Annotated in this window: 53 protein-coding genes (2 of these 53 running past the window's edge); 26 read left to right on the forward strand and 27 right to left on the reverse strand. The window is 72.2% G+C overall.

From position 1 onward, the window contains the following. The 3 genes from AC3IX6_RS13275 to AC3IX6_RS13285 form a co-directional block, all read left to right on the forward strand. Nucleotides 1-796: the 3' portion of a hypothetical protein gene (locus AC3IX6_RS13275; protein ID WP_489370323.1), read on the forward strand. 311 nt of this gene lie to the left of the window's left edge; the window shows 796 of its 1,107 coding nt (coding positions 312-1,107); the start codon falls outside the window, past its left edge; the stop codon is at nt 794-796. 78 nt (nt 797-874) lie between these two features. Beyond that, nucleotides 875-1,543 (forward strand): peptide-methionine (S)-S-oxide reductase MsrA, encoded by a 669-nt coding sequence (msrA, locus tag AC3IX6_RS13280; RefSeq protein WP_489370325.1) that lies wholly within the window; start codon nt 875-877, stop codon nt 1,541-1,543. Further along, the gene (locus AC3IX6_RS13285) at nt 1,540-2,145 is read left to right on the forward strand and encodes a DUF3885 domain-containing protein (RefSeq protein WP_489370326.1); all 606 of its coding nucleotides are present in this window, start codon (nt 1,540-1,542) and stop codon (nt 2,143-2,145) included. The genes msrA and AC3IX6_RS13285 overlap by 4 nt, the downstream gene beginning before the upstream one ends. Nucleotides 2,146-2,247: 102 nt before the next feature. Here AC3IX6_RS13285 and AC3IX6_RS13290 read toward each other — a convergent pair whose 3' ends face one another. The 3 genes from AC3IX6_RS13290 to AC3IX6_RS13300 form a co-directional block, all read right to left on the reverse strand. Then, complete coding sequence (locus AC3IX6_RS13290) at nt 2,248-4,995, reverse strand: PKD domain-containing protein (RefSeq protein WP_489370327.1); 2,748 nt, start codon at nt 4,993-4,995, stop codon at nt 2,248-2,250. 212 nt (nt 4,996-5,207) lie between these two features. Then, a complete protein-coding gene (locus AC3IX6_RS13295; RefSeq protein WP_489370328.1) occupies nt 5,208-7,409 on the reverse strand; it encodes a sulfatase family protein in 2,202 nt (733 codons plus the stop codon). Nucleotides 7,410-7,561: 152 nt separating this feature from the next. Then, nucleotides 7,562-8,608, reverse strand: coding sequence for an NAD(P)-dependent alcohol dehydrogenase (locus AC3IX6_RS13300; RefSeq protein ID WP_489370329.1), 1,047 nt, complete (start codon nt 8,606-8,608; stop codon nt 7,562-7,564). Nucleotides 8,609-8,785: 177 nt separating this feature from the next. On the opposite strand from AC3IX6_RS13300, the gene AC3IX6_RS13305 reads away from it, so the two are divergent. Beyond that, nucleotides 8,786-9,736 carry a helix-turn-helix transcriptional regulator gene (locus tag AC3IX6_RS13305; RefSeq protein ID WP_489370331.1) on the forward strand — a complete coding sequence of 317 codons (951 nt, stop codon included), beginning with the start codon at nt 8,786-8,788 and terminating at the stop codon, nt 9,734-9,736. Nucleotides 9,737-9,775: 39 nt separating this feature from the next. Here the strand turns inward: AC3IX6_RS13305 and AC3IX6_RS13310 are convergent, their stop codons facing one another. From AC3IX6_RS13310 to AC3IX6_RS13330, 5 genes are all read right to left on the reverse strand, one after another. Then, a complete protein-coding gene (locus AC3IX6_RS13310; protein ID WP_489370332.1) occupies nt 9,776-10,756 on the reverse strand; it encodes a GNAT family N-acetyltransferase in 981 nt (326 codons plus the stop codon). Between the two features lie 79 nt (nt 10,757-10,835). Next, entirely contained in the window at nt 10,836-11,513 is a 678-nt protein-coding gene (locus tag AC3IX6_RS13315; RefSeq protein WP_489370333.1) for an ABC transporter ATP-binding protein, read from the reverse strand. Nucleotides 11,514-11,635: 122 nt separating this feature from the next. Then, nucleotides 11,636-13,117, reverse strand: coding sequence for an ABC transporter permease (locus tag AC3IX6_RS13320; RefSeq protein WP_489370334.1), 1,482 nt, complete (start codon nt 13,115-13,117; stop codon nt 11,636-11,638). A gap of 203 nt (nt 13,118-13,320) precedes the next feature. Beyond that, complete coding sequence (locus tag AC3IX6_RS13325) at nt 13,321-14,604, reverse strand: L,D-transpeptidase (RefSeq protein WP_489370335.1); 1,284 nt, start codon at nt 14,602-14,604, stop codon at nt 13,321-13,323. 116 nt (nt 14,605-14,720) lie between these two features. Then, nucleotides 14,721-15,005, reverse strand: a complete 285-nt coding sequence (locus AC3IX6_RS13330; protein ID WP_489370337.1) for a hypothetical protein — start codon at nt 15,003-15,005, stop codon at nt 14,721-14,723. Between the two features lie 164 nt (nt 15,006-15,169). On the opposite strand from AC3IX6_RS13330, the gene AC3IX6_RS13335 reads away from it, so the two are divergent. After that, complete coding sequence (locus AC3IX6_RS13335) at nt 15,170-15,460, forward strand: LPXTG cell wall anchor domain-containing protein (RefSeq protein ID WP_489370338.1); 291 nt, start codon at nt 15,170-15,172, stop codon at nt 15,458-15,460. A 72-nt stretch (nt 15,461-15,532) separates the two neighbouring features. On the opposite strand, the gene hutH is transcribed toward AC3IX6_RS13335, so the two are convergent. From hutH to AC3IX6_RS13360, 5 genes are all read right to left on the reverse strand, one after another. Beyond that, complete coding sequence (gene hutH / locus AC3IX6_RS13340) at nt 15,533-17,074, reverse strand: histidine ammonia-lyase (RefSeq protein WP_389699370.1); 1,542 nt, start codon at nt 17,072-17,074, stop codon at nt 15,533-15,535. 387 nt (nt 17,075-17,461) lie between these two features. Beyond that, on the reverse strand, nt 17,462-18,580 hold the full coding sequence (locus AC3IX6_RS13345; protein ID WP_489370339.1) for a GGDEF domain-containing protein: 1,119 nt from the start codon (nt 18,578-18,580) through the stop codon (nt 17,462-17,464). A 99-nt stretch (nt 18,581-18,679) separates the two neighbouring features. Continuing rightward, entirely contained in the window at nt 18,680-19,471 is a 792-nt protein-coding gene (locus AC3IX6_RS13350) for an enoyl-CoA hydratase/isomerase family protein (RefSeq protein WP_489370340.1), read from the reverse strand. 24 nt (nt 19,472-19,495) lie between these two features. After that, nucleotides 19,496-20,692, reverse strand: coding sequence for an adenylate/guanylate cyclase domain-containing protein (locus AC3IX6_RS13355; RefSeq protein WP_489370341.1), 1,197 nt, complete (start codon nt 20,690-20,692; stop codon nt 19,496-19,498). Nucleotides 20,693-20,827: 135 nt separating this feature from the next. Further along, nucleotides 20,828-21,706 (reverse strand): biotin--[acetyl-CoA-carboxylase] ligase, encoded by an 879-nt coding sequence (locus AC3IX6_RS13360; protein WP_489370342.1) that lies wholly within the window; start codon nt 21,704-21,706, stop codon nt 20,828-20,830. 131 nt (nt 21,707-21,837) lie between these two features. Here AC3IX6_RS13360 and AC3IX6_RS13365 point away from each other — a divergent pair, with 131 nt between their 5' ends. The 4 genes from AC3IX6_RS13365 (at nt 21,838) to AC3IX6_RS13380 (ending at nt 24,585) form a co-directional block, all read left to right on the forward strand. Then, entirely contained in the window at nt 21,838-23,433 is a 1,596-nt protein-coding gene (locus AC3IX6_RS13365; RefSeq protein WP_450908879.1) for an acyl-CoA carboxylase subunit beta, read from the forward strand. A gap of 28 nt (nt 23,434-23,461) precedes the next feature. Next, on the forward strand, nt 23,462-23,671 hold the full coding sequence (locus tag AC3IX6_RS13370) for an acyl-CoA carboxylase epsilon subunit (RefSeq protein ID WP_250746263.1): 210 nt from the start codon (nt 23,462-23,464) through the stop codon (nt 23,669-23,671). A 127-nt stretch (nt 23,672-23,798) separates the two neighbouring features. Then, on the forward strand, nt 23,799-23,933 hold the full coding sequence (mmpB, locus tag AC3IX6_RS13375) for a morphogenic membrane protein MmpB (protein ID WP_279346700.1): 135 nt from the start codon (nt 23,799-23,801) through the stop codon (nt 23,931-23,933). A gap of 43 nt (nt 23,934-23,976) precedes the next feature. After that, on the forward strand, nt 23,977-24,585 hold the full coding sequence (locus AC3IX6_RS13380; RefSeq protein WP_489370343.1) for a Maf family protein: 609 nt from the start codon (nt 23,977-23,979) through the stop codon (nt 24,583-24,585). Here AC3IX6_RS13380 and AC3IX6_RS13385 read toward each other — a convergent pair. Then, complete coding sequence (locus AC3IX6_RS13385; RefSeq protein WP_489370344.1) at nt 24,566-25,150, reverse strand: hypothetical protein; 585 nt, start codon at nt 25,148-25,150, stop codon at nt 24,566-24,568. The genes AC3IX6_RS13380 and AC3IX6_RS13385 overlap by 20 nt on opposite strands. A 463-nt stretch (nt 25,151-25,613) precedes the next feature. On the opposite strand from AC3IX6_RS13385, the gene AC3IX6_RS13390 reads away from it, so the two are divergent. Continuing rightward, nucleotides 25,614-27,368 (forward strand): acetyl/propionyl/methylcrotonyl-CoA carboxylase subunit alpha, encoded by a 1,755-nt coding sequence (locus tag AC3IX6_RS13390; RefSeq protein WP_489370345.1) that lies wholly within the window; start codon nt 25,614-25,616, stop codon nt 27,366-27,368. 74 nt (nt 27,369-27,442) lie between these two features. Here the strand turns inward: AC3IX6_RS13390 and AC3IX6_RS13395 are convergent, their stop codons facing one another. Both AC3IX6_RS13395 and AC3IX6_RS13400 read right to left on the reverse strand, forming a co-directional pair. Continuing rightward, on the reverse strand, nt 27,443-28,399 hold the full coding sequence (locus AC3IX6_RS13395) for a DeoR/GlpR family DNA-binding transcription regulator (RefSeq protein ID WP_489370346.1): 957 nt from the start codon (nt 28,397-28,399) through the stop codon (nt 27,443-27,445). A 175-nt stretch (nt 28,400-28,574) separates the two neighbouring features. Beyond that, nucleotides 28,575-30,014 (reverse strand): NAD(P)H-quinone dehydrogenase, encoded by a 1,440-nt coding sequence (locus AC3IX6_RS13400; RefSeq protein ID WP_489370347.1) that lies wholly within the window; start codon nt 30,012-30,014, stop codon nt 28,575-28,577. Nucleotides 30,015-30,212: 198 nt separating this feature from the next. On the opposite strand from AC3IX6_RS13400, the gene AC3IX6_RS13405 reads away from it, so the two are divergent. The 3 genes from AC3IX6_RS13405 (at nt 30,213) to AC3IX6_RS13415 (ending at nt 33,258) form a co-directional block, all read left to right on the forward strand. Next, entirely contained in the window at nt 30,213-30,650 is a 438-nt protein-coding gene (locus AC3IX6_RS13405; protein WP_112449900.1) for a gamma-glutamylcyclotransferase family protein, read from the forward strand. Between the two features lie 104 nt (nt 30,651-30,754). Next, a complete protein-coding gene (locus AC3IX6_RS13410) occupies nt 30,755-31,561 on the forward strand; it encodes a purine-nucleoside phosphorylase (RefSeq protein ID WP_383954215.1) in 807 nt (268 codons plus the stop codon). A 47-nt stretch (nt 31,562-31,608) separates the two neighbouring features. Then, nucleotides 31,609-33,258, forward strand: coding sequence for a phospho-sugar mutase (locus tag AC3IX6_RS13415; protein WP_489371435.1), 1,650 nt, complete (start codon nt 31,609-31,611; stop codon nt 33,256-33,258). A 105-nt stretch (nt 33,259-33,363) separates the two neighbouring features. On the opposite strand, the gene AC3IX6_RS13420 is transcribed toward AC3IX6_RS13415, so the two are convergent. From AC3IX6_RS13420 to afsQ1, 3 genes are read right to left on the reverse strand one after another with little or no spacing between them, the layout of a single operon-like run. Further along, a complete protein-coding gene (locus tag AC3IX6_RS13420) occupies nt 33,364-34,014 on the reverse strand; it encodes a hypothetical protein (RefSeq protein WP_489370349.1) in 651 nt (216 codons plus the stop codon). 40 nt (nt 34,015-34,054) lie between these two features. Next, nucleotides 34,055-35,638, reverse strand: coding sequence for a sensor histidine kinase (locus AC3IX6_RS13425; RefSeq protein WP_489371436.1), 1,584 nt, complete (start codon nt 35,636-35,638; stop codon nt 34,055-34,057). Beyond that, nucleotides 35,536-36,213 (reverse strand): two-component system response regulator AfsQ1, encoded by a 678-nt coding sequence (gene afsQ1, locus AC3IX6_RS13430; protein WP_250746240.1) that lies wholly within the window; start codon nt 36,211-36,213, stop codon nt 35,536-35,538. Before afsQ1 ends, AC3IX6_RS13425 begins: the two co-directional genes overlap by 103 nt. Nucleotides 36,214-36,389: 176 nt before the next feature. Here afsQ1 and AC3IX6_RS13435 point away from each other — a divergent pair, with 176 nt between their 5' ends. After that, nucleotides 36,390-37,109 (forward strand): SigE family RNA polymerase sigma factor, encoded by a 720-nt coding sequence (locus AC3IX6_RS13435; RefSeq protein ID WP_489370350.1) that lies wholly within the window; start codon nt 36,390-36,392, stop codon nt 37,107-37,109. Between the two features lie 123 nt (nt 37,110-37,232). Here the strand turns inward: AC3IX6_RS13435 and AC3IX6_RS13440 are convergent, their stop codons facing one another. Beyond that, entirely contained in the window at nt 37,233-37,931 is a 699-nt protein-coding gene (locus AC3IX6_RS13440) for a uridine kinase family protein (RefSeq protein WP_489371437.1), read from the reverse strand. A 64-nt stretch (nt 37,932-37,995) separates the two neighbouring features. On the opposite strand from AC3IX6_RS13440, the gene AC3IX6_RS13445 reads away from it, so the two are divergent. Further along, nucleotides 37,996-38,352 (forward strand): hypothetical protein, encoded by a 357-nt coding sequence (locus tag AC3IX6_RS13445; protein WP_489370351.1) that lies wholly within the window; start codon nt 37,996-37,998, stop codon nt 38,350-38,352. A gap of 85 nt (nt 38,353-38,437) precedes the next feature. Here AC3IX6_RS13445 and AC3IX6_RS13450 read toward each other — a convergent pair whose 3' ends face one another. From AC3IX6_RS13450 to deoC, 3 genes are read right to left on the reverse strand one after another with little or no spacing between them, the layout of a single operon-like run. Next, nucleotides 38,438-39,340 carry an aldehyde dehydrogenase family protein gene (locus AC3IX6_RS13450; protein ID WP_489370352.1) on the reverse strand — a complete coding sequence of 301 codons (903 nt, stop codon included), beginning with the start codon at nt 39,338-39,340 and terminating at the stop codon, nt 38,438-38,440. After that, the gene (locus AC3IX6_RS13455) at nt 39,333-40,769 is read right to left on the reverse strand and encodes an aldehyde dehydrogenase family protein (protein WP_489370353.1); all 1,437 of its coding nucleotides are present in this window, start codon (nt 40,767-40,769) and stop codon (nt 39,333-39,335) included. Before AC3IX6_RS13455 ends, AC3IX6_RS13450 begins: the two co-directional genes overlap by 8 nt. A 5-nt stretch (nt 40,770-40,774) precedes the next feature. Then, nucleotides 40,775-41,737 (reverse strand): deoxyribose-phosphate aldolase, encoded by a 963-nt coding sequence (deoC, locus tag AC3IX6_RS13460; protein ID WP_250746380.1) that lies wholly within the window; start codon nt 41,735-41,737, stop codon nt 40,775-40,777. Between the two features lie 269 nt (nt 41,738-42,006). Between deoC and AC3IX6_RS13465 the strand changes: the two genes are divergently transcribed. From AC3IX6_RS13465 to AC3IX6_RS13490, 6 genes are all read left to right on the forward strand, one after another. Further along, entirely contained in the window at nt 42,007-42,723 is a 717-nt protein-coding gene (locus tag AC3IX6_RS13465) for a hypothetical protein (protein WP_489370354.1), read from the forward strand. Between the two features lie 266 nt (nt 42,724-42,989). Then, nucleotides 42,990-43,769 carry a hypothetical protein gene (locus AC3IX6_RS13470; RefSeq protein ID WP_489370355.1) on the forward strand — a complete coding sequence of 260 codons (780 nt, stop codon included), beginning with the start codon at nt 42,990-42,992 and terminating at the stop codon, nt 43,767-43,769. A gap of 86 nt (nt 43,770-43,855) precedes the next feature. After that, a complete protein-coding gene (locus AC3IX6_RS13475) occupies nt 43,856-44,509 on the forward strand; it encodes a class F sortase (RefSeq protein ID WP_489370356.1) in 654 nt (217 codons plus the stop codon). 25 nt (nt 44,510-44,534) lie between these two features. Further along, nucleotides 44,535-45,152: a PH domain-containing protein gene (locus AC3IX6_RS13480; RefSeq protein WP_489370357.1), complete on the forward strand. Its 618-nt coding sequence runs from the start codon at nt 44,535-44,537 to the stop codon at nt 45,150-45,152. A 104-nt stretch (nt 45,153-45,256) separates the two neighbouring features. Further along, nucleotides 45,257-45,772: a VanZ family protein gene (locus tag AC3IX6_RS13485; RefSeq protein ID WP_489371438.1), complete on the forward strand. Its 516-nt coding sequence runs from the start codon at nt 45,257-45,259 to the stop codon at nt 45,770-45,772. 50 nt (nt 45,773-45,822) lie between these two features. Continuing rightward, entirely contained in the window at nt 45,823-46,035 is a 213-nt protein-coding gene (locus tag AC3IX6_RS13490; RefSeq protein ID WP_266905211.1) for a PspC domain-containing protein, read from the forward strand. A gap of 17 nt (nt 46,036-46,052) precedes the next feature. On the opposite strand, the gene AC3IX6_RS13495 is transcribed toward AC3IX6_RS13490, so the two are convergent. The 3 genes from AC3IX6_RS13495 to AC3IX6_RS13505 form a co-directional block, all read right to left on the reverse strand. Then, the gene (locus tag AC3IX6_RS13495) at nt 46,053-46,871 is read right to left on the reverse strand and encodes a hypothetical protein (protein WP_489370358.1); all 819 of its coding nucleotides are present in this window, start codon (nt 46,869-46,871) and stop codon (nt 46,053-46,055) included. A gap of 166 nt (nt 46,872-47,037) precedes the next feature. Continuing rightward, entirely contained in the window at nt 47,038-47,307 is a 270-nt protein-coding gene (locus AC3IX6_RS13500; protein ID WP_243333777.1) for a hypothetical protein, read from the reverse strand. Between the two features lie 139 nt (nt 47,308-47,446). Further along, entirely contained in the window at nt 47,447-48,595 is a 1,149-nt protein-coding gene (locus tag AC3IX6_RS13505; RefSeq protein ID WP_489370359.1) for an adenosine deaminase, read from the reverse strand. A gap of 114 nt (nt 48,596-48,709) precedes the next feature. Between AC3IX6_RS13505 and AC3IX6_RS13510 the strand changes: the two genes are divergently transcribed. After that, on the forward strand, nt 48,710-49,429 hold the full coding sequence (locus AC3IX6_RS13510) for an alpha/beta hydrolase (RefSeq protein ID WP_489370360.1): 720 nt from the start codon (nt 48,710-48,712) through the stop codon (nt 49,427-49,429). A 307-nt stretch (nt 49,430-49,736) separates the two neighbouring features. Further along, entirely contained in the window at nt 49,737-50,939 is a 1,203-nt protein-coding gene (locus tag AC3IX6_RS13515; protein ID WP_489370361.1) for a helix-turn-helix transcriptional regulator, read from the forward strand. On the opposite strand, the gene AC3IX6_RS13520 is transcribed toward AC3IX6_RS13515, so the two are convergent. Next, a complete protein-coding gene (locus AC3IX6_RS13520; RefSeq protein WP_489370362.1) occupies nt 50,875-51,816 on the reverse strand; it encodes a LysR family transcriptional regulator in 942 nt (313 codons plus the stop codon). The genes AC3IX6_RS13515 and AC3IX6_RS13520 overlap by 65 nt on opposite strands. 99 nt (nt 51,817-51,915) lie before the next feature. Here AC3IX6_RS13520 and AC3IX6_RS13525 point away from each other — a divergent pair, with 99 nt between their 5' ends. The 3 genes from AC3IX6_RS13525 to AC3IX6_RS13535 form a co-directional block, all read left to right on the forward strand. Continuing rightward, nucleotides 51,916-53,196 (forward strand): MFS transporter, encoded by a 1,281-nt coding sequence (locus AC3IX6_RS13525; protein WP_489370363.1) that lies wholly within the window; start codon nt 51,916-51,918, stop codon nt 53,194-53,196. 104 nt (nt 53,197-53,300) lie between these two features. Beyond that, nucleotides 53,301-54,767, forward strand: coding sequence for a ribonuclease FAU-1 family protein (locus AC3IX6_RS13530; RefSeq protein WP_489370365.1), 1,467 nt, complete (start codon nt 53,301-53,303; stop codon nt 54,765-54,767). 110 nt (nt 54,768-54,877) lie between these two features. Next, a protein-coding gene (locus tag AC3IX6_RS13535) for a sigma-70 family RNA polymerase sigma factor (RefSeq protein WP_489370367.1) crosses the window boundary here: on the forward strand, nt 54,878-55,683 show its 5' portion. Its footprint extends 205 nt past the window's final position; the window shows 806 of its 1,011 coding nt (coding positions 1-806); it begins with the start codon at nt 54,878-54,880; its stop codon lies off the right edge, out of view.

Below are 55,683 nucleotides of genomic sequence, written 5' to 3' on the forward strand. Positions count from 1 at the left end.
GGCGCTGGAGCTCTCCCAGGAGCCCGGGGCCGGGGCGCGGTGGCTGAAGGCCTGGCGGCTGGAGGCCCCGAAGGACGCGGGCGGCGCGCAGGTGCACGCCGAGCTGCTGGCGCAGCAGATGTGGCGGCGCCCGGAGGGCATGAGCGAGGCCGACGTACGGATCATCGCGGAGGAGGCCCGGGAGTCCTGCCACAAGGCCGCGCTGCTGGCCCCCGGCGACCCGGTCCCGTACATCGTCGAGCTGTCCGTGGCCCGGATGCTGCACTACTCGGAGCCCGAGTACGACGCCCTGTGGGCGAAGATCATCGACCGGGCGCCCGAGCACATGGGCGCGCACCTGGCGGCGCTGAACTACTGGTGCGAGAAGTGGCACGGCTCCCGGGAGAAGGCCGACGCCTTCACCCACCACGCGGCGGCCCGCGCCCCCCAGGGCTCCCTGCTGGCGGCGCTCCCGCTCTTCGCCCTCTACGAGCACATCCCCGACGTCGTCCTGATCCGCAGCTTCCACCAGAGCGCGTCCGTGACCCGCGCGGTGGAGGGCGCCCTGTACGCGGTCCACAGCGCGCGTCCCGACGACCCGATGCTGGCGCACGTGCGCCACCTGCTCATCCTCTTCCTGGTCGGCGGCGAACGCTGGGCCGAGGCGATGGACCAGATCCGCCACGTCGACGGCTACGTGGGCGCCCTCCCCTGGTCCGCCGACCCGGACCCGGCGGCCTCGTACGCGATCTACCGCGCCCTGGCGGTAGCCGGCTACGAAGCCAACGGCGGCTCCCCGGCAACGCTGCCGCACTGACGGCGGCCGGGGCGGTACGAGAACGGGGAATCCCGGCCCCCCGTCCGCCGTTATCGGTAGACCACTAGGAGGGAATCCATGTTCTCGTACCGCCGCACGCCCGAGCTCCCGACCCGCGAGGAAGCCCTGACCGGCCGCGCGGAGCCGCTCTTCGGACTGCCCGCCGTGCACACCGTGCTCGGCAACCCCCTCGCGGGCCCGTACCCCGCCCACCTCGAGGTCGCGGACTTCGGCCTCGGCTGTTTCTGGGGCGCCGAGCGCAAGTTCTGGCAGACCCCGGGGGTGTGGACCACCCTGGCCGGCTACCAGGGCGGCTTCACCGAGAACCCGACCTACGAAGAGGTCTGCTCGGGCGGCACCGGCCACACCGAGGTGGTCCGGGTCGTCTTCGACCCCTCCCTGGTCTCCTACGAAGCCCTGCTGAAGCTGTTCTGGGAGTCCCACGACCCCACCCAGGGCTTCCGCCAGGGCAACGACGTCGGCACCCAGTACCGCTCGGCGCTCTACACCCACTCCCCCGCCGCCCAGGCCACCGCCGAAGCCTCCCGCGAGGCCTACCAGCGCGTCCTGACGGCCTCCGGCTACGGCACGATCACCACGGCCGTCCTCCCGGCGGCGGAACGCCCCTTCTGGAACGCGGAGGCGCACCACCAGCAGTACCTGGACAAGAACCCCGGCGGCTACTGCGGCATCGGCGGCACGGGCGTGAGCTGCCCCATCGGCATTGCCGGGGCACCCGGGGCGTGACCGGCGCCCTGCTCCCCGACCCGGCGCACGAGCGGCTGACTCGGCTCTGGCAGGCCCACAGGCCTGCCGGGCCGATGCTTCCGTGGGAACTGAAGACGGTGTACGGGGACCGCTGGGTGCGCTTCCACAGCCTGCCGGAGTCGAAGCGCTACGCGCAGGACGAGGCCGAGTACGCGGTCCTCCTCGACCGGTACAACACGGTCCTTGACGAACTCTTCGCGGGCGGCGAGGTGTACGTGGTGACCACCGACGGGGCCGACCCGTCCGTGCCGCCGGACCGGGCGTCCCACCGCGCCGCCCTCCACCCGGAGGGCACCCTGTGGACCACCCTGGACGACACCGACGACCCGGACCCGGACTTCCACACGCGCTGGTTCTTCTACGCCGACCGCCGCCCCTGGCAGGCCGGCTGCCTCGACCTGCTGCTCCGCGCCGTCGCGGACGACACGCTGCCCGGAATCTTCGTGACGGACACCGAGTTCGCCCGCATCCACCACCCGTACGACGGCGGTGCGGACGTCATCCTCGCCACCACCGAGGAAAGGGACCGGCTGCGCGACCGACACTCCGCCTGGCTGTCCGCGCACCCCTCGGGGTACTGATCGGCCGTATCTGCCCGACCCGCGTACGGATCCGCGTACGACAGAGCCCCGGCTCCCGCGCATCGCGGGGGCCGGGGCTTCGGCGTAGGTGCCGCGGGGGCGTCAGTTCGCCGTGAAGTAGCCGAGGAGGTCGGTGATCACGTGGTTGGGGCCGCCGTGGCTGTTGAAGATGTTCACCTTGCCGCCGGGTCCGACCGGGGTGGTGACGTGGTTCGGGACCGTGAGGCCCGGGAGGGTGTTCAGGCTGCTGGCTCCGGGGAGCTTGCCGCCGTAGCCGTACGCGGTCAGGAAGCCCGGGGCGGTGGTGTCGGTCGCGGTGACGTTCAGGACCGCGCCGATGGCGTTCGCCGGGAGGCCGGAGACCGTGGTCGTGGCGCCCGGGGCCACCTTGCCCGTGGTGCGGGTGTCGGCGAGGCGCTTGGGGACGACCGGGGTGAAGAGGGCCTTGCCGCCCTTGGCGTAGTAGCCGACCGCGTCCAGGACCAGGTGGGTCGAGCCGCTGTTCGTGAACAGGGTGATCGTGCCGTTCGGGCCGACCGGGACGATCGCCTGGTTCGACTTGTCCTTGCCCGGCTCCACGTTCAGGTTCGAGGTGGCCGGACGCTTCGCCGGGTCCGGGTAGGCGATGACGTGCGCCTGCTCCTTCGCCCCCGTGCCGGTCAGGTTCAGAGCCACCGCCGTCGCGTCCGCCGGGATGCCGTTGACGCCTGCCACCTTGACCGTGCGGGTCTTGCCGCCGCCCAGTGCGCCGCCGGTCGTCCGGGTGTCCAGGACCCGGGTCGGGGCCAGCGGGGAGAAACGCTGCCCGATGTTCGGCTGGTAGTAGCCCACGAAGTCCACGATCAGGGAAGCCCTGCCCGAGTTCAGCTGGGCCTGGATCTTGCCGTCCGCGCCCACCGGAACGGTGACCGTGTTGGCCGAAGTGCCGCCCGCAGCAACGTTGAGGTTCGAGGTCGCCGGACGGCGCTGCCCCGAAGGCCAGATACCGAGGTGGGTGTCCTCGGTGGCGCCGGTGACCGTGACGTTCAAGACCGCCGAAGCCATGCCGGCCGAGAGCTCGTGCCCCGGAATGGCGGTTGAGTTGGGCAGCCGCACCGGGATCGGATTCCCGCCCTGGACGGGGGTGTTGGTCGTTCGGGTGTCCAGCAGCCGGAAGGGCTCGGTGGCAACGTAACCGGACGGTGCATAGCGGGCCTTCACGGTCTTGGCGACCGTGGACTTCGCGCCCTTGGAGTCCTGGAGGGTCAGCGTCACCCGGTAATCGCCGGGCGACTTGTAGGTGTGCTCTGTTCTGGACAGGTCGTCGCTGTGAACGGTCTCGCCGTCGCCGAAGTCCACGTCCATGCCCGTCACCGGCCACGGCGCCGTGGTGGCCGCCGTGTCGATCGAGATGCTCAGCGGGCCGGGGCCGCTTATGGGGTTGGTCCCTGTCGGCAGGTCCGGCTCGGCCGTGAACGCGGCGGTCAGCGGGCCGGCCGGGGCCACCTTGGTATGTCCGTAGCCGGAGACCTCTTTCCCGACAGCGTTGATCGCCGTCACCTTCACCTCGCAGGCACACGGTGTGCTGTACACGTGCTCCGCGGTGGTCGCCTTGGTGGCCACCAGGGGCGTCCCGTCACCGAAGTCGTAGCGGTAGGTGAGTGCGGCGGCCCAGGAACTCGCCGCCCTCGCCATCGCCCTCACCTTGGTGCCGACGGGCGCCCACGCCGGTGCGACGTCCAGCTCGACACCGCTCAGGTCGTCCTGGGTCTCGTACGCACCCCGGTCGATGTAGCCGCCGTTCTTGCCGGAGTTGGGGACCCGCGGATCGTCGGCGGTGGGCTTCCCGTAGTAGTCGTCGGGGATCACGCCCGGCGCCGTCGGGTCGCCCGAGTCGATGGTGGGAGAGCCGTCCTTCGGGCCGACCGCCTCGAAGTCCGGGGCCAGGATGTCGTGGGCGCCCTGGCCCGTGGCGGCCGTGAACGCCGCCGGGGTCGGGTAGGCCGTACCGGCCCACGTGTAGGGAGCCATCTTGACCACGGGGCCGGTGATCACGTTGTAGTCGGCCCGGACACCCGCCGCCGCGTTCGCCGCCACCAGGATGCCGGTGCGCGGTACGGGCGACGTGCAGCGGTCGTTGTGCCAGTTGACGAACACGTTGTTGGACACGGAGGAGCCTGCCGAGGCGCCGCTGACCGCGAGGGCCGCAACGCAGTCGGTTTCGAACGTGTTGTTGGTGACGGCAGTACCGGGCGCGTCTGCCACGATGACGTCCGCCTTGTTGATCACGCCGTCGATGTAGTTCCGGCCGAGTACCGTGCCCCGGGCGCCGCCGTCGATCCAGACACCGGTCAGGTCGCTGCGGGTGACGCGCACGTCCGTGCTTCCCTCGCCTACAACGAGGCCCTTGCCCTCCGAGCCGGCCCCGATGTAGAGCCGGTCGAGCTCGATGTTGCCGGAGCCTACGACCTTGGTGCCCCCGGGGACACTGAGCTTGCGGATCACCACGTGAGAGGCCCCGTCGATGGTCAGGCCCTTGCCTAGGTATGCCCGGAAACTGCGGCTCTCTTCCGTGACGGCGAAGGTGATCGGCTTGCCCGGTTCTCCCGAGCGGTCGATGGTGAGCTCGTCGGGGTAGCTCGTGTTCGGCGCGATCCACACGGTCCGGCCCGGCTGGACGACCTTCGCGGCCGCCGGTATCGAGCAGAACGGGACGGCCTTCGTACCGGTGCCGCCGTCGGAGCAGTGGGAGCCTGCCGCACTGTTCACGTACAGGTCGGCCGGGTCCGCGGCGGCCGCCGCGGTGGCCGGCAGGCCGAGGAGGGTGACGAGGCCCGCGGTGAGCAGGGCCGTCCTACGGGTAGGGCGCACGGGGCAGGGTTCCTTCGGCGGAGAAGCAAGGGGGAAGGACCACAGGACACGGCGCCGCACGGCGGCTTCCCGGCCGTTCCCCCCTGCAACGGTCGGGCACGCACTGATGCGCAAGTCTCCGAGCATCATCCATTGCCGTGAACCTGCTGTCACCCCTGAACAATTCGCCGCCATCACCCCATAACCGCACACCAGAGGGGGCGCGGCCCCCCTCAGACCACCGTCACCCGCGCCGCCGCCCACGAGGTGTGGTCGAAGGCGGAGTTCGCGTTGGCGTCCTCGACCACGAGGTGGAGGAGGCGGATTCCGCGTACGTCCACGTCGAGCGGCGTCGGTCCCGAGGCGCCGGTCAGGGTCCCCGTCGTGGCGAGGGTCCGGCCGTCGCCGCGCACGATGGCACGGGTGGCTCCGGACGCGGACTGCTTCTTCGAGAAGTCGTCGATGCCGACCAGGGCCGTGAAGCGGTTCCCGCGGCCGCCCAGGTGGTAGACGATCTCCGACGGGGCGTGCACGCCGAGGCCCTTCGCGTACGTGACCCCGCCGAAGGCGATCGGGGTGCCGTCTCCCGCCGCCTGTTTGCCGTTGGAGCGGTCGATCTCGACCGGGCCCCAGCCGTTGGCCGCCGAGACCCAGGGCAGGTCGCTGAGGTAGCTGTCGCGCGTGGGCGGGGCGGGCAGCGGGGCGTACGGGGTCTGCGCGCCGAAGGCGTGGCCGCCCGCGGTGGCCGACGCGGTGAGGGCGGTGGCGGTGGCGCCCGGCGGGGCGGTGAGGGTCCACAGCGTGGTCAGGGATTCGCCCGGGGCGAGGGAGGCCGCCGTGACGGGGCCCGCCGGGGTCGCGGTCCAGCCCGCCGGGACCGTCAGCGAGACGCGGGCGTCGGCCCAGGGTCGGGCCGTCCCGTTGGCCAGGGTGGTGGTGAGCGTGCCGGCGGACGGGGAGGCGGTCGTGGTCAGGCCCCAGGGGCGGCGGGTGTACACATCGGCCCAGGAGGAGCGGAGCAGGGTGGTGAGGGAGGCCACCACGGCCGGGTTCGCGGCGGCCACGTCGTGCTTCTCGGCGAGGTCCGCGGTCAGGTCGTAGAGCTCGAACCGCCACTGCGCGTCCGGTACGGTCCGGTCCCGCGCCGGGGCGAACCGTACGGCCTTCCACCGGTCCTTGCGGATGGCCTCCGCGACCTGCTTCGCCCGGCCGCCGTCCTGGGTGTTGGCGCGGCTGGTGACGCCCTGCTCGTCCCGGTACCAGTACAGGTGGTCGTGGACCGGGGCGAGGGCGGGGGCGCCGTTCAGGACGGGGGCCGCCGAGAGCCCGTCGATGTCGGAGGGGGCCGGGGCGCCGCCCGCCAGGTCGGCGAGGGTCGGCAGGAGGTCGTAGAGCGGGGTGGGGCGGGCGCTGGTGGTGCCGGGGGCGATCCGGCCCGGGGACCAGGCGACGAGGGGGATGCGCACGCCGCCCTCGTACAGGTTGCGCTTGTAGCCGCGCAGCGGGCCGTTGGCGTCGAAGAGGTCCGGGTTCACCCCGCCCTCCTCGTGCGGGCCGTTGTCGGAGGCCACCAGGACGACCGTGCGTTCCGCGACGCCCCGCGCCTTCAGCCGGTCGACGATCGCGCCGACCTGCGCGTCGAGGAGGCTGATCTGCGCCGCGTGCGACTTGTTCGCCTGCGTCCAGGACCGGTCGGCGTAGGCGCTCGCGTCGGGGATCTCGCTCGGGGCGTGCGGGAGGTTCGGGGTGAGGAAGAGGAGGAAGGGGGCGGGTCCGGCGGCGTGGGCGTCGATGAAGCCGAGGGCGCGCGCGGCGATCGCGTCGGGGGCGAAGGTGCCCGCCGGGACGGTCTCCTTGGCGTTGCCGTTCCAGAGGTACGCCGGGTAGTACTGGTGGGCGTGCCCGTGGTCGATGTACCCGTAGAACTCCTCGAAGCCCCGCGCGCAGGGGTGGCTCGGCTGGTCCCCGGTCTCGGGTCCGAAGCCCCACTTGCCGAAGAGGCCCGTACGGTAGCCGCGTGCCCGGAGCACCTCCGCGAAGGTGGTGTCGCCCGCGCCGAGGCTGCCCTGGCCGCCGCTGGAGGGGTTGGCCCGGACGGCGGCATGGCCGGTGTGCAGACCGGTCAGCAGCGCGGCGCGGGAGGGTGCGCAGACGGCGGCCGCGGAGTAGGCGTCGGTGAACCGGAGCCCTTCGGCGGCCAGTTGGTCGATGCGCGGGGTGGTGATCAGCTTCTGGCCGTACGCGCCCAGGTCGCCGTAGCCCAGATCGTCGGCCAGGATCACCACGAGGTTCGGCGGGCTCTGCGCCCCGGCGTCCGCACCGTCGGCCGCCCCGTCGGCTGCGGCCGCCCGCGCGGGCTGGACGGCCTGCGGGAGGGCGGCGAGACCTACGGCGGCGGCCGCGGAACCCGCGAGGAAGTGGCGGCGGCTGGACATCTCGAACTCCCCTGTGACTGAAGGCTGATGGGAAGATCGTCCGCGCGGAGGGCCGCCGGGACCATGCACGGGGCATGAAAAGCGTGTGACGGCGGCCCCCGGGTGCCGTGCACGTAAGTGCCGTGCGCCCGGGGGCCGCCGTCAGGCGCCGGTCAGATCGTCGAGGTGTCGATGACGAAGCGGTAGCGGACGTCGCCCGACTGGACGCGCACGTAGGCCTCGTTGACCTCCTCGGCGCGGATCACCTCGATGTCGGAACCGAGCCCGTGCTCCGCGCAGAAGTCGAGCATCTCCTGCGTCTCGGCGATCCCGCCGATCATCGAGCCGGCCAGGGTCTTGCGGCCGCCGATGACGGAGAACAGGTTCAGCGAGACCGGCTCCTCCGGGGCGCCGACGTTCACCAGGGCTCCGTCCACCTTGAGCAGGCCCAGGTAGGCGTCGAAGGGGAGCGGAGCGGAGACCGTGGACACGATCAGGTCGAAGCGGCCGGCCAGCTCGGTGAAGGTGGCCTCGTCGCTCGTGGCGTAGAAGTGGTCGGCGCCCAGCTTGAGCCCGTCCTCCTGCTTGCGCAGGGTCTGCGAGAGGACGGTGACCTCGGCGCCGAGCGCGTGGGCGATCTTGACGCCCATGTGGCCGAGGCCGCCGAGGCCGACGATCGCGACCTGCTTGCCGGGGCCGGCCTTCCAGTGCTTCAGCGGGGAGTAGAGGGTGATGCCGGCGCACAGCAGCGGGGCGGCGACGTCGAGGGGAAGGCCCTCGGGGATGCGGACGGTGTAGTTCTCGTCGACGACCACGTGCGTGGAGTAACCGCCGTACGTGGGCTCGCCGTTCTTGTCGAGGGCGTTGTACGTGCCGGTCATGCCCTTGGCGCAGTACTGCTCCTGCCCGGCGAGGCACTGCTCGCACTCACGGCAGGAATCGACGAAGCAGCCGACGCCCACCCGGTCGCCGACGGCGAACTTGGTGACCTCGGGGCCGACCTCGGTGACGACACCGGCGATCTCGTGGCCCGGGACCATGGGGTAGATGCCCTCGCCCCAGCCGTCGGTGACCTGGTGGATGTCGGAGTGGCAGATGCCGGCGAACTTGATGTCGATGAGGACGTCGTGCGCGCCGACCGGCCGGCGCGGGACGGTGATGCGCTCCAGCGGGGCCTTGGGCGCGGGAGCGGCGTAGGCGGCGACCTGGGTGACGGACACGGTGGGGCTCCTCGGAAGACTGTGATGCGGGGACCTGCGGTGCGCTGTGTGTTCACAGCCTGCACTCCCGCGCCCCGGACACCCATCCCCCTGCCCTGCCTAGGTCTGGCGGACCTACCCTTGGCGGGGTCAGGCTCACACCCCCGGCCTGCGCGCCCCCGCGGGGATACTGGGGTAATGGACCAGCTTGATCAGCGAGCCGAGCTCGGCGAGTTCCTGCGCTCCCGGCGCGCCCGGCTGCGCCCCGAGGACGTGGGCCTGCCCGACTACGGGCGCCACCGCCGGGTCCCCGGCCTGCGCCGCGAGGAGCTGGCGCAGCTGGCCGGGGTGTCGGTGGCGTACTACACGCGGCTGGAGCAGGGCCACGGCCAGAACGTGTCGGCGGAGATCCTCGACGCCATCGCGCGGGCCCTGCGCCTGGACGGCACGGAGCGCGCGCACCTGAGCCACCTGGCCGGGCCCAAGCCCCGCAAGCGCCGCCAGGCCCCGCGCGCCGAGCAGGTCCGGCCGGAGCTGCGGACGCTGCTCGACGCGATGGAGGGCGTACCGGCGTACCTCGTCGGGCGGCGCCAGGACGTCATCGGCTGGAACCGGCTGGCGGCCGCGGTCTTCGGCGACTTCGGCGCGCTCCCCGCGCAGGAACGCAACCTGGTGCGGCTGGTGTTCCTGGACCCGGCGACGGCGGAGCTGTACGCGGACTGGGAATGCCGGGCGTGCGAGGTGGTGAGCAATCTGCGCGTGTACGCCGGGCAGTTCCCGGACGACGAACGGCTCTCCGCACTGGTCGGCGAACTGTCCGTCAAGAACGAGGAGTTCCGCCGGCTGTGGGCCGCCCACACGGTGGCCGACAACAAGATCCACGGCGTCAAGCGACTGCGCCACCCGCTGGTCGGCGAGCTCCGGCTCTCCTTCGAGACCCTGGCCCTCCCGGACGACCCGGCGCAGTTCCTGGTCACCTACCACGCACCCCCGGGCTCCCCGTCGGCCGATGCCCTCAGCCTCCTCGCCTCCTGGTCCGCGTCACCCGCGGACCGGGGACCGGAGCGGGACCGGGACCGGGACCGGGAGCACGCTCCGGGCCCCGGTGCGCGTCCCGGTACCGGTGCCGTCGAGGAATCCGCCCCGTAGGCGACGGGCGACGGGCGACGGGCGACGGGCGACGGGCGACTACAGCGTCAGCTGGAAGTACCCGACCCCGTGCTCGCGCCGGTACCCCAGGGCCGCGTTGACCGCGAGCATCGGGGTGTTGTCGTCCGCCACCGAGGTGGCGATGGTGCGCAGGTCCGGGTGGCGGGCCGCCTCCTCCGCGAGCATGCGGAGCTTGACCGCGCGGCCGAGGCCGTGGCCCCGGTGGGCGGGGACCACCACGGTGTCGTACTGGAGCGCGCGCGGGCCCGCCGGGTCGGGGAGGACCAGTTCCGTGTAGGCGGCCACCTCGCCGTCCGGGGTGACGGCGGCGACCGTGCTCAGTGCGCCTCCCCGGTCCAGGATCTTGCGGTGGGCCGCGTGCAGGCGCTCCGCCGTCCAGGTCTGGATCTGCTGGTCCAGCTCCCCCATCGGCGCGTCCTCCATCGCCCCGTGGGCGAGGGCCACGGCCGGCGCCCACTCGTCGGGCACCAGCCCGGGCCAGCAGTGCAGCTCGTAGCCGGGTGCGGTGGGCGCCGCCCCTTCCTTGGCGGCCTGCGCCGTGTGCATCCACCGCGCCTCCCGTACGTCCTGGACGTACCAGGCCATCGACAGGACGTTCTCGAAGCCCACGGACTCGGCGAACGCCTGCCCCGGACCCCCCAGGTCCACCTCCGCCGCCACCGAGGTGCGGCCGTCCGCGAGCAGCTCCTCGCGGGCCCTCTCCCACAGGGCCGTTCCCACACCGCGGCGCCGCGCGTCGGGCCGTACGGTCAGCTCGTCCAGGAACGCCGTGTGGTCGTTGGCGCCGTCGGTGAAGAGGACCAGGGAGGCGACCGCGTCATCCGTCGCCCAGTACAGCGAGCGCCCCCGCACCGACGGCACCCGCAGCGCTCCGGCCACCTCCGTCCGGGAGGGCGGCGGATTCCCCGGCAGGTCGGCCGTCCTGGCGGCTGCCAGGACGGCCCACCAGTGGTCGACTTCCTCGTCGGTCGGGGGCACGGAGAGCGGGGTGATCGTCATGTTCCGGACCCTAAACCGGAGCGCGCGGGAGCACTCGGACGTTCTCGCGGCGGGGGCCCGGACGTTTCGCGGGGAACGCTCAGAGGTTTTCGGTGACGGTCACCTTGCCCCGGCGGATCGTCGCCACCCGCGGGGCCCGCTTCGCGAGCGCGCTGTCGTGGGTGACCATGACGAAGGTCAGGCCGTGTTCCTTCCAGAGCCCTTCGAGCAGTTCCATGACCTCGTCGCGCATGGACTCGTCGAGGTTGCCGGTCGGCTCGTCGGCCAGCAGCACCTTCGGCCGCTTCACCAGCGCCCGGGCGATGGCCACGCGCTGCTGCTGGCCGCCGGACATCTCCCCGGGCAGGTGCCCCATCCGCTCTCCGAGGCCTACGGAGTCCAGCGCCTCGGCGGCCCGGTCGCGCCGCTCGCGGGCCTTCAGCCCGAGCGGGACGAGGGCCGTCTCGACGTTCTCCTGCGCGGTGAGCGTGGGGATCAGGTTGAAGGACTGGAACACGAAGCCGATGTTCTCCGCGCGGACCCGGGTGAGGCGGGATTCGGAGACGGTGGCGAGGTCGAGTCCGTCGAGGACGATCTGTCCCGCCGTCGGGCGGTCCAGGGCGCCGAGCATCTGGAGCAGGGTGGACTTGCCGCCGCCGGTGGGGCCCTGGATGACGAGCCGGCCGCCGTCCTCGATGGTCAGGTCCACGCCGGCGAGCGCGTCGATGGATTCCTTGCCGCGCTGGTAGCGCTTGGTGACACCGGTGAGTTGGTACATCTCTGGTTCATTTCCCTCGGGTTGCGGGGCGGGGGGACGGGCAGGCGGGCGGGCAAGCAGGCGCACGGGGCGTACGCACAGACACAGACGAACGAACGGCCGTACGAGCCTGCGGCCGCGGGCTATTCGACGCGACGCAGTGCGTCCGCCGGCCTCAGCCGGGAAGCGCGCCAGCCGCCGAAGCCGCCTGCGATCAGTCCGCCCGCGACGGCGAGCGCGACGGCCAGGCCGATGGTGGAGAGCGAGACGGGCGCGGTGAGCGCGATGTCGAGGGCCTTGCCGGCGCCCTGCTGCGCGGAGCGCATCATCCCGCCGCCCCCGCCGCCCGGGCCCTGGCCCCGGCCGGCGCCGCCCGCGAGCTGCGCGGTCAGCTGCGGGCTGATCGCGGTGATGGCGTACGCGGTCGCGAGCCCGAGGCCGATGCCGAGCGCTCCGCCGATGAGGCCGTTGACCAGGGCCTCGCCTGCGACCTGGCCGGTGACGCGGCCGCTCTTCCAGCCGAGCGCCTTGAGCGTGCCGAACTCGCGGACCCGCCGGGACACGGCCGAGGAGGTCAGCAGGCCGGCGACGAGGAAGGCGGCGAGGAGGACCGCGTACGAGAGCCAGGTGCCGACGGTGGAGGCGAGGGAGGCGGCGGTGGAGAGCGAACCGGAGACGGTGTCGGCCAGGTCGGCCGAGGTGGTGACGGTGGTGTCCGGGACGTTCTTCTGGATGGCCTGCTTGACGGAGCCGATGGCCTGGGAGTCCTTGGCCTGGACGTAGACCGTGGTGATCTTGTCGGGGGTCCCGGCGAGGGTCTGGGCCTGCTTGAGCGGGACGTAGACGTTGGCGGCCGCGTCGCCGCTGTCGGCGGTGGCGATCCCGATCACCTTGAACTTGGCGCCCTTGATGGTGACTTCGGAGTCGACGGCGAGCTTGTTCTTCGTGGCGTAGGCGCTGTCGACGACGGCGACGGCCGTGTCGGTCTCGCCGGCCGCGAAGGTGCGGCCCGAGGTGATCTTGGAGGTGGTGAGCGGGCCCAGCTCGGGCCGGGTGACGTCCGCGCCGTAGACGGAGAAGGAGTTGACGTCGAAGTCGGCGCCGCCGCCCTCGACCGTACCGCCCGTCCCGCCGCCCGTGGCGCCGGGCTCGGTGGCCGATCCGCCACCGGTCTGGCCCTCCGCACGCTTGAACTCACCGCGCTTGAACTGCCCGTTGACCTTCATCACCTGGAGGCTGAGGCCGCCGACGGCCCGGGCGACGCCGGACTGGCCGGACACCTTGTCCACGGTCGCCGCGTCGAGGGTCTCGAAGCCCTGGGGCATCACGAGGTCGCTGCTCTGCTCGGCCTCGGCGTTCGCGTCGCCCTCGCCCTTCGCGTCGAACCTGAACCGGGGCCGGGCCGCGGTGTCGCCCTCGGCCGGCGGGGCCTGGGCCTTGGTGACGGTCATGTCGGTGCCGAGGCCGTAGAGCGACTGGAGGACCTTGCCCTGGGCCTGCGTCATGCCCGCCGAGACGGAGGTGACGACGATGACGAGGGCGATGCCCAGCGCGAGTCCGGAGGCGACGACGAGCGCCGCCTTCCTGCGGCGGCGCAGCTCGCGCCGGAGGTAGGTGAAGAACATGCGGCCGAAAGTAGGCAGCACCGGTGACGGCCGGATAAGCCGTCCATAAGAGTCGGATGAGAACGCGAACTCACAGGTGGCGGACAGGAATGCGCACGACAGGACTGCGGGGATACGCAAAGACGGACGGCGGGGAGCCCCCTGGCCGGGGCTCCCCGCCGTCCGTCTGCGCTTCGTCGGGGTGCAGCTGTGCTGTCGGCGGGTCAGACGGCCGAGCCGGCCTTCCACTCCGCCCAGCCCATGTTCCAGCCGTTGAGGCCGTTGTCCGGCTTGATCGTCTTGTCCGGGGAGTTGACGACCGTGACGACGTCTCCGATGAGGGAGTTGTCGTAGAACCAGGCCGCGGGCTGGCTCGGGTCGTTCGCACCCTTGGCGTCGTTCAGACCGACGCAGCCGTGGCTGGTGTTGGCGCTGCCGAAGACCGAGTCCGGTCCCCAGTAGTTGCCGTGCACGAAGGTGCCGGAGGTGGACAGGCGCATCGCGTGCGGCACGTCCTTGATGTCGTACTCGCCCTTGCCGTCGTCGTCCGTGAAGCCGACGGTGGCGCCGTTCATCCGGGTCTCCTTGAACTTCTCGGAGATCACCATCTGACCGTTGTAGGTCGGGTTCTCCGGGGAGCCCGCCGAGATCGGGATGGTCTTGAGGACCGCGCCGTCCCGGGTGACCGTCATCTTCTTCGTCTTCGCGTCGACCGTGGAGACCTGGCTCCGGCCGATCTTGAAGGTGACGGTCTTGCTCTGCACGCCCTGGATGCCCGGGCCGCCCTGGACTCCGTCCAGCGCCAGCTTCAGGGTGACGGTGGAACCCGCCTGCCAGTACTTCTCCGGGCGGAAGTCCAGCCGCTGCGTGCTGAACCAGTGGCCCACGACCTCCTGGCCGCTGCTGGAGGTGACCGTGATGCCCGCCTGGACGGCCTTCTTGTCCTTGATCTGCTTGTCGAAGGTGATCGAGACCGGCATGCCCACGCCGACGGTCTGGCCCTCGTCGGGGATGAAGGAGCCCACGAAGCTGTTCTGCGGGGAGACGGTGGTGAAGGAGGCGTTCTCGTGCGCCTCGCGGCCCGCCTCGTCCTTCGCGGTCGCCGACAGCGCGTACTTGGTGGAGCGCTTCAGCGCGCCGTCCGGCTTCCAGCTCTTCCCGTCGGCGGCTATCTTGCCCGCAACCGCCGTGCCCTCGGAGCTCTTCAGCTCGACCTGGGTGAGCGTGCCGTCACTGACGGCCACGTTGGCCGCGTCGTTCAGGCCGACGTTGGTGGCGCCGTCCTTGGGCGTGATGGCTATCTTGGCCTTGGAGGCGTCCTTGGCCGCAGCCGCGTCCACGTCCGCCTGGGACTTGGCCGATGCCTCCCCGCTGGCCTTCGGCGTGTCACCGCCGCCGTCGTCACCGCCGCCGCATCCCGCGAGCACCAGTACGCCGCCGAGTACGGCGGATACGGCCACCAGGGACCTTCTCCGCCGCTTGCTGTCCGTCCTCACACGCCACTCCATCGTTGCCGGAACCCCGAACTCCCCGGGCAGGGGGCATGACCCCCCTGCCTCGTCCTGACAACGCATTACACCCCGAGGTGCTGCCACATTCCGTTCGAATGTGGGCAACCCCACCGTCAGGCGCTGTCAGTCTCTTCGTCGAGCTCCCCATCTTCCTCGTCGAGGTCCCACTCCATGGACTCGGGGTCGTATTCCACGGGCTCGCTGCTCCAGGAGGCCTGCGCGAGCTCCACGCCGGGGATCTCCGCGACCAGGTCAGTGGGGTCCACCAGGTAGGCCAGCGCCTCCGACTCGTCCTCCCGGACGGCCGCCTCGGCGTGGCCGCGCTCCTCGTCCGGCATGAACTCGTCGGCCTTGATGTGCGCGAGGGCGGCTCCGGTGAGCGCGTCGACGTCCGGCACTTCAAGTACCAAATCAACCCGAAGGCGTACGTATCGTGAGGTCTCAGAAGGGTTCATACGACGGAGAGTAATCCCGTGGCGGCCCCGGCTTTCCCACGACCCGCCCCTTTCCGTAGCATCACCGCACGGGGCCAATTCGCTGCTGCCACAAGGGGGATCGCACCGTGTCCGCACGCCGATCAACACTCACCGCTCTCGGAGCGACCACCCTCCTCGCCGTCCTGTGGTTCGTCCCCTCGGCCAACGCCACCGCGCCCGAGTACGCGAAGGCCGCCTCCGGCGCGCCCGCCGCCGCGAACACCCAGGTCCAGGCCGCCTCCGCGCCCGCCCCCACCCTTGAGCTCGCCGACACCGGTGGCGTGGACACCACGCCCTACCTGCTCGGCGGCACGCTCCTCCTGAGCGCCGGGGCCGGCTTCGTGACCTTCTCCGTACGCCGCTCGCGCACGGCGTAGCGGCCGCGGGACGCGCGAAAGGGTGCGGCCCCGGGGAAGTCCCCGGGGCCGCACCCTTTCGCGTTCTTCAGGTCAGGCGAGGGGACCGGTGACGGCCTCGACGGCGTCCACGAGTGCACCCGAACGAACGAAGGCGTCCGCGGCGGCCAGGTCGGGCGCGAGGAAACGATCCGGCCCGGGACCCTCCACACCCGCCGCACGCGCCGCCGCGATGGCGGCCCGGCTGGCCGGCGCCGGAGTGAGCCCGTGGCGCAGTTCGATGGCACGGGTGGCCGCGTACAGCTCGATCGCGACGATCCGGGTGAGGTTGTCGACGGCGGTACGGAGCTTGCGCGCGGCCGACCAGCCCATCGAGACGTGGTCCTCCTGCATGGCGGAGGAGGGGATCGAGTCCGCGGAGGCCGGGACCGCGAGCCGCTTCATCTCGCTCACGAGTGCGGCCTGCGTGTACTGGGCGATCATGAGCCCGGAGTCCACGCCGGCGTCGTCCGCGAGGAACGGCGGCAGGCCGTGCGAGCGGTTCTTGTCGAGCAGCCGGTCGGTGCGCCGCTCGGCGATCGACCCCAGGTCGGCGGCGGCGATGGCGAGGAAGTCGAGCACGTAGGCGACCGGGGCGCCGTGGAAGTTCCCGTTGGACTCCACGCGCCCGTCGGGCAGCACGACCGGGTTGTCGACGGCGGCGGCCAGCTCGCGGGAGGCGACGAGGGCGGCGTGCGCCATGGTGTCGCGGCCCGCGCCGGCGACCTGCGGGGCGCAGCGCACGGAGTAGGCGTCCTGGACGCGCGGGGCGGACTCCTCCTGGAAGTGCCCGGTGAGCCCCGAACCCTTCAGGACGGCGGCCATGTTCGCGGCGGAGGCACCCTGACCGGGGTGCGGGCGGATGGCGTGCAGCTCGGGCTGGAGCACCTTCTCGGTGCCGAGCAGCGCCTCCAGCGTCAGCGCGGCGGTGATGTCGGCGGAGGTGTACAGCTTGCCGAGGTCGGCGAGGGCCATGACCAGCATGCCGAGCATGCCGTCGGTGCCGTTGAGGAGGGCGAGGCCCTCCTTCTCGCGGAGCTCGACGGGGGCGATCCCGGCCTCGGCGAGCAGCTCCCCGGCGGGCCGCACGGTCCCGTCGGGACCCTCCGCGTCACCCTCGCCCATCAGCGCGAGCGCACAGTGCGAGAGGGGGGCGAGGTCGCCCGAGCAGCCCAGCGAGCCGTACTCGTGCACGACGGGGGTGATCCCGGCGTTGAGCACGTCGGCCATGGTCTGCGCGACGGACGGCCGGACGCCGGTGTGCCCGGAGGCGACGGTCTTCAGCCGCAGGAACATCAGCGCACGCACGACCTCCCGCTCGACGCGCGGGCCCATGCCGGCGGCGTGCGAGCGGACGATGTTGCGCTGGAGCTGCGCGCGCAGCTCGGGGCTGATGTGCCGGGAGGCGAGCGCCCCGAACCCGGTGGACACCCCGTAGACGGGCTCGGGCTTCGCGGCGAGCGCCTCCACGATCTCGCGGGCCCGTCCGAGCGCGGCCACGGCCTCACCGGAAAGCTCGACACGGGCGTTGCCGCGGGCGACGGCGATCACGTCTTCGGCGGTGGTCCCGGACGTTCCCACCACGACAGTGTGCATATCCATATTCAGCACCCTACGGACTGAATCCCTTCATGTCACCCCTCCCGTGCGCCGCTCGCGCGGTGCGGCCCTGGAGGGCCTTACCGGCTTCGCGCCGCTGCGCCGGACTCCGTCCGGCGGTGGCGGGTCGGGGTGCTCGCCACCGGCGTCCCGGCGCGGGGACCGGTGGGCGGGTGCGGCTGGGTTCGGCCCTGCGGGGCCGGGTCCCCCACCCGCCCTTCCACCGTTCCCCGGGCTACGCCCGGACCCTTCGCCGGGTGCGGCACCGCTGCACGGGGGCTGCCCCCCAGGCCTCAAACGCCGGCGAGGCTGAAACGGCCCTCCGGGCCGTCCCGCCCCGGCCGGGGCCAGGCCCAACCGGGGCCAGGGTCGCCCCGGGCGCCCCTACGCCCGCCCCCGGAAGCGGCGTCGCTCCCCCGGCCCCCCGGGCTCCGCGTCGGCGAGTCGGACCACCGCCGTGTCCCGCCCCGCGACCACCGGCTTCGCCGACCGCGCCGCCTTCGCCTTGTACTGCGCCGCATCCGCCAGCCGGAACAGCCGCCGGGAGGATTTCACCGGCCCGATCGGGTCCCCGGTGGAGGCGACCCCGCAGGCGACCCCCTCCCCCAGCTCCAGCTCGGCGGCCCGCAGGCACACCTCCTCGGTGACCCGTACCACCTCGTCCGCCGAAGGCCCCACGCTGACCAGGCAGAACTCGTCCCCGCCCAGCCGCGCCACCAGCGCCCCCGGCAGCATCGCCCCGCACAGGCTGAGCACGGAGCCGAACCGTTCCAGCAGCCGGTCGCCCATCGCGTGGCCCAGGGTGTCGTTGACCTTCTTCAGGCCGTTCAGGTCGCAGACGACCAGACTCACCACCACGCCGGCCCCGCCCCGGCGGTGCTCCTCCAGCGCCTCGTCGAGCCGCATGTCCACGGCCCGCCGGTTGGCCAGGCCGGTCAGCGGGTCGGTGAAGGCGAGCCGGCGGGCCTCCTCCAGCCGGTCGCTCTGCGCCAGCCCGGCCGCGATCACCGCGGCGAGGACCTCTCCGAACTCCGCGTCGTCCTCGTCGAAGTCCGCCATGCCCTCGTCCCGGGCCACGTACAGCTCGCCCCAGGCCCGCCCGCTCAGCACGATCGGGGCCACCACGCACGTGCCGCGCCCGCGCCTGCGCAGCGCCTCGCCCCGGCGTCCCGGCCGGTCCCCGACCGCGCTGTCCACCCAGGCGTGGGGTCCGCCGCCGCCGACCCAGCGTTCGTGCAGGAACTCGGTGATCTCGGGGAAATCGTGCACGGGGTAGGACTCGTCCTCGGGGAACTCCTCCTCCCCGTCCCGGCGCTCGCCCTCGTTCACGAGCACCCGCAGGCGCCCCCGCTCCCGCTCCCACGCGGAGATCGCGGCGAACGACCCGTCCATCGCCAGCCTCGCTCCGCGCGCGGCGGCCCGCACGCTGTCCCGCGGCGCGCATGCGGCAGCCATGGCCTGCGCGAGGCCCACTACGGCTCGAAGCCGCCCGTCAACACCCATCACCCCAGGTTAGGGAGTTTTGTCCGATTTAGTGACAATTGGCGCGACATTCGGTGGCACCAAGATCACACCGGGTCACCGCTCAGGGGTCGGAGCCGGTCACACCCCCGGCCACTCCGGCTTCCGCTTCTCGTTGAACGCCGCCACGCCCTCGGCCCGGTCCCCCGAGAAGGCCACCGTCCGCCACGCCGCGTCCTCGATCTCCAGCCCGGCCGTCAGGTCCATGCCGTGCCCGAGCCGCAGCGCCCGCTTGGCGGCCCGCAGCCCGACCGGGGAGTTCGCCGCCATCGCCGCGGCCATCGCCAGGGCGGCCTCGCGGTCCGTCCCGGCCGGCACCACCGAGTCCACCAGCCCCAGGCCCAGCGCCTCCACGGCCTCGACCCGACGCGCGGTGAAGATCAGCTCCGCGGCCCGCGCCGCCCCCACGCGCCTCGGCAGCAGCTGCGTACCGCCGCCGCCCGGGATCACCCCGACCGACACCTCGGGCAGCCCGACGACGGCCGTCTCGTCGGCCACGATGACGTCGCACGCGAGGGCCAGCTCGAAGCCGCCGCCCAGCGCGAACCCGTGCACCGCCGCGATCACCGGCATCGGAAGCTCCAGGACACCGCCGTACGCGCCCCGCGTGGTCGGCCGCTGCCGCAGCAGCTCCGCATCCGAGAAGGAGTTCCGCTCCTTGAGGTCCGCGCCCACGCAGAACGCCCGCTCGGCGGTCGAGGAGAGCACGACGACCCGTACCGACGGGTCCGCACCCAGCTCCGCGCACGCGGCGCCGATCCCCCGCGCCATCTCGGTCGACACGGCGTTCATCGCCTTGGGCCGGTCGAGCACCAGCTCGGCGACTCCGCCCTCATGTCTGCGTGTAGCGACGAATGCCGAAGACTCGGACACAGGGACCCTCCCGGTTAACGAACGTTATCCGGGGATCTTAGGCGTCCGGCGCGTCAGCGACCAGGGCTCCACCACACCGAGGCCGCGGACCGGCCGCTGGAACATCGGCTGGAGCGCGAAGCGGTAGGTGCCGCCGCCCTCCTCGTTCTCCGCTTCCTTCTCCGAGACCGGCGCCGCGCCCGTGCGGCCCAGTTCCTCGGCCATCGCGCCGTCCACCAGGACCGCGTCCTTCGGCGCTATCGACGTCAGCCGCGAGGCCAGGTTCACCGTGGTCCCGAAGACGTCGCCCATCCGGGTGGTCACCGTCCCGAAGGCGATGCCCACGCGCAGCTCCGGCATCTGCGGATCGGCTTCCATCGTCTCGATCAGCCGCAGCGCGATCTCCGCCGCCGTCGCCGCGTCGTCGGCGCAGTACAGCACCTCGTCGCCCAGCGTCTTGATCAGCCGGCCGCCGTGCGCCGCCACCAGGTCCGCCGAGGTCGTCTCGAAGGACTCGACCAGCTCGCCGAGCTCCTCCTCCTCCAGCCGCCGCGTCAGGCGCGTGAAGCCCACCAGGTCGGCGAAGCCCACCGCGAGGCGCCGGTCGACCATCTCCTCGTCGTCCGCCACCTGCACGACCCGCCCGGTCGCGGCCGCCAGCTGGCGCCGCCACACGTAGACGAGGAACTCCTCCAGCTCCGGCAGCAACAGCTCGACCAGCGGGTACGTGACCTCCGTACGGGTCATCCCCGGCTCCGGCGGCTCCGTCAGGCCCTCCAGGAAGGAGTCGATCTGCCACTCCGCCAGCCGGGCCGTGGTCTGCCCCGTGGACCGCGCCACCTGGACCGCCATCGGCTCGCTCAGCAGCCCTGCCTCGACGAGGCCGGCGAGCCGGCGCAGCGCCAGCACGTCGGCCTCCGTCAGGGCCCTGGCCTGCCCGATGTCCGCGAAGCCCATGGCCCGCCAGAAGCGGGAGGCCAGCTCCATCGAGACCCCGGCGCTACGGGCCGCCTGGAAGGGGGTGTACCGGCGCTCCGCGCCCAGGATCAGCTGCTCCAGGCGGATGGCGAGCGGGTCGGCCGTCGGCTGGGCCGTGTGGTCGACCTCGTGGTGGGGAGTGTGCTGCTCGCGCCCGATCGGGGTCGCGTGGACTCCGGAACCGCCCGAGCCACCGGAGCCGCCGGCACCGCCCGTCGCCGTTCCGGGGGCGGGCGCGCTGGACTGAGGGTCGTCGACGGTCAAGGGCCGCCTCCTGTCCATTCCGTGCGCACTGCCGAACCGGGTGATCACCGCGAGGACCGGGATCGCCTAAACCATACGGCAGGTGTGCCGTAGCTCACTCCCCTACTCCGTCACCCGGGGCGGTCCCCCCGCGGGCTACCGCACGGACCGCAGATGGACGACGTCCCCTGCCCCCACGGCCTCGTGCTTGTCCTCGGCCGTCCGTACGACGAGCCGCCCGTCGGTGTCCACCGCTTCGGCCGTCCCGGTGAGCGTGCGCCCGCCCGGCAGCTCGGCGCGCACGTGCTTGCCGAGGGTCGCGCAGCCCGCCGCGTACGTCTCCTGCAGACCGCTGGCCGCCGGGTCGCCGCCGGCCTCCCGCCAGTTCCCGTACCACTGCTCCAGGGAGCGCAGTACGGCCTTGAGCAGCGGGTCCCGGTCGGTGACGGTGGCCTTGGCCAGCGCCAGCGACCCGGCGGTGTCCACCGGCAGCTCGGCGTCGGTCAGCGTCACGTTGAGCCCGATCCCGAGGACGACCCCGTCGCCCACGCGCTCGGCGAGGATCCCGCCGGTCTTGCGCTCCTCCCCGTCCACGGTGACCAGCAGGTCGTTGGGCCACTTGAGGGCGGTGTCCACGCCCGCGGCGCGCGAGAGCCCGGTGGCGGTGGCCACCCCGGCCAGCAGCGTCAGCCAGCCCCACCGCTCCTGCGGCACGGCGGGCCCGGGCTTCAGGAGTACGGAGAAGAACAGTCCTGACCGCGCGGGCGCGACCCAGCTCCGGTCGAGCCGGCCCCGTCCGGCGGTCTGCTCCTCGGCGACGAGCACGGCCCCCTCGGGCAGCTTCGCGGCCCGCGCGGCGAGATCGCTGTTGGTGGACCCGGTGGAGCCCACCACCTCCAGCGAACTCCACAGCCCCTCGCCGGTCACGAGGGCCCGCTGCAACCCGGCAACGTTCAAGGGCGGCCGGTCCAGACTCGACCAACGGCCCGCGGAAGCTCCGTTCGAAGCCCCGCCTGATGCATCTGATGGCGTCATGCAACCCAGATTAGGTGTGTCAAACGCCGCACCGCCGAGCGCCATGCCCGCCGATACGCTACGCACCAGTAGCTAGTAAAAACCAAGTAAGTCACCAGGCAGTTGACACCACGCAGGGAGCCGCGACCCCGATGTCACAACCGTCAGAGCCGATCGACATGCACACCACCGCGGGGAAGATCGCGGATCTGCAGCGCCGCGTCGAGGAAGCCACACACGCCGGGTCAGGGCGGGCGGTGGAGAAGCAGCACGCCAAGGGCAAGCTGACGGCGCGTGAGCGGGTGGCCCTGCTGCTGGACGAGGGGTCCTTCGTCGAGCTGGACGAGTTCGCCCGGCACCGGTCGACGAACTTCGGGCTGGAGAAGACCCGCCCGTACGGCGACGGCGTCGTCACCGGCTACGGGACCGTCGACGGGCGGCCCGTCGCCCTGTTCTCGCAGGACTTCACCGTCTTCGGCGGAGCCCTCGGCGAGGTCTACGGCCAGAAGATCATGAAGGTGATGGACTTCGCGCTGAAGACCGGCTGCCCGCTGATCGGCATCAACGACTCCGGCGGCGCCCGCATCCAGGAGGGCGTCAGCGCGCTCGGCATGTACGGCGAGATCTTCCGCCGCAACGTCCACGCCTCCGGTGTGATCCCGCAGATCAGCCTCGTCGTCGGCCCGTGCGCCGGCGGGGCCGTGTACTCCCCCGCGATCACCGACTTCACGGTCATGGTCGACCAGACCTCGCACATGTTCATCACCGGCCCGGACGTCATCAAGACCGTCACCGGCGAGGACGTCGGCTTCGAGGAGCTGGGCGGGGCGCGCACGCACAACAGCACGTCCGGCGTCGCGCACCACATGGCGGGTGACGAGAAGGACGCCATCGAGTACGTGAAGTCGCTGCTCTCCTACCTCCCGTCGAACAACCTCTCCGAGCCCCCGGCCTTCCCCGAGGAAGCCGACACCGAGGTCTCCGACAGCGACCGCGAGCTCGACGTGCTGATCCCGGACAGCGCGAACCAGCCGTACGACATGCACAAGGTGATCGAGCACGTGCTCGACGACGCGGAGTTCCTGGAGACCCAGTCGCTCTTCGCGCCGAACATCCTCACCGGCTTCGGCCGCGTCGAGGGGCACCCGGTCGGGGTCGTCGCCAACCAGCCGATGCAGTTCGCCGGCTGCCTGGACATCGACGCCTCCGAGAAGGCGGCCCGGTTCGTCCGGACCTGCGACGCCTTCAACATCCCGGTGCTGACCTTCGTCGACGTACCGGGCTTCCTGCCGGGCACCGACCAGGAGTACAACGGAATCATCCGGCGCGGCGCCAAGCTGATCTACGCCTACGCCGAGGCGACCGTCCCCCTGATCACCGTCATCACCCGCAAGGCCTTCGGCGGGGCCTACGACGTGATGGGCTCCAAGCACCTGGGAGCCGACCTCAACCTCGCCTGGCCGACGGCCCAGATCGCCGTCATGGGCGCGCAGGGCGCGGTCAACATCCTGCACCGCCGGGCGATCGCCGAAGCGGAGGAGGCCGGCACCGCCGAGGAGACCCGGGCGCGGCTCATCACCGAGTACGAGGACGCGCTGCTGAACCCGTACACGGCCGCCGAGCGCGGCTACGTCGACGCGGTGACCATGCCGTCCGAGACCCGGGCGCACGTGGTGAAGGGGCTGCGGCAGCTGCGCACCAAGCGCGAGTCCCTGCCCCCGAAGAAGCACGGCAACATCCCCCTCTAGGACGCTTAGGACGCTAGGAGGCAGTCCCGTGGTGATCAAGGTCGTCAAGGGGAACCCGACCCCGGAGGAGCTGGCCGCCGCACTGGCGGTGGTCCGAGCGCGCGCGGCGGCCCTCGCGTCGGCGCCGTCGGGCGCGGAGCGCGTGACCGACGCGTGGGCGGCGCCGGGCCGGGTGGCCCGGCGGACCCTGCCGCGCCCTGGGCCGGGCGCGTGGGGCCGTACGTACTGGCCCGCGTAGAGCGGTTCCGGACGTGGTTCCGGATGTAGTCCGGATGTAGGCGCAGATGAAGATGGCGTGAACTGCCCGTGGCGCCTGAGTACCCGTACTCAGGCGCCACGGGAGTGCTCGGGGCCAGGATCGGAGCATGCTCTGGTCAGACCCGAAGAACGAGCCGCCGAAGGACATGCGCGATGCCGCGGCGATGGTCCGGCGGATGACGGTGATCGTCGTCATCGCGATGGTCGTCGTGGTGTACGTACTGGGCGTGGGCGGTTTCTGAGCCCTCGCCGGGCCACGGGCCGGCCGCCCCTACGATGGCGGGCATGACTGCTGCCCCCCGCCACGCCCTCGTCCTCGCCTCCGCTTCGCCCGCCCGGCTGAACCTGCTGCGGCAGGCCGGGCTCGCCCCGCACGTGATCGTCAGCGGCTTCGACGAGGACGCCCTCACCGCCGACTCCCCCGCCGAGCTGGCGCTCGCGCTGGCCGAGGCCAAGGCGGCCGTCGTGGCGGCCCTGGACGAGGCCGCGGGCGCCCTGGTGATCGGCTGCGACTCCGTGCTGGAGCTGGACGGCGAGGCGCTGGGCAAGCCGGCGGACGCCGAGGAGGCCACGGCCCGCTGGAAGTCGATGCGCGGGCGCGCCGGGGTGCTGCGCACCGGGCACTGCGTGATCGACACGGCGAGCGGCGCGAAGGTTTCGGCCACGGCGTCGACGACGGTCCGCTTCGGCGAGCCGACGGACGCGGAGGTGGCGGCGTACGTGGCGAGCGGGGAACCCCTGCACGTGGCGGGGGCGTTCACCCTGGACGGGCTGTCGGCCCCGTTCATCGAGGGCATCGACGGGGATCACGGCAACGTGATCGGGATCTCCATGCCGCTGCTGCGCTCGCTGCTGGCCGAACTGGGCGTGTCGATCACGGACTTGTGGGCTTGACGTCTCCGAGCTTCCCGAAGTCCCCGAAGTCCGCGAGCGGGTGACCCGGCGGCGTGTCCCGGAGCTCCGGCCGGCCGTCGGGGTCGCCGCCGGGGGCGCCGAAGCCGTCCTCGGACCCGCCGAAGCCCCCCAGGGGCCCGCTGGAGCCCCCCGCGGGGTCTCCGGGGCCCTCGCCGGCCCCGCTCGCGCCCTTGGCCGCGTAGAGCGTCAGGCTCAGCACCAGCAGGCAGAGGATCAGCATCATCACCGCGAAGGCGCCCCAGCCCACCAGGCCGACGACGAGGGCGCCGAGCACTCCGTGGGTGACGGCGGCGCTGACGAGGAGCACGCGCGCGAAGGAGCCCGGGGCCCGGTCGCGGACCGCGGCGACGACGAGGAACACCGCGCAGGCCAGCAGGAAGGCGGCCATGCCCGCGCCCAGCGCATAGGTTGCCTTGGACATGACATCCGGATCGGTGCCCGCGATGGACATCGACTGGTTCTCGGTGGTCCGGCCCAGGACGAGGTGGACGAAGCCGAGCACCGCCGCCTCCACGACGAGCACGACCGCGGTCGCTCCGGCCACGGATCTCCGCAGCACCACGCCACCCACGCCACCCACACCAGCCACGACGCCCCCACCCCGCATGCACAAGCCCGTTCGACGCCTGGAGGCTACTAACGGGTAAACCTCCGGACAAGGGGCCGGGGCCGCTTCGTTACGCTCGGGCTGCCACGGGGCGACACCCCGGCGACGACACGGTGCCGGCACCGCGCCCGCGCCGCGCCCGCGCAAGGAATGCGTGGGCCGTTCGTAGGGATTCGACAAAGAATCACCCCGGGCGGCTGACCCGGGGAACAGAGACCCCGGACACACGGCAGGGTTACTGTGCAGTCGGGGATCCCCCTGACATGGGGCGCCACAAGGGTTTTATCGACCCGGGGTCGACTCGGATCACAGTCCGTGTGGGCAAGGTCACCACCGGGGAAGGGTCGAAAGGCCGTGTGGGCTGTCCCTAAACTCAGCTTGTTTCAAGGAGGGAGCCATCGTGCGCAAGGTGCTCATCGCCAACCGTGGCGAAATCGCAGTCCGCGTTGCTCGGGCCTGCCGGGATGCCGGGATCGCGAGCGTAGCCGTCTACGCCGACCCGGACCGGGACGCTCTGCACGTCCGCGCGGCCGACGAAGCTTTCGCGTTGGGCGGTGACACCCCGGCCGCGAGCTACTTGGACATCTCCAAGATCCTGCAGGCCGCAGCCGATTCCGGTGCGGACGCCATCCATCCCGGATACGGCTTCCTTTCCGAGAACGCCGAATTCGCGCAGGCCGTCATCGACGCGGGCCTGATCTGGATCGGCCCGCCGCCGCAGGCCATCCGCGACCTCGGTGACAAGGTCGCCGCCCGCCACATCGCGCTGCGCGCCGGCGCACCGCTGGTCGCCGGCACGCCGGACCCGGTCTCCGGGTCGGACGAGGTCGTCGCCTTCGCCAAGGAGCACGGCCTGCCCATCGCGATCAAGGCCGCCTTCGGTGGCGGCGGTCGCGGTCTGAAGGTCGCCCGGAACCTCGAAGAGGTCCCGGAGCTCTACGACTCCGCCGTGCGCGAGGCCGTCGCCGCCTTCGGCCGCGGCGAGTGCTTCGTCGAGCAGTACCTCGACAAGCCGCGTCACGTGGAGACCCAGTGCCTGGCCGACTCCCACGGCAACGTGGTCGTCGTCTCCACCCGTGACTGCTCGCTGCAGCGCCGCCACCAGAAGCTGGTGGAGGAGGCCCCGGCGCCGTTCCTGACCGAGGCCCAGAACGCCGAGCTGTACGCGGCGTCGAAGGCGATCCTGAAGGAGGCCGGCTACGTCGGCGCCGGCACGGTCGAGTTCCTGGTCTCCGCCGACGGCCTGATCTCCTTCCTGGAGGTCAACACCCGCCTGCAGGTCGAGCACCCGGTCACCGAAGAGGTCACCGGCATCGACCTGGTCCGCGAGATGTTCCGCATCGCGGACGGCGAGGAGCTCGGCTACGGGGACCCGGTCCTGCGCGGCCACTCCTTCGAGTTCCGCATCAACGGCGAGGACCCGGGCCGCGGCTTCCTGCCGGCTCCGGGCACCGTCACCAAGTTCGCCGCCCCGTCCGGCCCGGGCGTCCGCCTCGACGCGGGCGTCGAGTCCGGCTCGGTCATCGGCCCGGCCTGGGACTCCCTGCTCGCCAAGCTCATCGTTACGGGTGCCACGCGCGAGCAGGCCCTGCAGCGGGCGGCGCGCGCGCTGGCCGAGTTCGAGGTGGAGGGCATGGCCACGGCCATCCCGTTCCACCGCGCGGTCGTCGTCGACCCCGCCTTCACGGCCGACCCGTTCACGATCCACACCCGCTGGATCGAGACCGAGTTCGTCAACGAGATCCCGGCGTTCGTGGTCCCCGCCGCGGAGGACTCCGAGGACGAGCCGGGCCGCGAGACCGTGGTCGTCGAGGTCGGCGGCAAGCGCCTGGAGGTCTCCCTCCCGTCCTCGCTGGGCATGACCCTGGCCCGTACGGCGGCCGCGGGCGGCGCGAAGCCCAAGCGCCGCGCGGCCAAGAAGTCCGGCCCGGCCGCTTCCGGCGACACCCTGGCCTCGCCCATGCAGGGCACGATCGTGAAGGTCGCGGTCGAGGAGGGCCAGCAGGTCAACGAGGGCGACCTGATCGTCGTCCTCGAGGCCATGAAGATGGAACAGCCGCTGAACGCGCACCGCTCGGGCACGATCGTGGGCCTGGCGGCAGAGGTCGGCGCCTCGCTCACCTCCGGCGCGGCGATCTGCGAGATCAAGGACTGACGTCCTCGGACACCGAAACGGCCGGCGGGGCTGGATGGATCCAGCCCCGCCGGCCGTTTTCGTACCGCCGGACGTTATCGGCGCCTCATATCCGCGACCCGCGCCCGCTCGCCCGCCTGCTGCTCGTGCAACGGCGTCCCCGCGCTGCGGAGCTGGGCCGTCGGCCCGCCCCGCCTCTGCACGGGCAGCGGGGACTCCCGGCGCGGGCGGCGCCCGGCCATCCCCTCTCCGGACCCGCCGCCGGAGGCACCCGCTCCGGCCACGGTGATCTGTACGCCCTGGTCCGCCAGCGCCTGCAGCTCCGTACCGGCCCGGTCGTCGTGCGGGGGCGGCTCGTCCGTCACCAGCCGGGTGATCACATCGGTCGGCACGGTCTGGAACATGGTGTCCGTCCCGAGCTTCGTGTGGTCGGCCAGGACCACCACCTCCGCCGCGGCCTGGACCAGCGCCCGGTCCACGCTCGCGGAGAGCATGTTGGACGTGGACAGCCCGCGCTCGGCGGTGAGACCGCTGCCGGACAGGAAGGCCCGCGAGACCCGCAGCCCCTGGAGGGACTGCTCGGCACCGCTGCCGACCAGCGCGTAGTTGGAACCCCGCAGGGTTCCGCCCGTCATCACCACTTCCACCCGGTTCGCATGGGCCAGGGCCTGTGCGACGAGCAGCGAGTTGGTGACGACGGTGAGTCCGGGCACCCGGGCGAGCCGGCGGGCCAGCTCCTGGGTGGTGGTGCCGGCGCCGACGACCACGGCCTCGCCTTCTTCGACGAGTCCGGCCGCGACATCGGCGATGGCGGTCTTCTCCGCCGTCGCGAGATGGGACTTTTGCGGAAAGCCGGATTCACGCGTGAAACCGCCCGGCAGTACCGCACCGCCGTGCCGGCGGTCGAGGAGTCCTTCTGCCTCCAGTGCCCGCACGTCCCGCCGTACGGTCACTTCGGAGGTCTGGACGACGCGGGCGAGCTCCCGGAGCGATACCGCTCCGTTGGCCCGCACCATTTCGAGGATCAATTGGCGACGTTCTGCAGCGAACACGAAACTGACAGTAACCCCAACGACCATCTGCTTTCAGCTCTTTGCGCCGGAATTCCGAAGTTGTCCATACCGTAGGGCAACTAGTGGTATACGCGGTCGGCCCGCCGCGCACATGCTCCGCGGCGGGCCGACCACCCACTCCAAAGCCCTTGCGCACAAGGGCCGTTATCGGTACTTACGCCTCGCCCGAAGCCTTCCGCGTGTGCAGCTGGCGGGCAACTTCGGCGATCGAACCGGACAACGAGGGGTACACGGTGAACGCGTTTGCGATCTGCTCGACCGTCAGGTTGTTGTCGACGGCGATCGAGATCGGGTGGATGAGCTCGCTCGCGCGCGGGGAGACGACCACGCCGCCCACGACGATCCCGGTGCCCGGCCGGCAGAACAGCTTCACGAAGCCGTCCCGGATGCCCTGCATCTTGGCGCGCGGGTTGCGCAGCAGCGGGAGCTTCACACAGCGGGCGTCGATCTTGCCGGCGTCCACGTCGGCCTGGGTGTAGCCGACGGTGGCGATCTCGGGGTCGGTGAAGACGTTCGAGGAGACCGTCTTCAGGTTCAGCGGGGCCACCGCGTCGCCGAGGAAGTGGTACATCGCGATGCGCCCCTGCATGGCGGCCACCGACGCGAGCGCGAAGATGCCGGTCACGTCGCCGGCCGCGTACACGCCGGGCGAGGAGGTGCGGGAGACCTTGTCGGTCCAGATGTGACCGGACTCCTTGAGCTTGACCCCGGACTCCTCCAGGTTCATGTTGCTCGTGTTCGGGATCGCGCCGACCGCCATCAGGCAGTGCGTCCCGCTGATGACCCGGCCGTCGGAGAGGGTGACCTCGACCCGGTCGCCCACCCGCTTGGCGGACTCGGCGCGGGAGCGGCCGATGACGTTCATGCCGCGGCGCCGGAAGACGTCCTCCAGCACGGCGGCGGCGTCCGGGTCCTCGCCGGGGAGCACGCGGTCACGGGAGGACACGAGGGTCACCCGGGAGCCGAGGGCCTGGTACGCGCCGGCGAACTCGGCGCCGGTCACGCCGGAGCCGACCACGATGAGCTCCTCGGGGAGCTCTTCGAGGTCGTAGACCTGGGTCCAGTTCAGGATCCGCTCGCCGTCGGGCATGGCGTCGGGGATCTCGCGGGGGTGTCCGCCGGTCGCGATGAGCACGGCGTCGGCGGTGAGGATCGTCTCGGAGCCGTCGGCCGCGGTGACGATGACGTCCCGCGTGCCGTCGATGCCCTGCGGGCCGCCGAGCTTGGCGCGGCCCCGTACGACCCGGGCGCCGGCCCGGGTGACGGAGGCGGTGATGTCGTGGGACTGGGCGAGCGCCAGGCGCTTGACGCGCCGGTTCACCTTGCCGAGGTCCACGCCGACGACGCGCGCGGCCTGCTCGATGTGCGGGGTGTCGTCCGCGACGACGATGCCGAGCTCCTCGTACGACGAGTCGAAGGTCGTCATGACCTCGGCGGTCGCGATGAGAGTCTTGGAGGGCACGCAGTCGGTGAGCACCGACGCGCCGCCCAGACCGTCGCAGTCCACGACGGTCACCTCCGCGCCGAGCTGGGCCCCTACGAGGGCCGCCTCATACCCGCCGGGTCCGCCGCCGATGATCACGATCCGGGTCACGAAAACTCCGCCTCACGTCTACCCGGCCGGCTGCCGCCCCGGCCGGGGCTTCCGGGGGGTCTCCCCGGGGGATGCATTCCGTACGTCATTGTCCCGCACGCATCAAGGTGCTTCACGCCCGGTCCCACCATCCGGGACGCGGGCGCCGTACGCGGCCGGGAGCGCTGCCGGGGCCGCCCCTCCCGTACCCTCGACCTCATGTCGCTCTACGCCGCGTACGCCGGCAACCTCGACCCGCGGCTGATGACGCGCCGCGCTCCGCATTCGCCGCTGCGCGGCACGGGCTGGATCAACGACTGGCGGCTGACCTTCGGCGGCGAGCAGATGGGCTGGGAGGGCGCGCTGGCGACGATCGTCGAAGCGCCGCGCCACCAGGTCTTCGTCGCTCTGTACGACGTGGCCCCGCTCGACGAGGACTCCATGGACCGGTGGGAGGGCGTCGGGCTCGACATCTACCGCCGCATGCGGGTGCGCGTGCACACGCTGGACGGCGAGGAAGCGGCCTGGGTGTACGTCCTCAACGGCTACGAGGGCGGGCTGCCCTCGGCCCGCTACCTGGGCGAACTGGCCGACGCGGCCGAATCCGCGGGCGCCCCGCACGACTACGTGATGGAACTGCGCAAGCGCCCCTGCTGAGCCCGGGCCACAGGACAATTCGTCGGAAACGACAAGGCAACGATCCGAACACCGTGAGCTGCGCCATCTACGCGCGTAGGCGAAGAGCGGCTACGCTCTTCCGCGTGAACGCATCTGTTACCGACCCCTTCGCCGCCGCCGACGCCGCCGCCGCCCGCCTGCGCGAGCTGACCGGCGCCGAGACCCACGATGTCGCCCTCGTGATGGGCTCCGGCTGGGCCCCCGCCGCGGAGGCGCTCGGCGCGCCCGAGGCCGAGTTCCCGGTCACCGAGCTGCCCGGCTTCCCGCCCCCCGCCGTCGAGGGCCACGGCGGCAAGATCCGCTCGTACAAGATCGGCGACAAGCGCGCGCTGCTCTTCCTCGGCCGGACCCACTACTACGAGGGCCGCGGCGTCGCCGCCGTCGCCCACGGCGTGCGCACCGCCGTCGCCGCCGGCTGCAAGACCATCGTCCTGACCAACGGCTGCGGCGGCCTGCGCGAGGGCATGAAGCCCGGCCAGCCGGTCCTGATCAGCGACCACCTCAACCTCACGGCCACCTCGCCGATCGTCGGCGCGAACTTCGTGGACCTGACCGACCTGTACTCGCCGCGCCTGCGCGCGATGTGCAAGGAGATCGACGAGACCCTCGAAGAGGGCGTCTACGTGCAGTTCCCCGGCCCGCACTACGAGACCCCGGCCGAGATCAACATGATCCGCGTCATGGGCGCCGACCTGGTCGGCATGTCCACCGTGCTGGAGGCCATCGCCGCCCGCGAGGCCGGCGCCGAGGTGCTCGGCATCTCCCTGGTCACCAACCTGGCGGCGGGCCTCTCCGGCGAGCCGCTGAACCACGAAGAGGTGCTCCAGGCCGGCCGCGACTCGGCCTCGCGCATGGGCAAGCTGCTGACCCAGGTCCTCGCCCGGATCTGACCGGGCGACCCGACCTACGACGAGAGGTAGTGCAGGACGTGCAGGACGTGCAGGACGATCTGATCGCGCGGGCCCGGGCCTGGCTGGCCGAGGACCCGGACCCGGAGACGGCCGACGAGCTCGCGAAGCTCATCGAGGCCGGTGACACGACCGAGCTCGCGGACCGCTTCTCCGGCATGCTGCAGTTCGGCACCGCCGGACTCCGCGGCGAGCTGGGCGCGGGCCCGATGCGGATGAACCGCAACGTGGTCATCCGGGCCGCGGCGGGCCTCGCGGCCTACCTCAAGGCCCAGGGCCACGCCGGCGGCCTGGTCGTCGTCGGTTACGACGCCCGCTACAAGTCGGCCGACTTCGCCCGCGACACCGCCGCGGTGATGATCGGCGCCGGTCTGCGCGCCGCCGTCCTGCCCCGTCCGCTGCCGACGCCCGTCCTCGCGTACGCCATAAGGCACCTGGGCGCCGTCGCCGGCGTCGAGGTGACCGCGAGCCACAACCCGCCCCGGGACAACGGCTACAAGGTCTACCTCGGCGACGGTTCGCAGATCGTCTCCCCGGCCGACGCGGAGATCGCCGCGCAGATCGACGCGATCGCCGCGCTGGCCGACGTACCGCGGGCCGAAGACGGCTGGCAGGACCTCGGCGACGAGGTCCTGGAGGCCTACCTGGAGCGGACGGACGCCGTCCTGACCCCCGGGTCCCCGCGCGGTGTGCGGACCGTCTACACGGCCATGCACGGCGTCGGCAAGGACGTGGTCCTGGCCGCCTTCGCCCGCGCCGGCTTCCCGGCCCCCGTCCTGGTGGCCGAGCAGGCGGAGCCGGACCCGGCCTTCCCGACGGTGGCCTTCCCCAACCCGGAGGAGCCGGGCGCGATGGACCTGTCCTTCGCCACGGCCGCCCGGGTGAACCCGGACATCGTCATCGCCAACGACCCGGACGCCGACCGCTGCGCCGTGGCCGTCCCGGACGCGGCCTCCGCCTCCGGCTGGCGGATGCTGCGCGGCGACGAGGTCGGCGCGCTGCTCGCCGCCCACCTGGTGCACAAGGGGGCGCAGGGCGTCTTCGCCGAGTCCATCGTCTCCTCCTCCCTCCTCGGGCGGATCGCGGAGGCCGCGGGCGTCGGCTACGAGGAGACCCTGACCGGCTTCAAGTGGATCTCCCGCGTCGAGGGCCTGCGCTACGGGTACGAAGAGGCGCTCGGCTACTGCGTGGACCCCGAGGGCGTCCGCGACAAGGACGGCGTCACGGCCGCCCTGCTCGTCGCGGAACTGGCCTCGGAGCTCAAGGAGCAGGGCCGGACCCTGACCGACCTGCTGGACGACCTGGCCATGGAGCACGGTCTGCACGCCACCGACCAGCTGTCGGTCCGCGTGGAGGACCTGTCGGTCATCGCCTCGGCGATGGCGGCGCTGCGCGCGGAGCCCCCGGCCTCGCTGGCGGGCCTGCGGGTCACCTCGGCGGAGGACCTGAACCAGGGCACGGCCACCCTCCCGCCCACGGACGGGCTGCGCTACTACCTGGAGGGCGACTACAAGGCCCGGGTGATCGTCCGCCCGTCCGGCACGGAGCCCAAGCTGAAGTGCTACCTGGAGGTCGTGGTCCCGGTGGCGGAAGCCTCGGACCTGCTCCCGGCCCGTGCCCGCGGCCAGGAAGTCCTCGACGCGATCAAGAAGGACCTCGCGGCGGCGGCCGGCATTTAGCCGCTGCTTCCCGACGCGGTCACGGCGAAGGCCCCCGAGCTCCTGCTCGGGGGCCTTCGCCGTGGCTGTGTCTCGCGTACCGCGTACCGCGTACCGCCTCCCGCGTCAGGAAGGCGTCGGGCTCGGAGCCGGGCTCGCCGTCGGCCGCACCACGTCGCCCAGGGTCGGGACCGACTCCGGGCGGGAGCGGACGGCGTCCGTGCACTCCCAGGCCCGCGGCGGATCCGCGTCCGGACCGCCCAGGACCACCGGGCCCGGCCCCGCCGACACCGCGTCGCTCCCCGCGAGCGTGCACACCAGTTGCGACAGCGCCACCGGAGGCAGGTCCTCGGGCTTGCGGCTCAGCCGTACCGTGCCCGCCGGGTCCCCCGGCAGCGGCGCCGAGGCCGTCAGCTTGGCCGGTACCTCGGTCGTGAAGCCTGCCTCCAGCTCCTCCGCCGACGGCTCCCGCTGGAGCGCCTCCAGCAGGGCCTGGGTGACGAACACCGCCGCGTCCCGCGACGCGGGCTGCTTCTCCGGCACCGGCACCACCCGCTGGACGCCCACCAGCTGCGCCCCGCAGACCAGTTCCACCATGGCCCGGATGCCCTGCACCCCGCCCGTTCCGGCGGCCGTGCCCGTCGGGGTCTTGCACGAGACCCGCGAGGGCGCCGGTCCCACGTCCACCGGCACGGTGGTCGCCCGGATCCCGCACCCGGTCAGGGCGCCCAGGGACAGCAGACCCAGGGCCACCACGACGGCGGTCGTACCGAGCATCGCGCCGAGCGTGGCTCCACGCCCCGCCCCGCGCGCCGTCCTACTCCTCGTCGTCACCGGCGATCACCTTCCCCACGTCCACCGGCAGCCGCAGCGTGAACAGCGCGCCGCCCTCCGCCCCGTTCTCCGCGGTGATGTCGCCGCCGTGGATGTGCGCGTTCTCCATCGCGATGGACAGGCCGAGCCCGCTGCCGTCGGACTTCGGCCGCGACGCGCTCGCCTTGTAGAACCGGTCGAAGACGTGCGGCAGTACGGCCTCGGGAATGCCCGGCCCGTTGTCCCGTACGGCCATGACCAGCCAGTCCCCCTCCACCCGGATGGAGACCCGTACCGGCGAGCCGCCGTGCTTGAGCGCGTTGCCGATCAGATTGGCCAGGATCACGTCGAGCCGCCGCGGGTCGAGCCGCGCCACGATCCCGCGCTCCGCGTCGAGTTCGACCGCGTCCAGCCACGCCCGCGTGTCGATGCACGCCGTCACCTGGTCGGCGACGTCCACGTCGTCCAGCACCAGGCGCGCCGTTCCCGCGTCGAAGCGGGTGACCTCCATGAGGTTCTCCACGAGGTCGTTAAGCCGCCTGGTCTCGCTCACGACCAGACCCACCGCCGGTGCGATCATCGGATCGAGGTCGTCGACCTCGTCCTCCAGCACCTCGGCCACCGCCGTCAACGCCGTCAGCGGCGTGCGCAGTTCGTGGGACATGTCCGCGACGAAACGCCGGCTGGACTCCTCCCGCGCGCTCATGTCGGCGACCTTCTTCTCCAGCGCCTCCGCCGTCTTGTTGAAGGTGTGGGCCAGATCGGCGAGTTCGTCCGTCCCCGACACCTCCAGCCGGTGGTCCAGCTCCCCTTCGCCGAGCCGGCGCGCCGCGTCGCCGAGCCGCTGCACGGGCCGCAGCACCGTACGGGCCGCGGCCTGCGCGAGCAGCGCGGACCCGAGCAGCGCGAGCCCGGTGGCGATGGTCAGCGACCAGGCCAGGGCGTTGAGGTCGTCGCGCTCCTGGGCGAGGGACTTGTACATGTAGCCGGTCGGCCCGCCGCCCACGATCCGGGTGCCGCCGACCAGGTAGGGGTTCCCGTTCGGCTTCGTCCGCTGCCAGTACACGTGGTACGCGGCGTCGTTGGCCGAGGTGGTCTTCTGCCGGTCGTCCACGGCGTGCTGGAGCGACTTCGGTACGTCGGCCAGCGAGAAGGCGTCGGGACCGGCCGACCCGGCCACCTTGCGGCCGCCCTTCTCGTCCACCAGCAGCACGCTGTAACCGGGGCTGCTGCCCGCCATCATCTCGGCGGTGTGCTGCAGCTCCTCCTGCGTCGGGTCGGCGGGCAGCGCCGCGGCCCGGTTCTGCATCTCCTGCCGGAAGTCGCCGAGGGCGGCGTCCTGGGTCCGGGTCAGGACGGCTTCGCGGTTGAGCCAGTACGCGATCCCGGACGCGGAGACGGCGGCCGTCAGCGCGACCAGGGCGAACACGACGAGGAGCCGCAGCCGCAGGCTGGTCCAGCGCCGGCCCGCGAACAGGGCTCTGATCACTGCGGGGAGTCCAGTCGGTAGCCGACGCCCCGCACGGTACGGATCAGGGTGGGCGAGGAGGGCACTTCCTCGACCTTGGCGCGCAGCCGCTGCACGCAGGCGTCGACGAGGCGGGAGTCGCCGAGGTAGTCGTGCTCCCACACCAGCCGCAGCAGCTGCTGGCGGGAGAGCGCCTGACCGGGACGGCGGCTGAGCTCCAGGAGCAGCCGCAGCTCGGTCGGGGTGAGCTGGAGGTCCTCTCCGTTCTTGGTCACCGTCATGGCGTTGCGGTCGATGACCAGCGAGCCGAAGACGGCGGAGTCGGTGGCCTCGCGCTCGCCGCGGCGCAGCACGGCCCGGATGCGTGCGTCGAGCACCCGCCCCTGGACGGGCTTGACGACGTAGTCGTCCGCTCCCGACTCCAGGCCGACGACCACGTCGATGTCGTCGTTGCGCGCGGTGAGCAGGATGATCGGCAGCTGGTCGGTGCGCCGGACGCGCCGGCACACCTCGAAGCCGTCGATGCCGGGCAGCATGACGTCGAGCACGATCAGATCGGGCCGCTGCTCGCGCAGCAGTTTGAGGCCGTCCTCGCCCGTCGCCGCGGTGGCCACACGGTGGCCCTGGCGGGTCAGGGAGAGTTCGAGGGCCGTGCGGATGGCGTCGTCGTCCTCGATGAGCAACAGGAAAGGCACGGGCTCATTCTGTCCCATCGCCCCTCGGGACTTCGACCGCCCTGCACCTGCAATCCGAACGTGACTCCTCCCGGTCCCTGTGACAGGCCTGTGACAGTCGGCGGACACCCCGGTTATCTCGGGCGGGCAGTCTTCTTGGCAACGGACCAGACAGACTCCACGACGGGGGGCGCGAGATGAACACGCTGCACAGCACCAGCACCAGCGCGGTTGTCACGCGGCTGCACGATGTGAACCGCCGCACGGCAATCCGTACGGCGACGGCCCCTTCCCGGCGGCCGGCGCACGTGGTGGCCATCGACGCGAAGACCTACGAGCGCCCCTCCGTCCCCGCCCAGCGCACGCCGGGCTCCGCGGACGTCCCGGACTCCTCCAACGAGGCCGAGTTCACGGCGTACGTCCAGGAGCGTCGGGCCGCCCTCTACGCGACGGCCTTCCACCTGACCGGCGACCGCTACGAGGCCGAGGACCTGCTGCAGACCGCGCTGTTCTCCACGTACCGCGCCTGGGACCGCATCAGCGACAAGGCCGCCGTCGGCGGATACCTGCGCCGCACGATGACGAACCTGCACATCAGCGCCTGGCGCCGCCGCAAGCTCAACGAGTACCCGACGGAAGAACTGCCGGAGACGGCCTCGGACACCGACGCCATGGGCGGTACGGAGCTGCGCGCCGTGCTGTGGCAGGCGCTCACCCGCATCCCGGAGCCGCAGCGCACGATGCTGGTGCTCCGGTACTACGAGGGCCGCACGGACCCGGAGATCGCGGAGATCCTCGGCATCAGCGTCGGCACGGTGAAGTCGAGCATCTGGCGTTCGCTGCGCCGCATGCGCGAGGACGAGGCGCTGAGCTTCGGCCGCGACGAGGCGGAGTCCTTCGAGGACCTGGTCGCGTAACGCGGCCCCACACAAGACCAAAGGGCCAGGGGGCCCGTCCTGCGGGGGTGGGACGGGGGCCACGGGGGCAAAGGGCGGGATCGAGCGGACGGGGGTCCGCGCGGTCCCGCCCTTTGGCGTCGGCTACGCCACCACGGCGGCCCGGTGCCGCCCGGCCGCGGCGGCCGCCAGACGGCCGAGGGCCTCGTCACGGCCACAGGCGTGCGCGCCCAGCGCGGTGTGCCGGGCCACGATCCCGCGCTCGGCCCGCATCAGCCGCCAGCCCCGCCGCAGGAGCATCGGCACGGACTTGCGGCCCTCGCGCAGGTCACGGGCCAGCCGGCGCCGGAAGGTGGTGCTGGGCCGCCCGCGCAGGCAGATGGCGTCCGCCAGCAGCCCCAGCTCCTGGCACCGCACCACGACGTCCGCCGCGAAGATGCCCTCGGCTATGAACAGCGGGGTCCGGGAGATGTCCAGCGCCTCCGTACCGGTCCGCGAGGAGGTGGCGATGTCGTAGACGGGCACTTCGGTCCGCCCGGCCGCACACAGCGCGGCGATCGCGGCCACGGCCGCCTCCGCGTCCCAGGACAGCGGCGAGTCCCAGTCGATGTCGGCGCTCCCCTCGACGCGCGGGAGGGTCGGGTCGTCGCCGTCCTTGTAGAAGTCGTCCAGGCGCAGCACGGGCAACCCGGAACGGGCCGCCAGCGAGGACTTGCCGGAGCCCGAGGGCCCGGTCAGCAGGACGACACGCGTAGGCAAAGGAGAGGAACAGCTCACGGAACAACAGTGTGAACTATTACCTCCCGCAGGGGACCTACCCAAAGGTCCGTTGGTATCCAGGATCACACCTCCACTACGCTGCGTGCGCACGCGATCACGACTCCGTACGAGCCCACAGGCGGGAACCATGGCACGTCACGCAGCCCCCAAAGCACCCCACCCCAAGGCGCTGCGCACCGCAGGCCTGACCCTCTCGATGGCCGGCGCGGCCCTCGCGATGGCCGCCGGCGGCGCCCAGGCGGGCGAGCTCGATGTTCCGGCGGCCCTCGCAGGGGTCTCGAACCCGATCTCGAACCTCAAGGTGAATCCGCTCGCCAACACCGGCGTGGATCCCCTCGACAACGGCGTCGCCACCCAGGTCGCGGATTTCCCCGCCGTCGGCACCGGCATGGTCACGGGGATCCTGACCCGGGGGCCGTCGGTCGGCGAGCTGCCCACCGCCGCGGCATCGTCCCTGCTGGGCCCCCTGACGGGCGGCAAGTAGCTCCCGCCGGAGAGTGCGCAGGGCATGAAGAGGCCCCGGCAGCGCGGGGGACGCTGCCGGGGCCCGTCTTCGGGGGTGGGGGCCTCTAGTAGGAGGAGCCGCCCGCGCCCAGCGACCCGGTCGGGTGCCAGACGGTCTTGGTCTCCAGGAACGCCGTCATGCGCGACGTGCCCGGGTCCGCGCTCCAGTCGTCCACAGGCTGTGGACGCAGGACGCGCTTGAGGTTGTCCGCGGCCGCGATCTCCAGCTCCTTGGCCAGCGCCTCGTCGGCTCCGGCCAGGTCGATCGCGTTGACGTCCTGGTGGGACGCCAGGTGCGGGCCCATCTCGGCGGCCTTGCCGGACAGGATGTTGACCACGCCGCCGGGCAGGTCGGAGGTGGCCAGGACCTCGCCGAGGGAGAGCGCCGGGAGCGGGGCCTTCTCGGAGGCGATGACGACGACGGTGTTGCCCGTGGCGATCACCGGGGCGATCACCGAGACCAGCCCGAGGAAGGACGAGTCCTGCGGGGCCACGACCGTGACCACACCGGTCGGCTCGGGGGTGGAGAGGTTGAAGAACGGGCCCGCGACCGGGTTGGCCCCGCCCACGATCTGGCCGATCTTGTCGGTCCAGCCCGCGTACCAGACCCAGCGGTCGACGGCCGCGTCCACGACGGCCGCGGCCTTGGTCTTGGACAGGCCCTCCGCCTCGCCGACCTCGCGGACGAACTGCTCGCGGCGGCCCTCCAGCATCTCGGCGACGCGGTAGAGGATCTGGCCGCGGTTGTACGCGGTCGCGCCCGACCAGCCGCCGAAGGCCTTGCGGGCGGCGACGACCGCGTCCCGGGCGTCCTTGCGGGAGGACAGCGGGGCGTTGGCCAGCCACTTGCCCTTCGAGTCACTCACCTCGTACACCCGGCCGCTCTCGGAGCGGGGGAACTTGCCCCCGACGTACAGCTTGTAGGTCTTGAAGACGCTCAGACGCGTCTGCGCCGAAGAATCAGACATCGAGGTAGCCCTCCAGGCCGTGACGGCCGCCTTCGCGCCCGAAGCCCGACTCCTTGTAGCCGCCGAAGGGCGAGGTCGGGTCGAACTTGTTGAACGTGTTGGCCCACACCACACCCGCGCGGAGCTTGTTGGCGACCGCGAGGATGCGGCTGCCCTTCTCCGTCCAGATGCCGGCGGACAGGCCGTACTGGCTGTTGTTGGCCTTGGCGACGGCCTCGTCGGGCGTGCGGAAGGTCAGCACGGACAGCACCGGGCCGAAGATCTCGTCCCGGGCGACGGTGTGCGACTGGGAGACGTTCGTGAAGAGCGTCGGGGCGAACCAGTAGCCGGCGTTCGGCAGTTCGCACGGCGCCGACCAGCGCTCGGCGCCCTCCGCCTCGCCGGTGTCCGCGAGGGCGGTGATCCGGGCGAGCTGCTCGGCGGAGTTGATCGCGCCGATGTCGGTGTTCTTGTCGAGCGGGTCGCCCAGGCGCAGCGTGGTCAGCCGGCGCTTGAGCGAGTCGATCAGCTCGTCGTGGATCGACTCCTGGACCAGGAGGCGCGAGCCCGCGCAGCAGACCTGGCCCTGGTTGAAGAAGATGCCGCTGACGATGCCCTCGACGGCCTGGTCGATGGGGGCGTCGTCGAAGACGATGTTGGCGCCCTTGCCGCCCAGCTCCAGGGTGAGCTTCTTGGAGGTGCCGGCGACCTGGCGCGCGATGGCCTTGCCGACGGCGGTGGAGCCGGTGAAGGCGACCTTGTTCACGTCCGGGTGCTCGACGAGGGCCGCGCCCGCGTCCCCGTACCCGGTGAGGATGTTGACGACGCCCTTGGGCAGGCCCGCCTGGCGGCAGATGTCCGCGAAGAAGAGCGCGGAGAGCGGGGTCGTCTGGGCCGGCTTGAGCACGACCGTGTTGCCCGTGGCGAGCGCCGGGGCGATCTTCCACGCGAGCATCATCAGCGGGAAGTTCCACGGGATGACCTGGCCGGCCACGCCGAGGGGGCGCGGGTTCGCGCCGTAGCCCGCGTGGTCGAGCTTGTCGGCCCAGCCCGCGTAGTAGAAGAAGTGCGCGGCGACGAGCGGCAGGTCCGCGTCGCGGGTCTCCCGGATCGGCTTGCCATTGTCGAGGGTCTCCAGGACGGCCAGCTCGCGGCTGCGCTCCTGGATGATCCGGGCGATGCGGAAGAGGTACTTGGCGCGCTCGGAGCCGGGCAGCGCGGACCACTTCTCGAAGGCCTTGCGGGCGGCCTTCACGGCGCGGTCCACATCGGCGGCGCCGGCCTGCGCGATCTCGGCGAGGACCTCTTCGGAGGCCGGGGAGACGGTCTTGAAGACCTTGCCGTCCGCCGCGTCGGTGAACTCGCCGTCGATGAAGAGCCCGTAGGAGGGCGCGATGTCGACGACGGAACGGGACTCGGGGGCGGGTGCGTACTGGAATGCGGAAGCCATGGCGATCAGTCCACCGTCACGTAGTCGGGACCGGAGTACCGGCCGGTGCTCAGCTTCTGGCGCTGCATCAACAGGTCGTTGAGCAGGCTGGAGGCTCCGAAGCGGAACCAGTGGTTGGACAGCCAGTCCTCGCCCACGGTCTCGTTGACCAGGACCAGGAACTTGATCGCGTCCTTGGTGGTCCGGATTCCGCCGGCCGGCTTCACGCCGATCTGGATTCCAGTCTGCGCCTTGAAGTCGCGGACGGCTTCGAGCATGAGGAGCGTGTTCGCGGGCGTCGCGTTGACCCCGACCTTGCCGGTCGACGTCTTGATGAAGTCGGCCCCGGCCATCATGCCGATCCAGGAGGCGCGGCGGATGTTGTCGTACGTGGACAGCTCGCCGGTCTCGAAGATCACCTTGAGGCGGGCCGCGCTGCCGTCGGGGCGGACGCAGGCCTCCTTGACGGAGCGGATCAGCTCGTAGGTGTCGAGGTAGCGGCCGGCGAGGAAGGCGCCACGGTCGATGACCATGTCGATCTCGTCGGCGCCGGCGGCCACGGCGTCGGCCGTGTCGGCGAGCTTGACGGGCAGGGCCGCGCGGCCGGCCGGGAAGGCGGTGGCGACGGAGGCGACCTTGACGTCGGCGCCGTTCAGGGCGGCCTTGGCGGTGGCCACCATGTCGGGGTACACGCAGACGGCGGCCGTCATGGGCGTGGTGCGGTCGGTCGGATCGGGGTTGGCTGCCTTGGCGGAGAGCGCCCGGACCTTGCCCGGGGTATCCGCGCCTTCCAGCGTCGTCAGGTCGATCATCGAGATGGCGAGGTCGATGGCGTACGCCTTGGCCGTCGTCTTGATCGAGCGGGTGCCGAGGGAAGCCGCGCGGGCCTCCAGGCCGACAGCGTCGACGCCGGGCAGCCCGTGCAGGAAGCGGCGCAGCGCACTGTCGGACGTCGTCACGTCAGCGAATGCGGTGAGGGTGGTGGGCATGGTCACCACATGAGCATATCTACGCGCGTAGCGGCCTGTCACCCCCCTCTGCCGATTCGAGGGCATCCGGGATGGAATCGACACGTCCGGTCCGACACGCGTTCGGCGGTTACACGCCCATGACAGGAGGCGGATCCTCCGTCCCTACACGATTCGTAGGTTTGCCCCCAGCAGCCCGCCACACCTGACCCGGCCGAATGAGACCGAAACAGATTCGTCGCGGCATGCGACTCTCCTCCGCCCGCTCCGACCTGACACAAGGAGTCGTCATGCGTACCGCCCTCGCCCTCCGCACCTCGATCGCCACCGCCGCCCTCGCGGGCGCGATGCTCGTACCGGCCGCCGGCAGCGCCTTCGCCGCCGCACCGACCACCGCAACGTCCGCCACCGCCGGTGCGGGCACCCGGGCGCCCGTCCTCAACGTCACCTCCGGGGGCGGCACCGAGGAGGAGGTCACCGCCATCTGCGTCTCCGGCCCCAAGCGGGTGTCCCTCGGTGCGGGGATCCGGGCCGAACTGTGGATGACGGTGGACGGCCCGAAGGTCGATCTGTACGACGGCGGGGAGATCTGGAAGGTCCTGGACCGCAAGAACCCCACCGAGTCCAAGGACCTCCGGATCGTCAACCCGAGCGGTGCCAAGCCGGTCCTGCGCTGGCATCTGCAGGGCGGCAGCATCAAGCCCGCCACCACCTCGTTCCCCGCCCTCCAGCCCGGCTGCCTGCGCAACTACGAGCTCGTCGAGGACAAGGCCACCCCGCCGCCCGCGCCGAAGCCCACCACCCAGGCTCCGTCGAAGCCGAAGCCGAAGCCCCAGACGGCCGTCGTCCCGAAGGGACCGGTCGCCGCGGGCGCCGAGCTCGGTACGGACGCCGCCGCGGACGCGGGCACCCCGGTCGCGGCCGCCGGTGCCGGGGTCCTCTCGGTGGCCGTCCTGCTCGGCGCGGCCTTCGCGGTCCGTGGCCGCAGGGCTCGCTCCCGCGGCTGATCACCGCCTCCGGCGGGCCGCCTGCGCGGCGGCCCGCCGGAGGGCCTTCCGGACCCGGCGCGTCCACGTACCGGCCGAAGACGGGTGCGCATGTCGGACATTCGTTCGTTGTTACGCAGCCATGACAGGACGACCACGTTCCGGTCGATCATGATCCGTAGATTTCTCCTCAGCAGCCCCGCAGACCTGACCGGACGAAACCCCGACAGCGACACCGCGGCATGCGACTCTCCGCCCCTTCCCAGACAATGCTTCCAGGAGTCGTTATGCGTACCGCCCTCCGTACCTCGATCGTCACCGCCGCCCTCGCCGGAGCGCTCCTGGCGCCCGCCGCGACGGCCGTCGCCGCGCCCTCCGCGCAGGCCGTGACGGCTGTGACCTCGACGTCGGCGCTGTCCGCGAACGCGTCGGCGAACACGACGGTGAGCCCTTCGGCGGACGCATCGGCGGACACCTCGGCGGACGACCGCTACGACGGCGAGACCGTCCTGGTCGCCAAGGGCCGCATCGCGGTGCTGCGCAACGCGGCCGAGGGCCCCGAGGTCTGGATCCGCGCCGTCTCCCCCGACTGGAAGCCGGGCGACGGCTGGGCGGGCCGCGTCCTGGCCAAGCTCGACCCCACCCACAAGCGCGCCGTCATCGAAGGCATCGAGTACGACCTCCGGAAGGTCGATGCCGGCCAGGAGAAGAACCGTTACGGCCTCAACGTCCACGTGCTGGGCGAAGGCGCCTCCAACGGCTGGTACCTGCTGCCCGAGGCCGCCCCCGCCACCAAGCCCGCGCCCAAGCCTCCGGTGAAGCCGACCGCCAAGCCCACGGTGAAGCCGGCCGCCGTGTCCGCAGGCAAGCCGCAGACCGCCGTCGTCCCCAAGGGACCCGTCGCCGCGGGCGCCGAATTCACCGAAGTCGCCGAGACCACCGAGACCGCCGCCGCGGACACCGACAACACCACCACCGCGGCCACCGGCGCCGCCCTCATCGCGATCCTCGCCGGACTCGGCACCACCTTCATGGTCCGCGCCCGCAAGGCCCGCGCCCGCGGCTGAACCGCCCCGCCCCGAGCCACTCGTTGCCGCTTCCGGCGGGCCACCCCACGGTGGCCCGCCGCACGCCGTTCCCCGGAGCCGACCCCATGGACCAGCTGGATCACCGCCCGTCCCGCCGACGCCCGCTGCTCGCCGCCGCCCTGCTCGGTCCGCTGGCCCTGGTCGCCCTGGCCGGGTGCGGCGGTGCCGCGCCGGCCGCCACTGCGCCGCCGCACGTCGCCGAGACCTCCGCCGCTCCCGTGCCCGCCCCGGCCGCACCGTCGGCTTCGGCATCGCCCGCCGCGGCCCTGCCCGCCTCCGCGCCCGTCCGGGTACGGATCGCCTCGGCCGGGGTGGACGCCTCGCCGGTCCTGGAGCTCGGGCTGGCCTCCGACGGCTCGGTCCAGGTGCCCTCCGTAGCGGACGGGGACAAGATCGGCTGGTACACCAAGGGCGTCACGCCCGGCGAGACCGGCCCGGCGGTGCTGATCGGCCACTTCGACACCGCGCGCGGCCCGGCCGTGCTGCGCAACGTCTCGCGCGTCCACGTGGCCGACGAGATCAGGGTGACCAGGGCGGACGGCACCGAAGCCGTCTTCCGGGTGCGCGAGCTGGAGCAGGTGGACAAGAAGCACTTCCCCACCGCGAAGGTCTACGGGGACACCCCGCGACCCGAGCTGCGCGTGATCACCTGCGGCGGTGAAATCACCGATGGTCACCGCCCCGACAACATCATCCTGTACGCCGATCTCGTGGGGTGAGACGGCTTGAGGCAGAATCGGCCGCATGAGCAGCGATCAGCCCACCGAAGAGCCGGCGTACGACGACCGGGTCTACCGCTCCCCGATGGCCACCGTCACCGGGGTGGTGCTGCTCGCCCTGCTCGCGTGGCTCTGCGGCGACGCCGTGGTGCGGGGTTCGGGGAACGTCCCGTGGGTCGCCCTCGCCGTCGCGCTGTGCCTGGCCCCGGTCATCGTCGCGTTCACGGTCCGTCCGGCCGTCTTCGCCAACGACGACCGGCTGCGCGTGCGCAACCCCTTCCGGATCATCGAGCTCCCCTGGGCCGCCGTCGACACCGTCCGGGCCCGGTTCTCCGCCGAGGTGCTCGCGGAGGGGACCACGTACCAGCTGTGGTCCATTCCGGTCTCCCTGCGGGAGCGCAAGAAGGCCAACCGCCGCCAGACGGGCCGGCTCGGCCTGGGCAACGGGCAGGGCAAGACCCCGGACGAGGAATCCCGCCGCGCCTCCGCCGACCAGATCGTGGACGAACTGCGGGAGCTGCACGAGCGCGGTGCCGCGCGGGCCGGCGCCCAGGGCTCGGTGAAGGTCTCCTGGTCGTACGAGATCATCGCGCCCGCCGTGATCGGCGCGCTGATCCTGATTGTGCTGCTCGCCACCGGCTGACCGGCGGTTTCCCCGGAACCGCCGGGGACGGAACCCGCGTCTCCACTGGCGTGCACCGTCTCAAGGGCAAGCGTGTCAAGGGCAGCGGCAGCGCCGCCGTACAGCTGTGGATCCGGCTTCTCGCCGGGGTCCTGCTGGGCGCCCACCTCCTCCTCGTCGGCTGGCTGATGCTGCGCCCGCTGGACGTGCCCTGGGCGGTGGCCGCCAATCTGACCCCGCTGGAGGGGATCAGGGCGGACCTCTCCTACGGGCCTCTGGAGGCCGCCCGCCGGATCGGCGGCGGGCTGGCACTGCTGGCCCCGCTCGGGGTGCTGCTGCCGCTGCTCAGCGGCCGCGTGGAGCTTTCGCCGCTGGCCACCTGGTCCTCGCCGGCCCGGACGGCCGCCGCGGGCGCGCTGGTCTCGGTCGGCATCGAGATGCTGCAGACGGCGGTCCCGGGGCAGGTGGTCGATGTGGATTCGGTGCTGCTGAACACCCTCGGCGTGTTGCTCGCGCACCTGGCCGTCGTCCCGGCCCTCAGGGCCCGGCTGCGGCGTTCTCAGGGGGCGACCCCGAGAATTACCAGGGTCGGGCTCGGTCCCTGGACCGACGTTCTGTCCTCTGTCCAGCGGGAGTATTGAGGCATCGCGGGAAAACTTCCCGCGGACCGCACAACGACCGAGGAGAGACCATGAGCGCCCTTGCCCGCCCGCGTGACGGACGATGGATCGGCGGAGTCTGTGCCGGTCTGGCGCGCCGCTTCGGAATATCCGCGAACACGATGCGGATCATCTTCGTCGTCTCGTGCCTGCTGCCCGGCCCGCAGTTCCTCCTGTACCTGGCGCTGTGGGTGCTCCTGCCGAACGAGAAGTCGGGCACGCCTTCCGCCGCCACCGGCTGGTAGTCGCACGGGCCCGGAATTCAGCGCGCGGCGCGGACCTTCTGGAGCTGCTTGTCCGCGACCTCGTGCGGGACCTGGGGGGTCTGGCGGCCGCCCGTGACGTTGAGTGCCATGAGGCGCACGACGGTGTCGCCCTGGCGTACGACGACCAGGTGGACCTGGGCGGTGACGCCTTCGGCGGCCGCGGTCGTGGTCCAGCTGACGCTCTCGTCGCCGCCCGTCTTGTAGTCGGCCGCCTTCACCTCGCGGTACGTGCCGCTCTGGTTCTCGACGGTGGCGGTGAAGCCGGCGGAGCAGGCGGCCACGGCGTCCTTCAGCCGGGCGATCAGCGTCTTGGCGTCGGACTCGGCGTAGGAGCTGACGGAGGCGGAGACGGCGAGGCCCAGCTGCTTCTGGGAGCCGATGCCCCGGTTGACGGTCTCGCGCGCCGCCGGGTCGGGCTTGTCGCCCATGATGTCGGCGAGCGGCTGGCAGGCCTTGCGGTCCGCCTGCGGCTGGCCGTCGGGGGCGTTCGGGTTCTTGCCGTTCGCGGAGATCTGGTAGCCGGTCAGGTCGCCCTGTTCCAGGGCGGAGCGCTCCAGCCTGCCGGAGGCCTTCTTGGGGCCGGTCGTGCCGCCCGTGCCGGCCGTGTCACCGGCTCCGCCGGTGCCCGCGGGGCCGGAGGATCCCTCCGGGCCGGACGCGCCGGCCGTGCCTGTCGGCGCGGACTGTCCGGGCGCGCTCGCGGAGCCCTTCGGGTCCGGGTCCTTGCCGGAGGCGGGGGTGTTCGTACTGCCGCAGCCCACCATCGCGGACAGCAGGGCGGGGAGCAGCACGGCCGTGGCCGTTCGTGCCTTCATGCGCATGATCGAGACCTCATACCCAGGTGTTTGGCGGGCAGTTGGCGGTGATCCTGGCACATGCCGCGACGCGGCACACACCTGGTCGAAGAGGCGTGCGCCGCGTGGGCGTGCGTGCGAATCGCGTACGGGTCGCGTACGGATCCGACAGGGGATCCGGGGTGGATCAGGCGCCGAGGCCGCTGGTGGGCAGACCGCCGAGCAGGCCGGTCACCGTGCCGAGCGCGGCGGCCGGGTCGGTCGCCTCGGGGGCCTGCTGGCCCTCTTCGGCGGTCACGTGCTGCTGGCTGGTCGCGCCCTGGACGGCGCCCGTGACGGTACCCAGCGCGTCACCGAGACCGACGGCGGGGACGGCCGATGCGGTACCGGCGGCGACGGCGGCAAAGGCGGCGCCGAGAGCGGCGACACCGAGGGTCTTGGCAGCTGACTGCTTCATGAAGAATCGTCCTTGCGACGGGGAAATGAGCGGCTCCGCAAACTAGTCACTTCAAACCCCCTCCCGCAAACATCATTAAATACGAGAAAGCGCCCGGGAATTGCTCCTCCCGGGCGCTTTCAGTCCGTCACGCCATGGCCTAGGCCGAGACGGAACCGCTGGTGGAAGCGGTTTGACGGAACAGCCATTCCGACTTCAGCTCCGCATAACCGGGCTTGATCACGTCGTTGATCATGGCCAGCCGTTCATCGAAAGGAATGAACGCGGACTTCATCGCATTGACCGTGAACCACTGCATGTCGTCGAGCGAGTAGCCGAAGGTGTCGACCAGGTGCTCGAACTCGCGGCTCATGCTGGTACCGCTCATCAGCCGGTTGTCGGTATTGACGGTCAGCCTGAAGTGCAGTTTCCGCAGCAGCCCGATCGGGTGCTCGGCATAGGAGACCGCCGCACCCGTCTGCAGGTTCGAGGTCGGGCACATCTCCAGCGGGATCCGCTTGTCCCGGACGTACGAGGCCAGGCGGCCCAGCGTCACGGAACCGTCGGCGGCGACCTCGATGTCATCGATGATCTTCACGCCGTGGCCGAGCCGGTCGGCGCCGCACCACTGCAGGGCCTGCCAGATCGACGGCAGACCGAAGGCCTCGCCCGCGTGGATGGTGAAGTGGTTGTTCTCGCGCTTGAGGTACTCGAAGGCGTCGAGGTGGCGGGTGGGAGGGAACCCGGCCTCGGCACCGGCGATGTCGAAGCCGACGACGCCCTTGTCGCGGTAGCGGTTGGCCAGTTCCGCGATCTCCAGCGCGCGGGCCGCGTGCCGCATGGCGGTCAGCAGCGCACCGACACGGATCCGGTGGCCGTTGGCCTTCGCGCGGCGCTCGCCCTCGCGGAAGCCCTCGTTGACCGTCTCGACGACCTCTTCGAGGGTCAGGCCGGCTTCCAGGTGCTGCTCGGGCGCGTAGCGGATCTCCGCGTAGACGACGCCGTCCTCGGCGAGGTCCTCGGCACACTCGGCGGCCACCCGGAAGAGGGCCGCCTTCGTCTGCATGACCGCACAGGTGTGGGCGAACGTCTCCAGGTAGCGCGGAAGGGAACCGGAGTCGGCGGCTTCCCGGAACCAGATGCCGAGCTTGTCGGCGTCGGTCTCGGGAAGGTTCTCGTAGCCGACCTCACGGGCCAGCTCGATGATGGTCCCGGGGCGCAGCCCACCGTCGAGGTGGTCGTGCAGGAGCACCTTCGGGGAGCGGCGGATCTGATCCGGGGTGGGCAGGTTGAGGGTCTCGCTCGTCATCTGGGCACTCTAGCTCCTACGCGCGTAGAGCGGTGAGACGGTGGCCACCGCCGATATGTAACAGTGACCGCGCGGACGGGTGGCGTACACCTCGGCGTCTGAGACTGTTCCGTCATGGCACATGATGCGCCGCCGGCGCGCGGGGCCCGCCTGGGGCGGGCGGCCGGCGCGACCGGCTCGGTCTCAACGGTCAGTGGTGTGGTGCTCCTTCTCCCCGGAGCGTCCAGATTGTCCCCCGGTCCGGTGCGTCCGCTGGCGCGGGCCCTGGCCCGTGCGGGCGCGGCGGACGGGCTGGTCACGCACCAGGTCATCCACGGCGCGGGAACCCGCGAAGGGGACGCCGAGTGGGCGGCGGACGAGGTGGTCCGCCGGTACGGGGACGTACCGGTGTGTCTGGCCGGCTACGACGCGGGCGGCCGGGCGGCGCTCGCCGCGGCGGGCCACGAAGCCGTCAACTCCGTTCTGGCACTCGCCCCTTCGCTCCCCCACCCGTCGGACTCGGACTCCCCCGAACCGGTGAAGCAGCTCTCGGGCCGCCGGGTCCTGATCGTGCACGGCACCAACGACGCCCGCAGCGACCCGGAGTTGTCCTACCGCTTGGCGACCCGGGCCAAGAAGGCGAACCGCACGACGTGCCGCTTCGAGGTGCACTCCGACGGACACGGGCTGCGCGAGCACCAGGACGAAGTCGTGGCCCTGTCCGTGGACTTCGTCCTGGGATCCGTGTTCTCCGGGCCCTATTCGCGGCCGGTCACCGACGCGCTGGCGGCTCCCCCGCCGCTGGGCCTGCGGATGCCGCTGGCCTCCGGCTACGGGCGGTCCCTGCGCGGCTGAAGCCGGCGGGAGCGCGCCCGGATGCGGTGGTGGTCGCGCGGGGCCGTCCGTGCCGGCCGCGCCGTCCCCTCCCGGTCGGATGACACGGGCGGGCCCGGCGCGACCACCTTGAGGCACACGCCCGCGCGAGGGCGCGGTGCCAGGTCGGCGAAGCGCGGACTCAGGATGCCCGCGCCCTCCCCCGAGAACGCCGTGGTACCACTGTGCCGGTTCGGCCTATCCTCACGAAGATCGGAGGGCATCGTCTTGGTGCCTTGCGGGAACACGAGGGGTTTACACATCGGCACAGTCCGGGACGAATATGCACATGCCATCGGATGAAACGGACCAACTGAGCTCCGTGGCCCGGCGTCTCTACGGGTACGCGGCCGAGCGGCACGCCTTCTCCGAGGCGGAGGCCGGCGAGGCGCTCGGCGAGTCCGTGGCCTCCGCCGTCGCCGAACTCGCGGCGGCCCACCTGATCCAGCCCGGCCCCCGTCCGGTCGCCGGCGCGGACGGCAGCCACCCCGACGGGCCGGCGCGGACGTCCTGGAGCGCCGTGTCCCCGCGGGCCGCGGTGGCCCGGACGCTGGCCCCGCTGGCGCTGCGGGTGCGCGAGACGCACGACGAGATGGACCGGCTGCGCGTCCGGCTGGAGGAGCTGGTCCCCGCCTACGAGTCGGGCACCGAGCTGCGCGACCGGGGCGGGGCGAACGCCCTGGAGCTGGTCACCGATCCGGCCGCGCTGCAGGACCTGATCGGGGAGCTCGTCGCCTCGGCCGAGTCCGAGGTGCTGACCTGTCACCCGGGCGGCGGCCGCAGCCCGGCCACCCTGGAGGGGGCGGTGGTGCGGGACGAGGCGATGCTGGCCCGGGGCGTGCGGATGCGCACCCTCTACCAGCACACCGCCCGCTACTCCCGCCCGACGGCCGCCTACGTGGAGCGGGTGACCGCGCTCGGCTCGCAGGTCCGTACCGTCGGCGACGGGCTGATGCGGATGATCCTCGTCGACCGGCACACCGGGCTGATGGAGGTGCAGGACGACATCAAGGCGGCGCTGGTGGTGCGCGAGCCCAACGTCGTGCAGTTCATGGTGCAGACCTTCGAGCGCACCTGGGCGGAGGCCGAGCCCTTCAGCACCACCGTCGGGCCGGACCAGGCCCGTTCCATCTCCGACGAGCTGCGCCAGACCATCGTGCGGCTGCTGGCGGAGGGGCTGGAGGACAAGGTCATCGCCCGGCGGCTGGGCATGTCGGAGCGGACCTGTCAGCGCCACATCGCCGAGATCATGCGGGCGGTGGGGGCCAAGTCCCGCTTCCAGGCCGGGTTCCTGCTCTCGGCGACGGCTGCGGCCACGGCCTCCGCGACGGCTTCCGCGGCCGCCCCCTCGACGGCCTCCGCTACGGCCCCCGCGACGGCCGAGGCCTCAGCGACCGCCGCGGCCTGCGCCTCGCCCGAGGCCCCGCTCACTCTCCCCCCGGCTGGAGCTCCGGAATCAGCCGTCCCCGACGGGACAGCAGGAACCGCTTGAACTCCGCCACCGGAGGCGTGTCCGGGTGCCCGTCGAGCCAGGCCACCCCGATCTCGCGGACGGCCCGCGGGGCGGTGACCGTCAGCTCGACGACCCCGGGCCGGGCCACCGCGGGCGGCGGCAGCAGCGCCACGCCGAGACCGGCGGCGACGAGCCCGCGCAGGGTCTCGGCCTCCTCCCCCTCGAAGGCGACCCGCGGCGTGAACCCGGCCTCCGCGCACAGGTCGTCGGTGATGCGGCGCAGCCCGTAGCCGGCCTCCAGCGTGACGAAGGTTTCCTCGGCGGCCTCCGCGAGGCGGATGCGCTTGCGCGTCGCGAGCCGGTGGTCGTCGGGGACCACCAGGCGCAGCCGCTGTTCGTCGAGCCGGCGGGCCACCAGGTCCGGGGCGTCGGGCAGCGGCGAGGTCAGGCAGAGGTCGAGCTCGCCGGCGCGCAGCTTCTCCAGCATGGCCTCGCCGTAGTTCTGGACCAGGGAGAACCGCACGCCGGGGTGGTCGGCCCGGAAGGCCCGGATCAGGCCCGGCACGGTCTCGGGGCCCAGGGTGTGCAGGAAGCCGAAGGCGACCTTGCCGAAGGACGGGTCGGCGTCCTGCTGTACGGAGCCGGCGGCGCGGGCGATCTCGGCCAGCGAGCGCTCCGCCGAGGCGAGGAAGGTGCGTCCGGCCGTGGTGAGCGCGACGGTGCGGCCCTTGCGGGCGAACAGCGTGACGCCCAGGTCCTGTTCGAGGCGGACCATGGCCCGCGACAGGGTGGACTGCGGGACGCCCAGCTCGTGCGCGGCGCGGGTGACGTGCTCGTGCCGGGCGACGGCGACGAAGTAGGCGAGGCGCGGGGCCAGCGCATGTGTCACGGCCATGTCTTCTTCGTAACGACTCATCGATAGGCACCCATCTGACCTGCACTGATGCACGGATGGATTGATTATCTCGAATCTGCGCATTGGACGCATGAAAAGCAGGACCCTACCGTCGTACGCATGCCTCCCGCTCATACCGGGGCACCCGTCATCCCGGGTGCCTCCACCCCGTCGTTCCGTGCCTCCGCACCCGAGGCGCACGAGCCCGGCCGTCCCGGCTACCGCCGCCTCAGCCTCGCGCTCTTCGCCGCCGGCCTGGCCACCTTCGCCCTCCTCTACTCCACCCAGGCGCTGCTGCCCGCGATCTCCGACGGGTTCGGCGTGACGGCGGGTCAGGCCAGCTGGACGGTCTCCGCGGCCACCGGTGCGCTCGCCCTGTTCGTCCTGCCGCTCAGCGCGCTCTCGGAGCGCTTCGGCCGGACCCGGATGATGACCTGGTCCATGGTGATCGCGGTCGGCGTCGGCCTCCTCGTGCCCTTCGCGCCGAACCTGGAGTGGCTGATCGCGCTGCGCGCCGTCCAGGGCGCGGCGATCGCCGGCATCCCGGCCTCCGCGATGGCGTACCTGGCGGAAGAGGTGAAGCCGAAGGCGCTGGTCGCCGCGATCGGCCTGTTCGTGGCGGGCAACTCCATCGGCGGCATGAGCGGCCGCCTCGTGACGGGCTGGGCGGCCCAGGTCTGGGGCTGGCGCGGCGGGCTGCTGACCGTCGGCCTGATGTCGCTGGCCTGCGCGGCGGCGTTCCTGGCCCTGCTGCCCCGGGCCCGGTTCTTCCGGCCGGCCTCGCTGAACCCGCGCGCGGTGGGACGTACCGTCTCCGGGCACCTGCGCGATCCGCTGCTGCTGCGGCTGTACGGGATCGGCGCGCTGTTCATGACCGTGTTCGGGGCGGTGTACACGGTCATCGGCTACCGCCTGGTGGACGAGCCGTTCTCGCTCGGGCAGGGCCTCATCGGCTCGATCTTCCTGGTCTACCTGGTCGGTACGGTCTCCTCGGCGGCGGCCGGGCAGCTGGTGGCCCGGCTGGGCCGGCGCGGTGCGCTGTACCTGGCGGTGACCACGACGGCGGCGGGCCTGTTCCTGTCCCTCGCGGAGTCGCTCACGGCGATCCTGCTGGGCCTGGTCCTGATCACGGCGGGCTTCTTCGCGGGCCACGCGGTGGCCTCCGCGGCGGTGAGCCGTACGGCGAAGACGGGCCGCGCGCAGGCCTCGGCGCTCTACCAGTCGGCGTACTACGTCGGCTCCAGCGCCGGCGGCACGCTGGGCGCCCTCGCCTACCACTCGGCGGGCTGGGCGGCCACGGTCACCCTCGCGCTGCTCGCGGTCGCCGGGGTCGTCACGATCACCCTGTACGGGTCCCACGCGGCCCGCACGGCCCGGATCGCGGCGCTGGCGGCGCGCTGAGGGCCGAGGGCCGAGGGCCGAGGGCCGAGGGCCGAGGGCTGAGGGGTGCCGCACGAGCTGCCCCGCAAGTGGCCCGCAACCGGCGGATGGCATGATCGCCGATCATGTCCACAGTCAACATTCACCTCATACTCGGCAGCACGGTCAGCATGATCATCCCGGCCCGCGTGGTGGAGTCGGGCGACGCCGGCCTGCTGGTGTGGGTGGCCCCGGGCACCCCGCTCTGGCGCGCCACCATCCCGCCCGGCACCCACCTGCGGGACCTGCCGCCGGAGGGCTCGTACCCGCTGCGGGCCGACCGGTGGCGGCACGGGGGCGCGCTGATCCTGCAGCCGGCCGGGGCGGGGCACGCGGTGTGGTGGAGCTTCACGCTGGAGCAGGAGTTCCGCAGCTGGTACGTGAACCTCGAATCCCGTGTCCGCACCCCCGACGGCGCGGACGTCCACGTGACCGATCAGGAACTCGACATCACGGTGACCCCGGACCGCGCGTGGGAGTGGAAGGACGAGGAGTCCTTCGCCGCGAAGACCGGCCACCCGGTGTACTGGACCCCGGCCGAGGCCGCCGCCATCCGCGCGGAGGGCGTCCGCGTCACCCGCCTCATCGACGCGGCCGCCTACCCCTTCGACGGCACCTGGTGCGACTTCCGCCCCCCGAAGTCCTGGCCCGTCCCGACCCGCCCGCCGCTCGCCCTCGCCCCGGTCACGGCCCCGTCGGGGGTGCTCCTGCTGGGCAAGGCCGGCTGGATCGACCACCGCCAGGACGGCGCCCCGCGGCTGTCCGACCGCGCCCTGGCCATGGCGGCGACGGGCGGCGGCCACCTCCACGACGGCGGGGCGGCCGGTCCCGAGCCGTGGGGCTTCGAGGCCGTGGCCGTGCCCGCCGCCACCGACCGCCCCCTGCCGGTACGGGCCTGGACCTCACCGTCCCCCTTCGACGGTGAACCGGTGATCTCGGCCCTGGAGATATCCCTCGGCCTCCCCTGGAACCACGGTCCGGACCCGGTCCCCCTCGGCGACCTCCCGGTCGACCGCTGCGGCATGGTGGTGGGAGACGCCGTGGCCCTGGACGCCTTCGAGGGCCTGAACGGCGACGCCGCGAACGGCCTGGCGGACGTCACCTACTGGGGCAGGTACGAGGACGAGGCCCAGGCGGTGTTCGGCGGCGAGCCGACCCCTCAGAACCCCGACGGCTCCGGGCCGCGCGGCTTCCTCGACCTCCCGCTCGCCGAGGCGGCGGCCCTCGCCGGGCGGATGGAGGACTGGGTCCGCGAAGGCCCGGGCAACGGCCTGATGGTCGCGCTGGACGCCCACACCGACTACCACCGCTCCCGGCGCGCCGGCTGGGGCCACCCGGTGCTGGCCGGGGCCGTCGAGGTCGGCGGGTGCCGGGTGCTCGGGCTGGGCTGGGACCCGGGTGACCACTCCGAGCGGCACCGGGGTGAACGGGCGGACGGACAGGTGTACCCGGTCACCCTGGAGGAGCGTGCGGGCGAGACGGTGCTGCGGTGGACCATCCCTGCCTGCGAAGCCCCGCTCGAAGACGATGCCGGGGACGGAGCCGGGCTCTGACCTGCGGCGGGCCCGCGCGGACCCGGTGCGCCGCCGCGTGCCGGGCTGCGGTTGTCAGACCCCTCGGGTAGCGTCCGAAGTATCGGGAACTACCAGGGGGATCAAGGGACATGACCGAAGCCACCGACCTCGCGCCCGAGCTCGACGCGGCGCTCGACCGGTATCGCGTCGAGCTCACCGGGTACTGCTACCGCATGCTCGGCTCGGCCTTCGATGCCGAGGACGCGGTGCAGGACACGTACGTCCGTGCCTGGCGGAGCTTCGAGAAGTTCGAGGGGCGGTCCTCCCTGCGGTCGTGGCTGTACCGGATCGCGACCAACGTCTGTCTGGACCTGCTGAACGCGGGGAACAAGCGGGCCCGGCCGATGGACCTGAGCGCTCCGCAGCACCAGGCGTCCGCCGTGCTCAACGAGCGGCCCGAGGTGACCTGGCTGGAGCCGGTGCCCGACGGGCGGGTGCTGCCGCAGACCGCCGACCCGGCGGAGATGGCGCTGGCGAAGGAGTCCGTACGGCTCGCGTTCGTCGCCGCGCTCCAGCACCTGCCGGCCAAGCAGCGGGCCGTGCTGATCCTGCGCGAGGTGCTGGCCTGGAAGGCCGACGAGGTCGCCACCCTGCTCGACACCACCGTGGCGTCGGTGAACAGCGCACTGCAGCGGGCCCGCGCCACGCTCGCCGCCACCCGGATCCGGGAGAGCGAGTCCGCGGACCCGCTGGACGCCGACCAGGTCAAGCTGCTGGAGCAGTACCTCGCCGCCTTCGAGGCGTACGACATCTCCCGGCTGACCACCCTGCTCCACGAGGACGCGGTGCTGTCGATGCCGCCGTTCGACCTGTGGCTCCAGGGCCACGAGGACATCGCGGCCTGGCACCTGAACCAGGGCATCGGCTGCAAGGGCTCGCGGATGATCCCGACCAC

This window comes from Streptomyces sp. GL_141, from assembly GCF_057834385.1.

What these genes read in the sequence shown, in the direction of transcription:
- msrA (WP_489370325.1), top strand. Translation starts at nt 875, where the DNA reads ATGTTCTCGTACCGCCGCACGCCCGAGCTCCCGACCCGCGAGGAAGCC.
- AC3IX6_RS13295 (WP_489370328.1), bottom strand. Translation starts at nt 7,409, where the DNA reads ATGTCCAGCCGCCGCCACTTCCTCGCGGGTTCCGCGGCCGCCGCCGTA.
- AC3IX6_RS13305 (WP_489370331.1), top strand. Translation starts at nt 8,786, where the DNA reads ATGGACCAGCTTGATCAGCGAGCCGAGCTCGGCGAGTTCCTGCGCTCC.
- AC3IX6_RS13310 (WP_489370332.1), bottom strand. Translation starts at nt 10,756, where the DNA reads ATGACGATCACCCCGCTCTCCGTGCCCCCGACCGACGAGGAAGTCGAC.
- AC3IX6_RS13315 (WP_489370333.1), bottom strand. Translation starts at nt 11,513, where the DNA reads ATGTACCAACTCACCGGTGTCACCAAGCGCTACCAGCGCGGCAAGGAA.
- AC3IX6_RS13320 (WP_489370334.1), bottom strand. Translation starts at nt 13,117, where the DNA reads ATGTTCTTCACCTACCTCCGGCGCGAGCTGCGCCGCCGCAGGAAGGCG.
- AC3IX6_RS13325 (WP_489370335.1), bottom strand. Translation starts at nt 14,604, where the DNA reads ATGGAGTGGCGTGTGAGGACGGACAGCAAGCGGCGGAGAAGGTCCCTG.
- hutH (WP_389699370.1), bottom strand. Translation starts at nt 17,074, where the DNA reads ATGCACACTGTCGTGGTGGGAACGTCCGGGACCACCGCCGAAGACGTG.
- AC3IX6_RS13345 (WP_489370339.1), bottom strand. Translation starts at nt 18,580, where the DNA reads ATGGGTGTTGACGGGCGGCTTCGAGCCGTAGTGGGCCTCGCGCAGGCC.
- AC3IX6_RS13360 (WP_489370342.1), bottom strand. Translation starts at nt 21,706, where the DNA reads ATGACGCCATCAGATGCATCAGGCGGGGCTTCGAACGGAGCTTCCGCG.
- AC3IX6_RS13365 (WP_450908879.1), top strand. Translation starts at nt 21,838, where the DNA reads ATGTCACAACCGTCAGAGCCGATCGACATGCACACCACCGCGGGGAAG.
- mmpB (WP_279346700.1), top strand. Translation starts at nt 23,799, where the DNA reads ATGCTCTGGTCAGACCCGAAGAACGAGCCGCCGAAGGACATGCGCGAT.
- AC3IX6_RS13380 (WP_489370343.1), top strand. Translation starts at nt 23,977, where the DNA reads ATGACTGCTGCCCCCCGCCACGCCCTCGTCCTCGCCTCCGCTTCGCCC.
- AC3IX6_RS13405 (WP_112449900.1), top strand. Translation starts at nt 30,213, where the DNA reads ATGTCGCTCTACGCCGCGTACGCCGGCAACCTCGACCCGCGGCTGATG.
- AC3IX6_RS13420 (WP_489370349.1), bottom strand. Translation starts at nt 34,014, where the DNA reads ATGCTCGGTACGACCGCCGTCGTGGTGGCCCTGGGTCTGCTGTCCCTG.
- AC3IX6_RS13435 (WP_489370350.1), top strand. Translation starts at nt 36,390, where the DNA reads ATGAACACGCTGCACAGCACCAGCACCAGCGCGGTTGTCACGCGGCTG.
- AC3IX6_RS13445 (WP_489370351.1), top strand. Translation starts at nt 37,996, where the DNA reads ATGGCACGTCACGCAGCCCCCAAAGCACCCCACCCCAAGGCGCTGCGC.
- AC3IX6_RS13450 (WP_489370352.1), bottom strand. Translation starts at nt 39,340, where the DNA reads ATGTCTGATTCTTCGGCGCAGACGCGTCTGAGCGTCTTCAAGACCTAC.
- AC3IX6_RS13455 (WP_489370353.1), bottom strand. Translation starts at nt 40,769, where the DNA reads ATGGCTTCCGCATTCCAGTACGCACCCGCCCCCGAGTCCCGTTCCGTC.
- deoC (WP_250746380.1), bottom strand. Translation starts at nt 41,737, where the DNA reads ATGCCCACCACCCTCACCGCATTCGCTGACGTGACGACGTCCGACAGT.
- AC3IX6_RS13465 (WP_489370354.1), top strand. Translation starts at nt 42,007, where the DNA reads ATGCGTACCGCCCTCGCCCTCCGCACCTCGATCGCCACCGCCGCCCTC.
- AC3IX6_RS13470 (WP_489370355.1), top strand. Translation starts at nt 42,990, where the DNA reads ATGCGTACCGCCCTCCGTACCTCGATCGTCACCGCCGCCCTCGCCGGA.
- AC3IX6_RS13475 (WP_489370356.1), top strand. Translation starts at nt 43,856, where the DNA reads ATGGACCAGCTGGATCACCGCCCGTCCCGCCGACGCCCGCTGCTCGCC.
- AC3IX6_RS13480 (WP_489370357.1), top strand. Translation starts at nt 44,535, where the DNA reads ATGAGCAGCGATCAGCCCACCGAAGAGCCGGCGTACGACGACCGGGTC.
- AC3IX6_RS13490 (WP_266905211.1), top strand. Translation starts at nt 45,823, where the DNA reads ATGAGCGCCCTTGCCCGCCCGCGTGACGGACGATGGATCGGCGGAGTC.
- AC3IX6_RS13495 (WP_489370358.1), bottom strand. Translation starts at nt 46,871, where the DNA reads ATGAAGGCACGAACGGCCACGGCCGTGCTGCTCCCCGCCCTGCTGTCC.
- AC3IX6_RS13500 (WP_243333777.1), bottom strand. Translation starts at nt 47,307, where the DNA reads ATGAAGCAGTCAGCTGCCAAGACCCTCGGTGTCGCCGCTCTCGGCGCC.
- AC3IX6_RS13505 (WP_489370359.1), bottom strand. Translation starts at nt 48,595, where the DNA reads ATGACGAGCGAGACCCTCAACCTGCCCACCCCGGATCAGATCCGCCGC.
- AC3IX6_RS13510 (WP_489370360.1), top strand. Translation starts at nt 48,710, where the DNA reads ATGGCACATGATGCGCCGCCGGCGCGCGGGGCCCGCCTGGGGCGGGCG.
- AC3IX6_RS13515 (WP_489370361.1), top strand. Translation starts at nt 49,737, where the DNA reads ATGCCATCGGATGAAACGGACCAACTGAGCTCCGTGGCCCGGCGTCTC.
- AC3IX6_RS13520 (WP_489370362.1), bottom strand. Translation starts at nt 51,816, where the DNA reads ATGAGTCGTTACGAAGAAGACATGGCCGTGACACATGCGCTGGCCCCG.
- AC3IX6_RS13525 (WP_489370363.1), top strand. Translation starts at nt 51,916, where the DNA reads ATGCCTCCCGCTCATACCGGGGCACCCGTCATCCCGGGTGCCTCCACC.
- AC3IX6_RS13530 (WP_489370365.1), top strand. Translation starts at nt 53,301, where the DNA reads ATGTCCACAGTCAACATTCACCTCATACTCGGCAGCACGGTCAGCATG.